This window comes from Micromonospora sp. NPDC050397 (genome assembly GCF_044901685.1).
Taxonomy (GTDB): Bacteria; Actinomycetota; Actinomycetes; order Mycobacteriales; family Micromonosporaceae; genus Micromonospora_G.
The window spans coordinates 56,317-111,487 of the sequence record NZ_JBJDPS010000011.1 but is presented as its reverse complement, the minus strand read 5'-3'; the positions used below and the strand labels follow the sequence as shown (position 1 = coordinate 111,487).

The 55,171-nt window shown below is 71.6% G+C and carries 57 protein-coding genes (2 of these 57 running past the window's edge); 24 read left to right on the top strand and 33 right to left on the bottom strand.

Going from position 1 to position 55,171, the window contains the following annotated elements; all coding sequences use genetic code 11:
• Positions 1-490: the 5' end (the start) of a hypothetical protein gene (locus ACI2K4_RS27785; RefSeq protein WP_404515536.1), read on the bottom strand. The gene continues 539 nt to the left of window position 1, outside the view; 490 of the gene's 1,029 nt are visible here — the first part of the coding sequence; its start codon is at positions 488-490; the stop codon falls past the left edge of the window.
• Between the two features lie 99 nt (positions 491-589).
• On the opposite strand from ACI2K4_RS27785, the gene ACI2K4_RS27780 reads away from it, so the two are divergent.
• Positions 590-1,477: an alpha/beta fold hydrolase gene (locus ACI2K4_RS27780; protein WP_404515534.1), complete on the top strand. Its 888-nt coding sequence runs from the start codon at positions 590-592 to the stop codon at positions 1,475-1,477.
• Between the two features lie 33 nt (positions 1,478-1,510).
• Here ACI2K4_RS27780 and ACI2K4_RS27775 read toward each other — a convergent pair whose 3' ends face one another.
• Genes ACI2K4_RS27775 through ACI2K4_RS27755 form a run of 5 tightly spaced genes read right to left on the bottom strand, consistent with a single transcriptional unit; the run spans position 1,511 to position 5,483 of the window.
• Complete coding sequence (locus ACI2K4_RS27775; RefSeq protein WP_404515532.1) at positions 1,511-2,128, bottom strand: hypothetical protein; 618 nt, start codon at positions 2,126-2,128, stop codon at positions 1,511-1,513.
• Positions 2,125-3,324, bottom strand: a complete 1,200-nt coding sequence (locus ACI2K4_RS27770) for a hypothetical protein (RefSeq protein WP_404515681.1) — start codon at positions 3,322-3,324, stop codon at positions 2,125-2,127. The genes ACI2K4_RS27775 and ACI2K4_RS27770 overlap by 4 nt, the downstream gene beginning before the upstream one ends.
• A gap of 56 nt (positions 3,325-3,380) precedes the next feature.
• Entirely contained in the window at positions 3,381-4,133 is a 753-nt protein-coding gene (locus ACI2K4_RS27765; protein WP_404515530.1) for an ABC transporter ATP-binding protein, read from the bottom strand.
• Positions 4,130-4,918 carry a zf-HC2 domain-containing protein gene (locus tag ACI2K4_RS27760; RefSeq protein ID WP_404515529.1) on the bottom strand — a complete coding sequence of 263 codons (789 nt, stop codon included), beginning with the start codon at positions 4,916-4,918 and terminating at the stop codon, positions 4,130-4,132. Before ACI2K4_RS27760 ends, ACI2K4_RS27765 begins: the two co-directional genes overlap by 4 nt.
• Before the next feature lie 31 nt (positions 4,919-4,949).
• On the bottom strand, positions 4,950-5,483 hold the full coding sequence (locus tag ACI2K4_RS27755; protein ID WP_404515527.1) for an RNA polymerase sigma factor: 534 nt from the start codon (positions 5,481-5,483) through the stop codon (positions 4,950-4,952).
• A gap of 118 nt (positions 5,484-5,601) precedes the next feature.
• Between ACI2K4_RS27755 and ACI2K4_RS27750 the strand changes: the two genes are divergently transcribed.
• On the top strand, positions 5,602-6,642 hold the full coding sequence (locus ACI2K4_RS27750; protein WP_404515526.1) for a phosphotransferase: 1,041 nt from the start codon (positions 5,602-5,604) through the stop codon (positions 6,640-6,642).
• 59 nt (positions 6,643-6,701) lie between these two features.
• Here the strand turns inward: ACI2K4_RS27750 and ACI2K4_RS27745 are convergent, their stop codons facing one another.
• Positions 6,702-7,007 (bottom strand): putative quinol monooxygenase, encoded by a 306-nt coding sequence (locus tag ACI2K4_RS27745; RefSeq protein WP_404515525.1) that lies wholly within the window; start codon positions 7,005-7,007, stop codon positions 6,702-6,704.
• A 94-nt stretch (positions 7,008-7,101) separates the two neighbouring features.
• Between ACI2K4_RS27745 and ACI2K4_RS27740 the strand changes: the two genes are divergently transcribed.
• Positions 7,102-7,647, top strand: a complete 546-nt coding sequence (locus ACI2K4_RS27740; protein ID WP_404515524.1) for a winged helix-turn-helix transcriptional regulator — start codon at positions 7,102-7,104, stop codon at positions 7,645-7,647.
• A 10-nt stretch (positions 7,648-7,657) separates the two neighbouring features.
• Here ACI2K4_RS27740 and ACI2K4_RS27735 read toward each other — a convergent pair whose 3' ends face one another.
• The 4 genes from ACI2K4_RS27735 to ACI2K4_RS27720 all read right to left on the bottom strand — a co-directional run bounded on the left by ACI2K4_RS27735 (position 7,658) and on the right by ACI2K4_RS27720 (position 11,068).
• Positions 7,658-8,698 carry a hypothetical protein gene (locus ACI2K4_RS27735; protein WP_404515523.1) on the bottom strand — a complete coding sequence of 347 codons (1,041 nt, stop codon included), beginning with the start codon at positions 8,696-8,698 and terminating at the stop codon, positions 7,658-7,660.
• 32 nt (positions 8,699-8,730) lie between these two features.
• A complete protein-coding gene (locus ACI2K4_RS27730) occupies positions 8,731-9,288 on the bottom strand; it encodes an SMI1/KNR4 family protein (protein WP_404515521.1) in 558 nt (185 codons plus the stop codon).
• 803 nt (positions 9,289-10,091) lie between these two features.
• Positions 10,092-10,283, bottom strand: coding sequence for a DUF397 domain-containing protein (locus ACI2K4_RS27725; RefSeq protein ID WP_404515520.1), 192 nt, complete (start codon positions 10,281-10,283; stop codon positions 10,092-10,094).
• Positions 10,274-11,068: a Scr1 family TA system antitoxin-like transcriptional regulator gene (locus ACI2K4_RS27720; RefSeq protein WP_404515519.1), complete on the bottom strand. Its 795-nt coding sequence runs from the start codon at positions 11,066-11,068 to the stop codon at positions 10,274-10,276. Before ACI2K4_RS27720 ends, ACI2K4_RS27725 begins: the two co-directional genes overlap by 10 nt.
• Before the next feature lie 189 nt (positions 11,069-11,257).
• Here ACI2K4_RS27720 and ACI2K4_RS27715 point away from each other — a divergent pair, with 189 nt between their 5' ends.
• The 4 genes from ACI2K4_RS27715 to ACI2K4_RS27700 all read left to right on the top strand — a co-directional run bounded on the left by ACI2K4_RS27715 (position 11,258) and on the right by ACI2K4_RS27700 (position 13,374).
• Positions 11,258-11,455 (top strand): hypothetical protein, encoded by a 198-nt coding sequence (locus tag ACI2K4_RS27715; protein WP_404515518.1) that lies wholly within the window; start codon positions 11,258-11,260, stop codon positions 11,453-11,455.
• A complete protein-coding gene (locus ACI2K4_RS27710; RefSeq protein ID WP_404515517.1) occupies positions 11,452-11,733 on the top strand; it encodes a hypothetical protein in 282 nt (93 codons plus the stop codon). Before ACI2K4_RS27715 ends, ACI2K4_RS27710 begins: the two co-directional genes overlap by 4 nt.
• Entirely contained in the window at positions 11,730-12,029 is a 300-nt protein-coding gene (locus ACI2K4_RS27705) for a hypothetical protein (protein WP_404515515.1), read from the top strand. The genes ACI2K4_RS27710 and ACI2K4_RS27705 overlap by 4 nt, the downstream gene beginning before the upstream one ends.
• 403 nt (positions 12,030-12,432) lie before the next feature.
• Entirely contained in the window at positions 12,433-13,374 is a 942-nt protein-coding gene (locus tag ACI2K4_RS27700; RefSeq protein WP_404515514.1) for a hypothetical protein, read from the top strand.
• 33 nt (positions 13,375-13,407) lie between these two features.
• Here the strand turns inward: ACI2K4_RS27700 and ACI2K4_RS27695 are convergent, their stop codons facing one another.
• Genes ACI2K4_RS27695 through ACI2K4_RS27660 form a run of 8 tightly spaced genes read right to left on the bottom strand, consistent with a single transcriptional unit; the run spans position 13,408 to position 22,449 of the window.
• Complete coding sequence (locus tag ACI2K4_RS27695; RefSeq protein WP_404515513.1) at positions 13,408-14,388, bottom strand: DNA topoisomerase IB; 981 nt, start codon at positions 14,386-14,388, stop codon at positions 13,408-13,410.
• Complete coding sequence (locus ACI2K4_RS27690) at positions 14,372-15,424, bottom strand: glycosyltransferase family 9 protein (protein ID WP_404515511.1); 1,053 nt, start codon at positions 15,422-15,424, stop codon at positions 14,372-14,374. The genes ACI2K4_RS27695 and ACI2K4_RS27690 overlap by 17 nt, the downstream gene beginning before the upstream one ends.
• Positions 15,421-16,122 carry an SDR family oxidoreductase gene (locus ACI2K4_RS27685; protein ID WP_404515510.1) on the bottom strand — a complete coding sequence of 234 codons (702 nt, stop codon included), beginning with the start codon at positions 16,120-16,122 and terminating at the stop codon, positions 15,421-15,423. The genes ACI2K4_RS27690 and ACI2K4_RS27685 overlap by 4 nt, the downstream gene beginning before the upstream one ends.
• A gap of 25 nt (positions 16,123-16,147) precedes the next feature.
• Positions 16,148-17,587 (bottom strand): PfkB family carbohydrate kinase, encoded by a 1,440-nt coding sequence (locus tag ACI2K4_RS27680; RefSeq protein ID WP_404515509.1) that lies wholly within the window; start codon positions 17,585-17,587, stop codon positions 16,148-16,150.
• Entirely contained in the window at positions 17,584-18,414 is an 831-nt protein-coding gene (locus ACI2K4_RS27675) for an SIS domain-containing protein (protein WP_404515508.1), read from the bottom strand. Before ACI2K4_RS27675 ends, ACI2K4_RS27680 begins: the two co-directional genes overlap by 4 nt.
• Positions 18,414-19,631: a glycosyltransferase gene (locus ACI2K4_RS27670; protein ID WP_404515507.1), complete on the bottom strand. Its 1,218-nt coding sequence runs from the start codon at positions 19,629-19,631 to the stop codon at positions 18,414-18,416. The genes ACI2K4_RS27675 and ACI2K4_RS27670 overlap by 1 nt, the downstream gene beginning before the upstream one ends.
• Positions 19,616-20,593 carry a glycosyltransferase gene (locus ACI2K4_RS27665; protein WP_404515505.1) on the bottom strand — a complete coding sequence of 326 codons (978 nt, stop codon included), beginning with the start codon at positions 20,591-20,593 and terminating at the stop codon, positions 19,616-19,618. The genes ACI2K4_RS27670 and ACI2K4_RS27665 overlap by 16 nt, the downstream gene beginning before the upstream one ends.
• Positions 20,590-22,449 (bottom strand): HAD-IIIA family hydrolase, encoded by a 1,860-nt coding sequence (locus ACI2K4_RS27660; protein ID WP_404515679.1) that lies wholly within the window; start codon positions 22,447-22,449, stop codon positions 20,590-20,592. Before ACI2K4_RS27660 ends, ACI2K4_RS27665 begins: the two co-directional genes overlap by 4 nt.
• Before the next feature lie 710 nt (positions 22,450-23,159).
• On the opposite strand from ACI2K4_RS27660, the gene ACI2K4_RS27655 reads away from it, so the two are divergent.
• Both ACI2K4_RS27655 and ACI2K4_RS27650 read left to right on the top strand, forming a co-directional pair.
• Positions 23,160-23,927, top strand: a complete 768-nt coding sequence (locus tag ACI2K4_RS27655) for a polyprenol monophosphomannose synthase (RefSeq protein WP_404515504.1) — start codon at positions 23,160-23,162, stop codon at positions 23,925-23,927.
• A 141-nt stretch (positions 23,928-24,068) separates the two neighbouring features.
• Entirely contained in the window at positions 24,069-25,508 is a 1,440-nt protein-coding gene (locus tag ACI2K4_RS27650) for an aldehyde dehydrogenase family protein (protein ID WP_404515502.1), read from the top strand.
• A gap of 147 nt (positions 25,509-25,655) precedes the next feature.
• Here ACI2K4_RS27650 and ACI2K4_RS27645 read toward each other — a convergent pair whose 3' ends face one another.
• On the bottom strand, positions 25,656-26,057 hold the full coding sequence (locus tag ACI2K4_RS27645; protein ID WP_404515500.1) for a ChaB family protein: 402 nt from the start codon (positions 26,055-26,057) through the stop codon (positions 25,656-25,658).
• A gap of 174 nt (positions 26,058-26,231) precedes the next feature.
• On the opposite strand from ACI2K4_RS27645, the gene ACI2K4_RS27640 reads away from it, so the two are divergent.
• From ACI2K4_RS27640 to ACI2K4_RS27630, 3 genes are all read left to right on the top strand, one after another.
• Positions 26,232-26,642, top strand: coding sequence for a DUF2795 domain-containing protein (locus ACI2K4_RS27640; protein ID WP_404515499.1), 411 nt, complete (start codon positions 26,232-26,234; stop codon positions 26,640-26,642).
• Positions 26,643-26,691: 49 nt separating this feature from the next.
• The gene (locus ACI2K4_RS27635) at positions 26,692-27,156 is read left to right on the top strand and encodes an SRPBCC family protein (protein ID WP_404515498.1); all 465 of its coding nucleotides are present in this window, start codon (positions 26,692-26,694) and stop codon (positions 27,154-27,156) included.
• A gap of 97 nt (positions 27,157-27,253) precedes the next feature.
• On the top strand, positions 27,254-27,511 hold the full coding sequence (locus tag ACI2K4_RS27630; protein WP_404515497.1) for a hypothetical protein: 258 nt from the start codon (positions 27,254-27,256) through the stop codon (positions 27,509-27,511).
• Positions 27,512-27,527: 16 nt separating this feature from the next.
• On the opposite strand, the gene ACI2K4_RS27625 is transcribed toward ACI2K4_RS27630, so the two are convergent.
• A complete protein-coding gene (locus ACI2K4_RS27625) occupies positions 27,528-28,733 on the bottom strand; it encodes an MFS transporter (protein ID WP_404515496.1) in 1,206 nt (401 codons plus the stop codon).
• A gap of 163 nt (positions 28,734-28,896) precedes the next feature.
• Here ACI2K4_RS27625 and ACI2K4_RS27620 point away from each other — a divergent pair, with 163 nt between their 5' ends.
• The gene (locus tag ACI2K4_RS27620; protein ID WP_404515494.1) at positions 28,897-29,109 is read left to right on the top strand and encodes a hypothetical protein; all 213 of its coding nucleotides are present in this window, start codon (positions 28,897-28,899) and stop codon (positions 29,107-29,109) included.
• Here ACI2K4_RS27620 and ACI2K4_RS27615 read toward each other — a convergent pair whose 3' ends face one another.
• Entirely contained in the window at positions 29,110-30,261 is a 1,152-nt protein-coding gene (locus ACI2K4_RS27615; RefSeq protein ID WP_404515493.1) for a hypothetical protein, read from the bottom strand.
• A gap of 199 nt (positions 30,262-30,460) precedes the next feature.
• Here ACI2K4_RS27615 and ACI2K4_RS27610 point away from each other — a divergent pair, with 199 nt between their 5' ends.
• From ACI2K4_RS27610 to ACI2K4_RS27595, 4 genes are all read left to right on the top strand, one after another.
• Complete coding sequence (locus ACI2K4_RS27610; protein WP_404515492.1) at positions 30,461-32,602, top strand: SpoIIE family protein phosphatase; 2,142 nt, start codon at positions 30,461-30,463, stop codon at positions 32,600-32,602.
• 8 nt (positions 32,603-32,610) lie between these two features.
• A complete protein-coding gene (locus ACI2K4_RS27605; RefSeq protein ID WP_404515490.1) occupies positions 32,611-33,282 on the top strand; it encodes an HAD family hydrolase in 672 nt (223 codons plus the stop codon).
• Between the two features lie 222 nt (positions 33,283-33,504).
• Entirely contained in the window at positions 33,505-33,924 is a 420-nt protein-coding gene (locus tag ACI2K4_RS27600) for a peptidase inhibitor family I36 protein (RefSeq protein WP_404515488.1), read from the top strand.
• Between the two features lie 91 nt (positions 33,925-34,015).
• Complete coding sequence (locus ACI2K4_RS27595; protein ID WP_404515486.1) at positions 34,016-34,996, top strand: hypothetical protein; 981 nt, start codon at positions 34,016-34,018, stop codon at positions 34,994-34,996.
• Between the two features lie 30 nt (positions 34,997-35,026).
• On the opposite strand, the gene ACI2K4_RS27590 is transcribed toward ACI2K4_RS27595, so the two are convergent.
• Complete coding sequence (locus ACI2K4_RS27590) at positions 35,027-35,980, bottom strand: anti-sigma factor RsbA family regulatory protein (protein WP_404515485.1); 954 nt, start codon at positions 35,978-35,980, stop codon at positions 35,027-35,029.
• A 265-nt stretch (positions 35,981-36,245) separates the two neighbouring features.
• On the opposite strand from ACI2K4_RS27590, the gene ACI2K4_RS27585 reads away from it, so the two are divergent.
• Positions 36,246-38,288, top strand: a complete 2,043-nt coding sequence (locus tag ACI2K4_RS27585) for a hypothetical protein (RefSeq protein WP_404515484.1) — start codon at positions 36,246-36,248, stop codon at positions 38,286-38,288.
• Positions 38,289-38,495: 207 nt separating this feature from the next.
• Here ACI2K4_RS27585 and ACI2K4_RS27580 read toward each other — a convergent pair whose 3' ends face one another.
• Positions 38,496-41,450, bottom strand: a complete 2,955-nt coding sequence (locus tag ACI2K4_RS27580; protein WP_404515483.1) for a ricin-type beta-trefoil lectin domain protein — start codon at positions 41,448-41,450, stop codon at positions 38,496-38,498.
• A 367-nt stretch (positions 41,451-41,817) separates the two neighbouring features.
• Between ACI2K4_RS27580 and ACI2K4_RS27575 the strand changes: the two genes are divergently transcribed.
• On the top strand, positions 41,818-43,221 hold the full coding sequence (locus ACI2K4_RS27575; protein WP_404515482.1) for a glycoside hydrolase family 6 protein: 1,404 nt from the start codon (positions 41,818-41,820) through the stop codon (positions 43,219-43,221).
• Positions 43,222-43,371: 150 nt separating this feature from the next.
• Complete coding sequence (locus tag ACI2K4_RS27570; RefSeq protein ID WP_404515677.1) at positions 43,372-43,941, top strand: general stress protein; 570 nt, start codon at positions 43,372-43,374, stop codon at positions 43,939-43,941.
• A gap of 52 nt (positions 43,942-43,993) precedes the next feature.
• On the opposite strand, the gene ACI2K4_RS27565 is transcribed toward ACI2K4_RS27570, so the two are convergent.
• From ACI2K4_RS27565 to ACI2K4_RS27555, 3 genes are all read right to left on the bottom strand, one after another.
• Positions 43,994-45,166 (bottom strand): aromatic acid exporter family protein, encoded by a 1,173-nt coding sequence (locus ACI2K4_RS27565; RefSeq protein WP_404515481.1) that lies wholly within the window; start codon positions 45,164-45,166, stop codon positions 43,994-43,996.
• 82 nt (positions 45,167-45,248) lie between these two features.
• Positions 45,249-45,833, bottom strand: coding sequence for a DUF1684 domain-containing protein (locus ACI2K4_RS27560; protein WP_404515479.1), 585 nt, complete (start codon positions 45,831-45,833; stop codon positions 45,249-45,251).
• Between the two features lie 38 nt (positions 45,834-45,871).
• Positions 45,872-46,405, bottom strand: a complete 534-nt coding sequence (locus tag ACI2K4_RS27555) for a GNAT family N-acetyltransferase (protein WP_404515478.1) — start codon at positions 46,403-46,405, stop codon at positions 45,872-45,874.
• A 172-nt stretch (positions 46,406-46,577) separates the two neighbouring features.
• Between ACI2K4_RS27555 and ACI2K4_RS27550 the strand changes: the two genes are divergently transcribed.
• Both ACI2K4_RS27550 and ACI2K4_RS27545 read left to right on the top strand, forming a co-directional pair.
• Complete coding sequence (locus tag ACI2K4_RS27550; RefSeq protein WP_404515477.1) at positions 46,578-47,066, top strand: MarR family winged helix-turn-helix transcriptional regulator; 489 nt, start codon at positions 46,578-46,580, stop codon at positions 47,064-47,066.
• Between the two features lie 11 nt (positions 47,067-47,077).
• Entirely contained in the window at positions 47,078-48,067 is a 990-nt protein-coding gene (locus ACI2K4_RS27545; protein WP_404515476.1) for a pirin family protein, read from the top strand.
• 96 nt (positions 48,068-48,163) lie between these two features.
• Here ACI2K4_RS27545 and ACI2K4_RS27540 read toward each other — a convergent pair whose 3' ends face one another.
• Positions 48,164-48,295 carry a hypothetical protein gene (locus ACI2K4_RS27540; protein ID WP_404515474.1) on the bottom strand — a complete coding sequence of 44 codons (132 nt, stop codon included), beginning with the start codon at positions 48,293-48,295 and terminating at the stop codon, positions 48,164-48,166.
• Between the two features lie 453 nt (positions 48,296-48,748).
• On the bottom strand, positions 48,749-50,344 hold the full coding sequence (locus ACI2K4_RS27535) for a ricin-type beta-trefoil lectin domain protein (RefSeq protein ID WP_404515473.1): 1,596 nt from the start codon (positions 50,342-50,344) through the stop codon (positions 48,749-48,751).
• A gap of 194 nt (positions 50,345-50,538) precedes the next feature.
• On the opposite strand from ACI2K4_RS27535, the gene ACI2K4_RS27530 reads away from it, so the two are divergent.
• Positions 50,539-51,210, top strand: a complete 672-nt coding sequence (locus ACI2K4_RS27530) for a hypothetical protein (protein WP_404515472.1) — start codon at positions 50,539-50,541, stop codon at positions 51,208-51,210.
• A 31-nt stretch (positions 51,211-51,241) separates the two neighbouring features.
• Here ACI2K4_RS27530 and alc read toward each other — a convergent pair whose 3' ends face one another.
• A complete protein-coding gene (gene alc / locus ACI2K4_RS27525) occupies positions 51,242-52,363 on the bottom strand; it encodes an allantoicase (RefSeq protein ID WP_404515470.1) in 1,122 nt (373 codons plus the stop codon).
• Between the two features lie 168 nt (positions 52,364-52,531).
• On the opposite strand from alc, the gene ACI2K4_RS27520 reads away from it, so the two are divergent.
• A complete protein-coding gene (locus ACI2K4_RS27520; protein WP_404515469.1) occupies positions 52,532-53,578 on the top strand; it encodes a glutathione S-transferase family protein in 1,047 nt (348 codons plus the stop codon).
• A gap of 113 nt (positions 53,579-53,691) precedes the next feature.
• Here the strand turns inward: ACI2K4_RS27520 and pyrE are convergent, their stop codons facing one another.
• The 3 genes in view from pyrE to ACI2K4_RS27505 are tightly spaced (at most 55 nt apart) and all read right to left on the bottom strand, a layout consistent with a single transcriptional unit that may run on beyond the window.
• On the bottom strand, positions 53,692-54,222 hold the full coding sequence (gene pyrE, locus ACI2K4_RS27515) for an orotate phosphoribosyltransferase (RefSeq protein ID WP_404515468.1): 531 nt from the start codon (positions 54,220-54,222) through the stop codon (positions 53,692-53,694).
• Between the two features lie 54 nt (positions 54,223-54,276).
• Positions 54,277-54,777, bottom strand: a complete 501-nt coding sequence (locus ACI2K4_RS27510) for a metallophosphoesterase family protein (protein WP_404515467.1) — start codon at positions 54,775-54,777, stop codon at positions 54,277-54,279.
• Positions 54,778-54,832: 55 nt separating this feature from the next.
• Positions 54,833-55,171: the final stretch of an alpha/beta fold hydrolase gene (locus ACI2K4_RS27505; RefSeq protein WP_404515466.1), read on the bottom strand. 483 nt of this gene lie beyond the right edge of the window; only the last 339 of its 822 coding nucleotides appear in the window; its start codon lies off the right edge, out of view — the gene reads right to left on this strand; it ends in the stop codon at positions 54,833-54,835.

Sequence of the window (55,171 nt, the reverse complement as noted above, 5' to 3'; positions counted from 1 at the left end):
CTCCCCGCCCGGTGACCGTGACCACCACGTCGGGCAGGACGAGGCGCCAGGCGACGTACTCGTCCACCCGCTGGACCAGCGCGGAGACCGGTGCGGTGTCCACGGTGACGTCGACCGGGCGGGCGCGCGGCGCGTCGGGCAACCCGTCGGCCCGGGGCGCCGGCAGCACCCCGGGCACCGGATAGTCCCGCCCGTTCTCCGCGAACATCGACGCCAGCAGCCAGTCCAGCGACTGCGGCGACTCTCCCGTACGCACCTGGGTCTCCACCAGCGACCAGGTCTCGTCGGTACGCAGGCCGTACCCGATCTGGACCGACACCACCTCGCCGTCGCGCCGCGACCAGCCGGCAAGCCAGCCGGACTCCACCGAGTCGGCCAGCCCGTAGACCGGCCAGCCGGGCAGGGCCAGGTCAAGCTCGGCCCGTTGCCGCTCGGCGGCCTCACGCAACGCCCCCACCCAGCCGGTCTCCTCCGGCCCGACAAAGTCCATGGCCCATTGTCTCGACCGCCGACCGTCCAAACCAGCCGGACCAGCCGGACCAGCCGTGGAGCGGGGTTGACGGCGGTCCGGGCGGGGAACAGTGCCGGGATGTTCGAGGACTTCGACCAGCATTTCATCGACGTCGGCGGCGTCACGCTGCGGGTACGCGTCGGTGGTTCCGGACCGCCGGTGGTGCTGTTGCACGGCCACCCGCGTACCCACACCACCTGGCACCGGGTGGCGCCGCTGCTGGTCGCGGCCGGGCACACGGTGGTCTGCCCCGACCTGCGCGGCTACGGCCGTTCCTCGAAACCGACCACCACCGCCGACCACGCGCCCTATTCCAAGCGGGCGATGGCCGGCGACGTGCTGGTGCTGATGCGCCGGCTGGGGCACGACCGGTTCGCCGTGGTCGGGCACGACCGGGGCAGCTACGTCGCGACCCGGTTGGCGCTGGACGCGCCCGAGGCGGTGACCGGGCTCGCCGCGCTCGACTGCGTACCGATCGGCGAGGCCCTGGCCCGGGCCGGGGCGCGGTTTGCGTCCGCCTGGTGGCACTGGTTCTTCTTCGCCCAGCCGGAGAAGCCGGAGCGGGCGATCCTGGCCGACCCGGACGCCTGGTACGGCGGCGACCCGGATCGGATGGGGGCGGAGAACCACGCCGACTACCGGGCGGCGATCAACGACCCGACCACCGTCCGGGCCATGTTGGAGGACTACCGTGCCGGCCTCGGGGTCGACCGCGCGGCCGACGACGCCGACCGGGCCGCCGGCCGGCGGGTCGACTGCCCGACCCTGGTCCTCTGGTCCACCCGGGACGACCTGGAGCACCTGTACGGCGACGTGCTCGCGGTCTGGCGGGACTGGGCGCGCGACCCGCGCGGCGGGCCGATCGAGAGCGGACACCACATGGCCGAGGAGGCGCCGGAACAGCTCGCCGGCGCGCTGGTCCCGTTCCTGGCCACACTCCCGCCAGCCGGCGACCGTCGGAGCTAGCCCGGCTGGCGGAACCGGATCACGCAGGACGGGCTACCGGACGGGCTGGCCGACGCGGGCGCCCCGCCGCAGGTAGACGGCGACGCCCACGGTGAACAGGACGGCGGCGGCGAGCCAGGAGGTCACCACCGTGGAGGGCGCGACCGGCCAGGCCCACCACCCGGTCGCCCCGCCGAAGTCGCGCGGGGTCGCGCCGTAGACGGCGCAGACCCAGCCGAACGCCGGCAACCAGGCCAGGCGCGCGCCGAGCAGGACGGCCGCCCCGGCGACCAGCCCGACCCCGGCGAGGGTGTTGCGGACCAGGGCGTACGCCCCGTAGACCTCGGGTGCGTGCAGGCCGGTCAGGCTGAGCGTCCCGCCGATCAGCAGTACGGCGACCAGCACGTGCCCGGCCCGCCAGGTACGCCACGGCAGTGGCGTGGTGCGTTCCAGTTCCTCGTCGGCGCCGCCGAGCGTCGACCCGAGCAGCAGCGCGCCGAGCAGCGGGGCGAGCGCGACGACCGGCACCCGGGCGGCGGGTCCGTCGAAGTACGGCCGGCTGGCCAGCCACGACGCGCCGGCCCAGGCGAGCAGCGCGACGACCCCGACCCCGAACACGAACGCCGGACCACCCCGGGCCCGCAGGTGCAACCGGAGCAGGCGCCCACTCACAGCTCACCCAACAGTCGGGTCATGCCCGCCGCGTCGCAACGCCGGGAGACGTCGAGGAACGCGCCGAACCAGGCCCGCTGCCGGTCGGGCGGGAGCGCGCGCAACCGGTCCACCGGCACGTCGTAGAACGGCTTGTCGTCGAGCAGCCAGGCGAGAGCGAGGTCGCGGCTGGCGTACACCTGCTGGTCGCGAACGTCGCACTGCTCGTAGATCACCTGCCGGGCGTCGCCCCGCAGGTGGTCTACATTGGACAGTCCGCCCGTCGCGGTGGCCTGGAAGTCGAGGTTGAGCCAGAGTGTGCCGTCGGCCGGGTCGTACGACTGCTCCGGCGCTTTCATGGCGTAGTCCGAGGCCCGGACCGGCGCGCCGGGAATCCCCTCGATCCGCCGCAGCACCGGCTGGATCACCGCCGCCGCGTCGTCGAGCAGGAAACCGTTGATCCGGGCCACGCAGACCTGCGGACCGTCGGTGGTGCAGACCGCCCGGGTCGCGGCCGGGTCCGGCGGGAGGTTCCGCAGGCGCGGACCGGCACCGAACACGATCGGGGCCGCCGCCGCGACGGCGATCACCCCGGCCAGCAGTGCGGCCCGGCGCAGTCGGGCCGCGAGGGCGAGCAGGGCGCCGGTCAGCGCCAGCAGCCAGAGTGCCTGCCAGAGGTGCAGCACCCCGGGCACGAGCAGGTAGGTCGACCACCCGGTGTAGAGCGGGGACAACCAGGCCACGCCGGTCTGCTCGAAGTAGGTGACGACGGCGAGTCCGACGTAGGTGGCAAGACCGGCGACCGGAGCGGCGGCCCGCAGCGGGACCAGACGGCCGACGAGCACCCCGAACGCGGTCGCGGTCCAGAGCGCCAGCACACCCACGGCCAGGGTCCACCACCAGCCGCCTCCGGCGTACGTGGCGATCCGGCCGACCAGCACCGCCGCCGCGGCGAACGCGACCAGCAGCCCGAGGGTGCCGGCGAGTGACACCGCCACCCAGGCGACCAGCAGTGGCTGCCAGCCGGGGCGGGGCACCGAACCGAGCAGTTCGCCCATTCCGCGTCGCCGCTCGCGGCCCACCTGCCAGGCCCCGGCCGCCACCATCAGCGCGCACAGGACCAGCAGTGACACCCGCAGGTAGGCGGCGAGTCCGGCCCACCGGCCGCCCCAGTCGTCCGGGTGGACCGCCAGCATCCACACCCCGGCGACGAACATGACCACGGCGGCGGCCGGTGCCGTACCCCGGCGCAGTTCCACCCGCAGCGGCCGGCTCACGACCGCACCGCCCGGGAACCGCGCAGCACGGCGGTGTAACCCCGCTCGATCGGCGAGTCGCCGCTGCCGCCGTCGGCCCCGGCCGCGCCGAGTTCGTCCGGGCTGCCGGTGAAGATCAACCGGCCGGCGTCGACCAGGCTGACCCGGGTGCAGGCGCTGGCGACGTCCTCGACCAGATGCGTGCTGACCAGTACGCACGCGTCCACCCCCAGCTCGCGCAGGAGTTCCCGGAAGTCGACCCGCTGTTCCGGGTCCAGCCCGGCGGTCGGCTCGTCCAGCAGCAGCACCCGCGGGTCGTTGACGATCGCCTGGGCGATGCCGGCGCGGCGCAGCATCCCGCCGGAGAGGTTCTTCATCCGGTCGTCGGCCCGGTCGAGCAGCCCGACCCGCTCCAGCGCCCGGTCCACGGCGAGCGGGACCGTGGCCGGTGGCAGCTCCTTGAGCCAGGCGAGGTACTCGACGAACTCCCGTACGGTGAAACGCGGGTAGTAGCCGAACGTCTGGGGCAGGTAGCCCAACTGTCGACGGATCCGGCGCAACGCGACCTGGTCGGCGCTGTCCTCGCCGAGCAGTCGTACCCGGCCCTGGTCCGGGCGTACGACGGTGGCCAGCACCCGCATCAGCGTGGTCTTGCCGGCACCGTTCGGTCCGAGCAGACCGTGTACGCCCCGCTCCAGCTCAAGATCCAGCCCGTCGAGCACGACCCGTCTGCCGAAACTGACCCGTAGCCCGTCGACGCTGACCGTCATCGTGGCACCCCTCTTCCCAACCGATCCCTACGTACGAACAGCAGTGCGGTGGCCACGGCGGTGACCAGGAGCCAGCCGGGGCCGGTAGCCGGCTCGACCAGCGCCGCGTGATTGACGGGTGCGAACACCAGCACCACCCAGGCGACCGCCACCAGCAGCGCCGCCCGCCCCGTCTCCATCAGCGCGCCGAGTCCGAGGGTCAGCGCGGTCAGTCCGAGGCAGGGCAGCAGCCACATCGCCGGTACGCCGATGCCGGTGACCGCGCCCGCGACAAGCGCCACCGGGACCGTCACGGTCAGCACGGACAGCGCCCGCCAGAGGATGATCCGCAGCCCGCCGTACGGGCTCGACGCGACCAGCTCGTGCAGCGGATCGGTCGACGGGCCGTACGAGGCGGCGATGCCGAGCACCGGCAGCACCGGTGCGATCAGCAGGAGCAGCCACGGCCGGACCAGCAGCGGGTACGCCGCCAGGGCGAGCGTGAGCCCCAGGGTGATCACCACCGAGAGCAGCCAGCCGGTACGGGCCGCCGGGCCGGCACCGACCAACACCAGCAGGCGGCGGCTCCGGGTCCCCGCCCGGACCCGCCCCCGGGCCGGCAGGTCGCCCCGCAGGCTGGCCGCGACCTCGGCGACCAGCGCGCCGGTCGGTTCGTCCAGGGTGAGCCGGTCCCGGCAGGCGACGCAGCGGGTGAGGTGCGCCTCGACCGACCAGGCGTCGGAGTCGGCGAGCCGGTCCGCCTGGTAGGCCCGGAGCACGACCTCGTCGAGGTGGAAGTCGCTCATGACAACGCGCCTCTCTCGGCGCGGAAGTCGCTCATGACAGTGCCTCTCGCAGTTCGCGGCGGGCCCGCATGGCCCGGGTCTTGACCGTGCCCTCGGGAACCCCGAGCAGCAGCGCCGCCTCCCGTACCGTCAGTCCGTCCAGCACGGTCGCCTGGAGCACCGCCCGCAGTTCGGGGGAAAGCCGACGCAGCGCCCGTTCCAACCGCTCGTCGTACGCGCCCGCTATCGCCTCGTCCTCGGCCGAGGGCGACCAGGTGAGCAGGTCCTCGTCCGGCTCGGCGACCGTACGCGGACGGGCCAGTGCCCGGCGGGAGGCGTCGATCAGCCGCCGGGAGGCGACCGCCCAGAGCCAGCCGACCACCTCGCCGTCGCCTCGGTAACCGGCCGCCGCCCGCCAGACCGTCAGGAATGTCTCCTGCAACAGCTCGCTGACCAGTTCCGGGTCCCGGCAGCGGCGGCGCAGCCGCAACACCAGCCAGGGCGCGTTGCGCGCGTAGAACGCCTCGAACGCCCGCCGGTCCCCGCCGCCGATGAGGCGCAGCAGCTCCTCATCGCTCGCTTCCATCACGCAAGGTTAGGACGCAGCCGCGCGCAAAACGGTTCTCCCGGTCTCGGCGGACCGGGTCGGCCGGGCCCGGTCCCGCCGGCACCTGCGGCGACGCAAGCTGATCTAGGCTGGCCCGGTGCCGGAGCCCGTCGATGACCTGATCCGGCCCGGCTGGTCGGCGGAGCCGCTGGGTCACAATCCGTTCAACGCGGCCACCGGGGGCATCTGGCGGGTCCGGCGCGACACCGGCACCGCGATTCTCAAGATCGCGACCCCGGTACGCCGGGACGCCCACCCGCCGCACTGGGCGACCAGCGACGACCCGGCCCACTGGAACTACTGGCGCCGCGAGCCGCTCGCCTACCGGACCGGGCTGGCCACGCGGGCGTACGCCCCGGCCGGCATCCGCGCACCGGAGCTGATCGACTCGGTCGACCGCCCGGACGGCTCGGTGGCGCTCTGGCTGGAGGACGTCGACGGCCACCCCGGCACGCGGTGCTCACCGGAGCAGTTGGGCGACCTGGGCCACCGGCTCGGGGTGGCGCACGCCCGGTGGCTCGGGCGGGCACCCGAGCAGGAGTGGCTGTCCCGGGACTGGCTGCGCGCGTACACCATCTCGCGACCGGCGCCGCAGGCCCTGGCGTGGGATCACCCGGTGGTGACGCGGACCTGGCCGGTGGAGCTGCGCGACGGGCTCCGGGCGCTCTGGGAGCGGCGGTACGACGTGCTCGCCGCCACCGACGAGCTGCCCCGGACGCTGAGCCACCACGACGTGTGGCCGATGAACGTGATCGTCGACCGCGCCGGCCCGGTGCTCTTCGACTGGAGTTTTGTCGGGCCGGGCCCGATCGGCGAGGACGCCGCCAACCTGATCTTGGACACGTTCTTCGACGGGCTGGTCGGGGTCGACCTGCTCGACCAGGTGGCGGACGCCGTCCTCGCCGGTTACCAGCGCGGCCTCGCTGCGGCCGTGGACCCGGCGACCGTACGCCGGGCGGTGCTGCTCTGCGCCGCCGCGAAGTACTTCTGGCTCGCCCCGGGCATGATCGGCAAGCTGGCCCGGCGCGGCACCGAGCGCGTCGAGTCCTACGACACCCGGGATGATTTGGCGATCTTTGCCGGCCGGCGCCAGGTGCTCAAACTCCTGGTGCGCTGGTTCCGGCTCGCCCTGGACTGAGCGCCCCGGGCTCGACCGGAGGGCGCCCCGGGCTCGACCGGAGCCGGCTCGGGCGCGGTTCAGGCGGTGATCTCGTCGCCGACGCGGTTGCCCTTCATCAGCCAGTTCGGGCCTTCGGCGTACGTGCTCGCCTCGGCGAAGAACGCGCCGAAGTAGGGGCCGTTGGCGTGCGCGTTGAACGCGTCGGCGTTCGCGTAGACCTCGTTCAGGTAGAAGACGTTCGGGTCCTGCTCGTCCGCGAGGACCTCGAAGCGGTGGGAGCCGGGTTCGTTGGCGACGGAGTCACGGCCGGTCTTCTTGGCCAGCCGGACAAAATCGTCCCGGTGGTCCGGCTGGACGGTGAAGGAAACAAGAAACTGGTACATCTGACGGCCTCCTCAAGGGCAGTTCAGTCACCGAACTGCCTCACCGTAACACCGGCTTAGTTCACTGAACGAACTGGCGCGGTAGAGTTGTCGCATGGCCCTCCCCAGCACGTACGCGGACCGCAACTGCTCGCTGGCAAGATCCCTGGAGGTGGTCGGCGAGCGGTGGACGCTTTTGATCATCCGCGACGCGTTCTACGGGGTACGCCGCTTCGGGGACTTCGCGACCCAACTCGGCATTCCCCGCGCGGTCCTGACCAGCCGACTGAAGTCCCTGGTCCAAGAGGGGGTGTTCGCTCGCGACGACAGTGCCGGAGCAGGTGTCGAATATCGGCTGACCGACAAGGGCATCGCGCTGTGGCCGACCGTACGCGCGCTGATGAGCTGGGGAGACACGTTCTACTCCCCGGCCGGCGTGAGACGCGCCCTCAGCCACGATCAGGACGGCGGCGTGCTCGACCACGAGGGGCGCTGCCAGGAGTGCGGTCTGGTCGTCCCGGTCCCGGAGACTCGGACCGGACCCGGACCAGGTTTCGAGCCGGAGCCGGACACCGATGCCGTGTCCAGCGCGATCAACACTCCCCGGCGACTGCTCGAACCGATCACACTGCCGCGCATACCCTCGGTAAGCGATCGCTAACTCGACACACCTACTGCTGGTTGAGCAGGAACGGGGTGTCCGGGCAGCGGAGGCAGGCGAAGATCCGCAGTGCACCCCAGCGGCCGACCTGGACACCGGTCGGCTCCTGTGCCTCGAACCGGCCGGGATCGCCCCAGTCCAGGTGCTGCTCCTCGATCGGGCGCCACCGGTCGCGCGTGCCGCCGTCGTACTCCTTCGAGTCGATGACCAGGAGCAGGTCGGTCGGCCCGGCGCAGTCCGGGCACGGCGTGGCGCCGAGGTCGGTGAGGCTCCAGTTGGCGTAGCCGCCGACCTTCCAGCCGGGCACCAGGAACAGGCCGACGTAGCCGGAACCGTCCCCCTGCCACGTGTCCAAACGGGCGCGGACATCGGGCGGCAACTCCTGCGGGAAGGGGTATTCGACCACCCGCTCCGGATGGAGCCGACACGGCTGGGGAAGGTAGTCCTCCTCGCCGACATCACCCTTCGGGGGCTCGGCCAGCAGGTCAACCACCTCGGACTCCCGCCGCCAGCGCAGGCGCACGGTCGGCCCCCAGACGTTCTCCCGCTCATGTTCGAACGGGCACCAGAGCACCTGCAACAGGTCCGCGCCGCCGGGTCGGGGCAGATCGGGGATGTCGTCGGCCCGCAACTGGGCCAGTGCCACCATCGGATTCGGCCGCGAGTGCGGTCGGGGACCGTGCCGGTAGCCGCCCGGCGGGCCGCCGTCGACCGCACCCCAGCCGGTGAAGCCGGGACCGACCAGGTCGGCGATCTCCTGGTGCAGCTCGGCCTCACCGTCGGCTAGCACGTGCGCGGACGTACGCCGGGCTTCGGCCGCCCGCATCCGGTCGAGCAGATCGGTCGGGATCGGCACCTCTTCCCGCACCATGTGCGGGTGGTCGCAGGTCGGCCAGGGTTCGTCCGCCGGCCACAGCAGCGGTCCCCCGATGTGACTCTGGTCGACGCCGACCTCGCCCCGACGAGGGTGGAGCCGGGTGGTGGTGCGACCGAGGGCGGCCAGCCCCGGCAGACGATCGAGCGCTTCCGGCGGCAGCGACGGCGTGATCACCGGTCGATCCTAAAGCGACGGTACGACGGTCATCAGGCGTCGAACCACGGCTTGCCGGCCGCCCAGTGCCCGACCCAGCCGGCAAACCCGCAATCGCCGGTGGTGGACCCGAAGCTGGCACCGAAGGGAACAGCACCCTCGCCGCTGATGAACCAGACCTGCCCCCGGTGCGGTCCCGTGACGACCAGGTGCCAGTACATGCCACACCCGTCGGTGCCCAGCACGATCGACCCGTCGTTGAAGACCTGCTCCAGCAACGTCTTGGTCTCCTCGGTCGGCCTCGGGTCGTCCTCCCACAGCCAGGCCGAGGTCAACGGGAAGGGACGGCTCAGCACCCGCTCCGGTCGGTCGTCGCCCCAGTCGTCGGGCAGCTCCGTCAGCCCGACCAGGCCGTACTCGGGTGGTCCGGCGTACGAACCGTCCGTGATCTCCGCGACGAAGGTGCGGTAGGGCTCGGGCAGGACGATGCCCTGCTCCGCCTCGAAGGCGCGTACGGCCTCCCAACCGAGGGCCGACTCCCCGTCGTCGTCCACGTCGAAAGCCGCACGGAGTGCGATGAGGTCTTCGGGCGCGGCGTGATCGGTAAGCACAGCAGTAGAGATAACACCCTGCGGATCCCGCCTGCACCGCCCCTCCGACAACGGCAGCGACTCCCACACCGCTGGTCGCCACACACCGGCGGGGGCCGTGTGCGACACCGGGGCTCGTGATGGCGCGGGGGCGCTACCGTCGCTTCGTAGATCGACAACAGTGTCGATGGTGGACCGGAGCGGGGATACGTGCAGATGAGGTACCGCGTCGTCGTCCTGATCGCCGCAGCAGTGACCGCGTCGGCCGTCCTGGTCGGCTGCGACGGGAGCGACGCGTGCGCCAAGCCCGGCGGCGGATCGAGCGGTGGTCGGTCGTCCAGTGGCGGATCGACCGGATCGAAGTCGACCGGCGGTGGGTCGAGCGGCAACCGCACGGTCCCGAAAGCTCCCGCTGGGCAGGTTGGGCAGCCGGGACAGCCCGGACAGGTCGGGCAGCCGGGGCAGCCTGGACAGGTCGGGCAGCCGGTGCAGAAGGTGCCCGGGAACGGGCCGGTGGGGAAACGGACCGGGTCGCACGAGAGCGGTTCCGGAGCCGGTCCCGTTGTCGTACGTGGCGGTGATGACGACGACGAGTGTGACTGAGACGGACCGCTCTGCCGGTCCGGCCCGGTCACAGCACCACTTGAGCCGCCGTGGCGGCGTCAGCGGCTACCCGATCCGTGGCTACTGAGCCCTGCCGTACCCGGCGTGTCACAGGCTTGAGCAGCCACCGATCGTTGAGGGCGCCGGACCGGCGGCGCGGCGGGGCGGCAGACGTGGACACCCCTTCTCACCGAGGATCGACCGGCCGGCTGGGACGGGCCCTAGCTTCGCTTGGCCAAGCTTACGAACGCCCGCCACGCGTCGGGGGCGAAGGTCAGCGTGCCACCGTCGCGGTTCTTCGTGTCCCGAACGAGGACGACGCCGGCCAGGTTGTCGGCGACCTCCACGCAGTCACCGCCCTGCCCGTTGCTGCGGGAGGACTTCCGCCAGCGTGGCGCGTCGATCAGCTCCATGATTCTGCTGCCTCCATGATCAGTTCGAGGGACTGGCGTCCGGGTAGAGCGTACTGGCGGACGGTCTCCCAGACCTCTTCCAGGTCCGCCACCCGGTCCGGGTCCTCGACCACCCGGCCGCCCAGCGGGTCGTCCAGGAATCCGACGGTCCGCCCGTCGACGGTGGCGAGCGCCAGCGGTCCGTTGAGCCCGGAATACGCACCCGCCGACGCCGGGATCACGGCGACGCTGACGGTGGGCCAGGAGCACGCCTGCACGATCGCGTGGAGTTGATCGGCCATCACCTTCGGCCCGCCCACGCATCGGCGCAGCACGGCCTCGTCGAGCACCGCGAACAGCCGGCACGGCTGCTCGTCCCGGCGCAGGACCCCGGCCCGCGCGATCCGGGTGGCGACCGCGTCCTCCACGTCCGGAACGCGCGTTCCGGCATCCCGGAGCAGGGCACGGGCGTACGCCTCGGTCTGGAGCAGCCCCGGGACCACCGCCAGTTGAAAGCTTCGGACCATCGTGGCGTGCTGCTCGTAGTCCAGCCATGACCTGATCCATGCCGAGCCGCCAGCCGACGCCCGCCCTTCGGCAGCGGACTCCTGGAACAGATCCCCGGAGTCGAACACGACGTCAAGCTGTCGTGCCGTGTCGGACTGCGGGATCAGTCGGTTGGTCTCGAACTTGGCGATGAGCGATGTCGAGACGTTCAGCCGGTCGGCAAGCTGATCCTGCGTCATGCCAGACCTGGAACGGGCGAACTTGAGGGTTCTTCCAAGTCCTCCGCTGTGAATCGACATTCCCAGTCCTTCCCGGGGCATGGTGGGGTCCGTCAACCTTGCTGCTGGTTGTTCATCTTCCGTCACTCTCGGCCATCGGTCCAGGCTGGACGGCAGTTACTTCCGCTCGGTTCCAGCCACCCCGGGGCCCTGGATCAACCGGTGGAAGTCCACGGGCACCTTCGCCGTCCAACCGCAGAGGAGAAAGCGATGTTTGTCGTCCAGGTCTGGTGGGACTTCGTCCTGCGGCTGATTTCACCGAGTCCGCCATCGCCTCCCCCGGCACCCCCGCCACCAGCCACCCCGCCCTGGGCCAACGAGCCGACAGCCATGCACCGGCAGCACGTGATCACGCTCGGCCAGCGGCTCGGCTACGACGTCGCCCGGCGGAACGGATACCGGGGATGACCGGGCGCGCCACGGTGAGCGTGGGCGACGTGATCAACGCCGAACTGGGCGACTATCGGCGGACTGTCGTGCCCGCGTACGAGGACAGCATGGGGGACCTGCACCTGCGGGTGACCCACGCTCCGGCGGACGCGGGGGCGTACGACACCGAATGGATCACGGTACGCGGGATCGAGAAGCCGATGGGAAAGCCGGAGTTGCCCGAGGCCGAATACCTGATTCGACGCGGCGTCCTACTCGACCTGGAGCGGGCCGTACCGGAAGGACTGGACTGGTGATCGAGCCGAAGCCGGTCGCGACCCGGCAGATTCATCTACCGCTGCGTCCGGTCTGGTGCTGCCGCCTCTGTGCCCAGCCGTGGCCCTGCGCCGACGCCCGACTCGACCTCACGGTGAGCTTCCGGCACCAGCGGGTCGCGCTGATGCTCTACCTCGCCACACAGTTCGTGGACGCCATCTCCGACCTGCACGTCTACGACGCCGCCCTCGGCCCACCACCGGACGTGCGGAGCATTTTCGAACGCATCATGTGCTGGGCCCCGGCGGACCGACCAGGCTCCCGAGAGGGCGCATAGGGCCCCGCCGAACGACTGATCCACCAAACAAACCCTTCCAGCGTCCGGAAAGCGGTGGGCGTCCTTACCGATCCCCCGCTCTCGCACCTCGCCGAGGAAACGCGAACCGGTCGGTCCGCACTCCCGCTACGGCTTTTTCGGCGGCCGACTCTAAAATGCCCCACCCTTCCGGTCATCCCACCCGAATCGCCCTGATCGCCCTTCCGGAACACGAAGTCATCACTCGCGATCATGGTTCCGATTATCAAAGAAAATTTATCCACACGACACTGGAACCGATCGGCTACTCTCTGGGTCCGGGTTTCTCGCTATAGGGAAACCCCACCGGAACCTCGTCCTGAGTGCGCACGGATCAGGCACGAATCAAGCGTCACCGGTATGGAACGAGAGGAGCGGTCGAAGTATGTCGCAAAGATTCCTCGGCATGGTGTTCGCCGGAGCTTTTCTGCTCGTTGCGGGCCATGGCGTCGCCCAGGCTTCCACCCCGAGGGGCCTGGACGTCATCGAGAGGATCGACCAGGGCACCACCCGAGCCGGCGCGGGTGCCGGCCACGGTGGAATTACGACGGCATCATGTGGCGGGAACACGAACACCACCGTTTTGGCACAGAACAACATCATGTCCGGCAACGTCAACGGCGGCAATGGCGGCAGCGTGACGGTCACGTTGACCGATCCGGACAGCTTCCCCACCCAACTACACCTACAGGCCGGCGACGGCGGCACCGGAGGCCGCAGCGGTGCGGGACAGGGCGCCGACCAGGCAGAAGACTTGGGTGAGTACGCCGGTCAGACGAACACATCGAACAGCAACAACCAGATCCAGACCAGCACTGAGGCCGAGGAAGACGCAGAAGAAGCCTCGGAAGACGCGGCGGATGCCGCGGAAGACATCGACCAGCCGGAGGTGGAAGCCTCCGACCTCTCGCCAGACACAATCACGCCGACCGATCCGGATCGCACCCCCGCCGCCCGTCCAAACGTACAGGCCGGCGATGGTGGCAACGGAGGCGAGAGCGGCGAGGGACAGGGCGCCGACCAGGCAGAGGATTTGGGCGAGTACGCCGGTCAGACAAACCCGGTGGACAGCAACAACCAGATTCAGACCAGCACCGAGACCGGACCGGGCGCAAACGCGGTCGCCAGGGACAACAACCAGGGAGTGAGACCTTCCGACGTCCGGCCGGGCCCGAATCGCCCGGGGCCCACCTGCAATGGAAGCAGCGGGCACGGCGGAAGCAGCGGGAATACGGATACCTCCCTCAACGCCACCAACGGCATCGTTTCCGGGAACGCCGACGGTGGCAATGGCGGCGACATATATCTCATCATCAACGCCAGCTAGTTCGCCCTCGTCAATCTCATACGCCCGAACTCGTCAGCGTGAAAGGAAGTCGACCACCGCTCGTTCGACTGTCTCCGACGGGGCGTCCGGATCAACGTCGATTGTTCGTCCCTCGTGATACCGGTCGACCAGGCGGGGGTCGACGTAGGAGGCGCGGGCCACTGCGGGAGTGTTGCCGAGAAGTTCGGCAACCTCCCGCATCACCCCGGCAACCGCCCGCTTGCGCCTGGTCTCGGACCGTTCCGGTCCGAGCCGGGCCAAAGCCAGGGAGGTACGCACCGTCGCGTGCCAGGTACGGAAATCCTTCGCCGTCATCTCACCACCGCTCGCCGCGCGCAGATACTCGTTGATCTCATCGCTGCGTACGTCGCGCCAGCCGTGCCCGTCCCAATAGCCGAAGAGCCGCTCCGCGCCGCGCCGCCGTCGGCGCAGGTCCCGCAGCACCGCGCAGAGTCCGGGGTCGTCGATCCGCTGCACCTGGGCGATGCCGCCCTTGGCCGGGAACTCGAAGACGACACAGCCGCGCTGGGCCCGGGTGTGTTCGGGGCGCAGGGTGGCGACGCCGAAGGTCGGGTCGTCGCCGGCCGCGTACTGGTCGCCGCCGATCCGGAAGGTGCCGGAGTCGAGCAGGCTCGTGACGGTGGCCAGCACCCGTTCCCGGCCGAGTCCCCGGCCGGCGAGGTCGGCGCCAACCCGCTCCCGCAGCACCGGCAGCCGGGTGGCGACCTCCAGCACGTGGTCGAACTTCTCCTCGTCGCGCCGGGTGCGCCAGAGCGGGTGGTAGAGATACTGCTTGCGGCCGGCGGCGTCGATCCCGGTGGCCTGGATGTGCCCGGCCGGGTGCGGGGAGATCCACACCTCCCGCCAGGCGGGCGGGATCACCAGAGCGCGCAGCCGGTCCAGCTCCGCCCGGTCGCGGATCGGGCGGCCGGCGAGGTCGAGGAAGCTCACGCCGCGACCACGGCGGCGTCGACCGTACCCGGGGGTCGCCGGGTCGCTACGTCGCAACCGCATGGCTCGTCGGCACCGCCTGGTCGACCTCGCCCACAGCGGCCAGCACCTGGTCGATCTGGTCGACCTCGTCCACGGCGGCCAGCACCTGGTCGATCCCGATCGCGGCGAGCGTGGGGTGCGCCTGGAAACGGTCCCGGTCGCCTCCGTCGGCCGGCACCGAGTCCGGCAGCTCCGGATCGAGCTCCGAGATCTCGTAGTCCTCCTCGGCCAGGGTCGCCGCCCAGAGCGCGCGGTGCCGGGGCCGGTCGACCGGTGGCCCCCAGTGCTCGGGTCGAACCGGTCCGAAGAGCACCACCGACGGAATCCCGTACCCGGTGGCCAGGTGCGCCACGCCGGTGTCCGCGCTGACCACGAGCCGGCTGTGCGCGACCACGGCGGCCAGACCGGCCAGGTCCAGGCGGCCGGCGAGCACGGCGGTGCCGGGCAGCCCGGCCCGGCGGGCGACCTGCTCGGCCAGGTCGCGTTCGGCCACCGAGCCGGTGACGACCACCCGGTGACCGGCTCGGCTCAACTCGTGGGCGACGGCCGCGAACCGTCCCGGCGACCAGCGCTTGGCCGCGATCTTGGCGCCGGGGTGCACCACCGTCACCCCGACCGGCACCCGGTGCGGGCTCGGCCGGCGCAACGCCAGGTCGGTGGGGTCGGTGGCGATGTCGTACCAGGCGAGCAGCCGGCACCACCGATCCACCTCGTGCTCGTCGGCGGACCACGGTGGGCCGTCGGTGTGGCCGGCGTCGGGGCAGTGGAAGGCGTAGAGGCGTTCCGGCTCGGCCGCCTGGAGCAAACGGTGCGAACGGGGCCCGCGCCCGTGCAGGTTGACCGCGAGGTGGGGTGGCTCCCCCGGCCAGTCGACCTGGTCCAGCCCGTCCGTCGGGACCAGCCGGTCGACCCCGCCGACCAGGTCGACCAGCGGCGCCAGCCAGGACGGCGCGGCCAGCGCGAGGGTCCGGTCCGGGAACGCGGCCCGCAGGCCCCGCAGCGCCGGGACCGCGGTGGCCAGGTCACCCACCCCGAGGGCACGAAGGACCAGGATCACGGGTACGAGGTTTCCTGCTCGGCGCAGACCACCATCTCCCGGATCGCGCAGCCGGGCGGTTGGCCGAGCGCGAACAGCACGGCGGCGGCAACGCTCGCCGGGTCGTTGAGCACGGCGTCGGCGCCCGGCCGGTACTGCTCCGTACGTTCGTCGAAGAATGCCGTACGCATTCCGCCCGGCACCAGCAGGGTGACCCCGACGGAGCCGGCCAGTTCGGCGGCGAGCGCCCGGGTGAAGCCGACCACGCCGAACTTCGCCGCGCAGTACGCGGTCGCGTCGCTGACCGCCTTGACGCCGAGCGTCGAGGCGACGGTGACCACCGTCCCGTGACTGCGCTCCAGGTACGGCAGCGCCGCCCGTACCACGGCGGCGGTGGCGAGCAGGTCCACGGTGACGACCCGTTCCCAGGTCTCGGCGGGCAGGTCGACCAGCCGGCCCGGTACGTCCATCCCGGCGGCCGTGACCAGCCCGTCCAGCCCGCCGGCCTGCTCGGCGAGTTGCCGGGTGGCCTGCTCGGCGGCCCGGGTGTCGGCGAGGTCGCACTCGACCCACGGCACCCCGTCGCCGGGAGCCCGCCGGTCCAGCACGTACGGTCGGCCGCCGGACTTGGCGACGGCGGTCACCACCGCCGCGCCGAGCCCGCTGGAACCTCCGGTGACGAGCACGGCCGGGCCGGCGCCCGGCATGGTGGCGGTCATCGCGTTCCTCCCGTCACGGTCACCCTCATCGGGCACCTCCCGTCGGCTGGCGGGCGGCGGTCCGGGCGGCGTCGATCATGGCGGTGGTCGACCGGCCGTCCAGGTACGGCACCACGACGGTGTGCCCGCCCCACCGGTGCACGATCTCGGCCTCGGGCAACCCGGGTCCGTCCGCGCCGCCGGTGCCGTAGTCGCCGCCCTTGACCCAGACGTCCGGGCGCAACCACGAGAGCGCGGCGTGCGGGGTGCTCTCGTCGAAGATCACCACGGCGTCTACGCAGCCGAGGGCGGCGAGCAGCCGGCTGCGGTCGTACTGCGGCACCAGCGGGCGGTCCGGGCCCTTGAGCCGGGCCACGCTGTCGTCGGAGTTCAGGCAGACGACCAGGCAGTCACCGAGCCGACGAGCCGCCTCCAGGGTGGCCACGTGACCGGCGTGCAGCAGGTCGAAACAGCCACCGGTGGCGACCACCGTGCCACCGGCCGCGCGCACCTGCGCCACCAGCGCACCGGCCGGACCGGGCCCGATCCGCTGCTCCCGGTCCGCCACCGAGACCGAGACCGGCTCGGGCGCGGGCGCCGGTACGGCCACCGCCACACCGCCGTCGGCGACGTACGCGGACGCCTCGGCGACCGCCTGCTGCACCGCCTCGGAGACCAGGGCGCCCCGGGCCAGCGCCACCGTGGCGGTGGCGGCGAACCGGTCGCCGGCCCCGCAGGTGTCCCCGTCGGCGCTGGTCGGTGAGGGCACCACCAGGGGCGTCGAGCCGGCGTGGCAGAGCAGCGCCCCGTCCCCGCCCAGGGTGACCGCGACCGCGCCGACCCGCCACCGCTCGCGCAGGCCGTTGGCGCTGCGGGAGGCGGTGATCAGGCGGGAGGCGCCGGGCGTACCCCCGGTGAGTTCGCGGACCTCGACCTCGTTCGGGCAGGTCAGGCGAATGCCCGGGACGGCCGCCGGGCCACGCGGGTGCGGGTCCCAGACCACCGGGGCGGTGGCGGCGGCGAGCGCGGCACGCAGCGTCGGCTGGGCCGCCACGCCGCGCCCGTAGTCGCTGACCAGGATGCCGGCCGCGCCGGCCAGCAGGTCCAGGATGGCGTCACTCGGTTCGCCGGGTGGGCCGGCGGCCCCGCCCCGGTCGAGCCGCAACAGCACCCGACCCCGGGTCCGGAGCCGGATCTTCTCCGGCGTGGCGCCGGGCAGTGGCAGGGCGTACACCTGCACCCCGGCGGCGGTGAGCAGACTGCTCAGTCTGGCCCCACCGGCGTCGTCGGCGAGCGCGGTGACCAGGGCGACCTCGAAGCCGTGACCGACCGCGAAGAGGGCGGCGAGGCCGGCGCCGCCGGGTCGGTCGAGGTGGTTGCTCTCGTCCAGCACCGGCACCGGGGAGTCCGGGCAGAGCCGGTTCACCACACCCTCGACGTCCCGGTCGAGCAGCGTGTCGCCGATGACGACCAACCGCCCGGTCATGGTCCGGCTCCGCGACCGTTCGGGCCCCGGCTGTGCGTACGCCTGGACCGGACCGGCCGGTGCTCCCCCGGCTTCCACTCTCCCGCCCCCGCCCCCGCCTCAACCGCCCCCGCCGGCTCCGCCTCCACCGTCGGCGTATCCACCTCAGGGGTAAGGAGGGGCCCCTTGTTATCGGATTCGGTAGAGGAAGGGGCCCTTCCTAACGTCGGGTCGACCAGGGGCAGGGCGGCGTAGCCGGCCGGGACGCCGAGGGCGGTCGGCAGGGCCAGCTCGACGTACTCGCAGAGCACGTGCGCGGAGACGAGGTGCAGTTCCTGCACCACCTGCGGGTCCGGCGAGGGTACGGCGAGCACCTCGGCGCAGACCTCGGCCAACGGGTTGGGCACCGGACCGGTGAACGCCCAGCAGCGCAGTCCCGCCTCCCGTCCGGCGCGGGCCGCCCGGATCAGGTTCGCGCTGCGGCCACTGGTCGACAGGAGCAGCAGGATGTCGTCGCGGCGGCCGTGTGCCCGTACCTGCCGGGCGAAGACCTCCTCGAAGCCGTAGTCGTTGCCGATCGCGGTCAGCGACGAGGTCTCCGCGCTCAGCGCGATCGCCGACAGCGGCGCCCGGTCCGACCGGAGCTTGCCGACCAGCTCGGCGGCGAGGTGCTGGGCCTCGGCCGCGCTGCCGCCGTTGCCGGCGACGAGCAGCCGCCCACCCCGGGCGAGCCGGTCGGCGAGTTCCTCACCCCAGCGGGCGAGCTCGCCCGCGACCTGCCGGTACGGCAGCAGCGCCGAGGCGAGTCCGGCGAGGTGGGCGTCGATCACCTCTGCGGAGTACGGCATCAGGCCACCACCCCGCTCGGCCGCCGCACCTCGCTGACCGCCGCGTAGACCCCACCGAGTTCGGCCGCCGCACGCCGCCACGAATACTGCTGGCGGGCCCGGTCCAGCGCCGCCTTCGCGTAGCCGAAGCGGCGGGTCCGGTCGGCGAGCAGGTCGGCGATGGCGGTGCCGAGCGCGGACGGGTCCCGGGGCGGCACCAGGTCACCGGTCCGACCGTCGACCACCGTGTCGATCAGCCCGCCGACCCGGGTGCCGATCACCGGTACGCCGCAGGCCATCGCCTCCAGCGGAGTGAGACCGAACGGCTCGTACCAGGGCGCGGCGACGAGCACGTCGGCCGACCGGTACCAGCGCGGCATCTCCTCGCGCGGGACGGCCCCGACCAGCCGTACCCGGTCGGCGAGACCGCAGGAGCGGGCCAGCGCGCGCAGCCTGCGGGCCTGCGGGTCCTCGCCGAGTTGCTCCTCCGGCGGCCCGCCGACGATCACGCACTCGGCGTCCGGGACGGCGCGCATGGCCCGGACCACGTCCTGGAAGCCCTTCCGTTCGACCAGCCGGCCGACGGTCAGCACCCGGGGACGCCCGGTCTCCCGCTCGGCGATCGGGCCGACCGGGGAGAAGTTCTCCACGTTGACACCGGAGGGCACGACCACCATCCGGTCCTGCGGTACGCCCATCCGGACGAGTTCGCGTACCTCGTCCTGGCTCTGCGCGATGACCCGGTCCATCGCCCGGCCGAGCGCCCGCTCGTAGCCGATCCGGCGGGCCGGACTGGTGTCGGCGGCGCCCTGGTGCCGCCGCTTGACCGTGCCGAGCGCGTGGTAGGTCTGCACCACCGGCACCCCGGTCTGCCGGCCGGCGGTGATCGCCGCCAGGCCGCTCATCCAGAAATGCGCGTGCGCGACCTCGGGCACCCAGTCGTCGCGCCGCCACTGTCCGACCAACCAGCGGCTGAACTCCTTCATGTACGGCAGCAGCGCGTCCTTCACGATCGGCTCGGGCGGCCCGGCCGGTACGTGCACCACCGCCACCCCGTCCCGCATCGGCACCAGTTCGGGCAGGTCGGCGCTGTCCCGACGGGTGTAGACGCGTACGTCGTGTCCGGCGTCGGCCAGGGCCGCGGAGAGCTCGGCGACGTGCGTGTTCTGCCCACCGGCGTCCTCCCCGCCGAGCGTGGCGAGTGGACTGGCGTGCTCAGAGATCATCGCGATCCGCATAGCTCCTCCTCCAGCAGCCGGTCCCAGTCGGTGAGGAAGCGGTCCAGGCCGTACCGGGTCCGGGCGGTCTCCCGGGCGCGGGCGCCGAGTTGCCGTGCCGTCGCGGGCTCGTCGATGAGCCGGGCCGCCGCCGCGAGCAGGGTGTCGACCCGGGTGGAGAGCACGCCCGCCTCCGGCGGCACCGCCGCCACCGCCTCGGTGGCGGCGAGCACGACCACCGGCATGCCGATCGCCATCGCCTCGATCAGGCTCAGCCCGAGCGAGGTCCACCGGCACAGGTGCAGGTAGGCCCGGCGCCGGCCAAGCTCGGCCTGCATCCGGCTCTGCGGCAGGTCGTCGTGCGAGGTGAGCCGGTCCGCCGGCAGTCCCAGATGGTCGGCGAGCCCGGCCACGCCCATGCCGAAGACGTCGAGCGGGGCGATCTCGGCGAAGCGGGGCAGCAGGTCGGTGCCGGTGACCCGGCCCCGGCGTACCGGCTCGTTGATCACCACGGCGAGTCGGTCGAGTTCGCCGGTGTAGCCGGCGACGGGCTCGACGATGCCGTGCTCGATCACCGTGGTACGGGTGCCGCCGGTGTCCCAGAACAGCGAGTTGAAGTGGGTGACGTGGGCGACGAGCAGATCGTCCCGGTCGGCCATCGGATGCCGACTGTTCGGCACCGCGCCCTCCTTGGGCGTGTTGTGCTCGACGAAGATCGCCGGTACGTCGCGCCCGATCCGTCGCCCGAGCCAGGTGCCGGCCAGCTCGAACTCCTCGGGGCGTTGCAGAATCACCAGGTCCACGTCGGCGTCGGCGAGTTCGTCCGGGGTGACCTCCTCGACCGTGTCGGGCCACGGGTACGTCCGCGCCCGGCCCAGCCCGTACGGGCCCCGGTCCGGGGTCACCGGCACGAGGTAACGATGCTTGCCGTGCACGAAGGACGTGGTCCAGGAGCCGTGCACGTGCCAGAGCAAAATGTTCATACGGCGCCACCGAGGACCCGGACCGACTCGGGTACGGGGATCGAGTCGGGGACCGTGACCCGCTCCGAGGAACGGGCCGGGGAATGGGTTGAGGAACGGGGCGACTCGCGGTCGAGGCCGAGCAGCCGGACCGCCTCGACCACGCTCTCCGGCTCGACCTCGGACAGGCAGGGGTGGCCGGGCAGCGGGCAGGAGGTCGCCCGGGTGTGCCGGCAACCGGCGCTGGCGTCACCCAGACGCACGGTGGGCACCCGGTAGGGACCCCACTGTCCGAACGAGACGGTGGGAGCGAAGAGGCTGATCACGGGCGTACCCAGGGCGGCGGCGAGGTGCGCGGGCCCGGTGTTGCCGACCACCAGGCACCCGGCGCGGGCGATGATCGCGGCGAGGCCGGTGAGCGAGGTCTGGCCGCCGAGGTTGATGCCGGACCGGCCGGCGACCCGGGAGGTCAGCGCCCCCTCACCCGGTCCGCCCGTGACCACGACCCGGTGTCCGGCCTCGACCAGCGCGGTCACGATTCGGGCACAGAGTTCGGGTGGGCAGGCACGGGCGGCCACCGACGAGCCGGGATGCACGACCAGGTAACCGGGCTCGGCGAGCACGCCCTCGCTCGGCCCCGGTTCCAGGCACTCCGTCCGCAGTCGCAACGCCGGGTCGTCCCCGGCGGGCAGCGGGAACCCGGCCGCGGCGGCGAGCGACAACGCCCGTTCGGCCTCCGGAATGCCCAGCGGCACCCGGTGCCGTACGTCCAACAGCGAGCCCGGATAGTCGTCGCTGATCGCCGAGATCCGCTCGACCCCGGCCATCCGCAGGACCAGGGCCAGCGGCAGCGCCGACTGGTGGAAGGAGGTGAACAGGACCGCCTCGTCCGCGCCCACCCGGGCGAGACGGTCGGTCAGCCGCTCCACCTCGGTTCGGTCCAGCGGCTTCGGACGCGGGTCGATCCACGGCAGCGACCACTCGACAAGTTCGTCCACACCGGGCAGCAGCTCGGCGGCGGCTCGTCCCCGGGGACCGCAGAGCATCACCACCCGGTCGGCGCCGGCGGCCACCGCCCTGATCGCCGGCCCGGTCACCAGTACGTCCCCAGCCGAGTCCGGCCGGACCACCAGCACCCGCCGGGGACGACGGGGCGTCGAGGCGCCCGCCGTCGCGGCCCTGCGGTGGTCGGCGCCGACCGACCCGGTCATCTGGTCACCGCCGGCCGTGACGGTCTCCCGGTCACCGTCGGCCGTGACGGTCTCCCGGTCACCGTCGGCCGTGAGCGCCGCACGATCGTCGCCGGCCGTGAGCGCCGCCCGATCGTCGCCCTGGCCGCCGGTGACGAGTCGCAACCGGCGCAGGATCAGGTCGACGGCCCCGGGCAGGTCACCCGCGACGGCCGGCGCCGCCGCGACCTCCTCGGGGCGGGTCTGCGACGTGGGGACCAGGATGCCGGCGGCGCCCGCCGCACCGGCCGCGATCATGTCCGCGCCGATGTCTCCTACCAGGACGCAACGATCAGGGGTGGTGCCGAGCGCGCGGGCGGCGTCGGAGACCATGCCGGGCGAGGGCTTGCGACACCGACAACCTGCCATGCCCGGTCCCGCCTCGGCGTGCGGACAGATCTGCCAGGTGTCGAACGGCCCGAGCAGCTCCTCCACCCGGGCGTTGACCCGGTCCAGGTCGGCACGGCTGAACCGGCCCCGGGCCAGCCCGGACTGGTTGGTCACCACGCCGAGTCGAAGTCCGGCCGCGCGCAGCCGGTCGAGCGCCTCGCGGGCGCCGGCGACCGGACGTACGAGCGCCGGGTCCCCGTTGTAGGGCACGTCGTGGACCAACGTACCGTCCCGGTCGAGAAGTACCGCTTCGAACAGTGCCGGCCCGCTCCGCGAGTCTCGCTCTCCGGTGCGCTGCTCCGGTTCAGGACGCCCGTGCGCGGGGCCGGCGATCGTGCCGCCTGACCTGCGCTTATGCGGGTCGACCTGATCGTTTCGCACGGGGGGCGGGTTCCCTCGGGTAGGAGGAGTAAACCTCACTTTCGCCCGTCCACCGGACCGCCCAGCCCGCCCGACGACGGCTGCTGCGGCCACTGCGCGCGCCCCGATCCAGGCCCACTACGCGCTCCGCACCGGTACCCGCACGAAGGCGCCACTAACCGGAAGCCGCCCTGAATCGTCGTCAGCGCCGCCGACTTCCCCGGGCCAGGAGGGCTGGGCGGGCCCGGGCCACGAGGGCTGGGCGGGCCCGGGCCACGAGGGCTGGGCGGGCCCGGGCCACGAGGGCTGGGCGGGCCCGGGCCACGAGGGCTGGGCGGGCCCGGAGCGATCCGGCGACCCGCGCGTTGGACATGGTGGGAGGCCGATGGACGCGGCCGACTCCGCCGTCCGTCCGGGGGCGACCGGTCCACCTGCGGCATCGACAAAAGTGACTGACCTGAACATCGGGAGGATGGCGCGTCTCCGACGGTGGTCACACCGGAGAACGGTGGTAAACAGGACGTGCGCTGTCGGCCCGGTGGTCGCACCAGAGTACCGAGGTGATTACCCTCTCCCTTACCGCTGTCGGCAGAACGAGGATGTCCGTAATGATCGAGCCCGTGCAGTTGCCATCCCCGTGGCGGGATGAGCGACTGACCATCGTCGTCCCCACCTACAACGAGGCGGGCAATCTGCCTGTCCTGGTGGAGCGGCTGCTAGCTCTGCCGCTGCCGGGGCTGAGCATCCTGGTTGTGGACGACAACTCCCCGGACGGGACCGGCGACGTGGCGGACAAGCTCGCCGCCGAGCAACCCGACCGGATCCAGGTGGTCCACCGGGCGGGCAAGGAAGGGCTGGGGCGGGCGTACGTCGACGGGATCAGCCGCGCGCTCGACAGCGGCGCGGATTTTGTGGCCCAGATGGACGCGGACCTGTCGCACCCGCCGGAGGCGCTGCCCGGCATGCTCGGCACCCTGCTGTCGACCCAGGCCGGCGTGGTGATCGGGTCACGTTACGTGCCCGGCGGCCAGTTGGACGAGGCGTGGCCGCTCTACCGGCGGGCGCTGAGCGGGTGGGCGAACCTGTACGTGCACACTCTGCTCCAGGTGCGCATCCGTGACCTGACCGCCGGCTTCAAGATCTGGCGGGCGGACGCGCTGCGGGAGATCGGGCTCGACCGGGTGCAGTCGAACGGCTACAGCTTCCAGGTCGAGATGCACTACCTGGCCACCAAGTTCGGGCAGACCATCGTCGAGGTGCCGATCCGGTTCGAGGAGCGCCGCGAGGGCCTGTCGAAGATGACCACGGCAACCAAGATCGAGAGTGCGCTGATGCCGTTCCGGCTGCGTACCCGGCACCGCAACATTCGGGCGTAGTTCCGGCCCGAACCGTCCCGGCCGACCCGACCGGACAGCGCGGCGGGCGCGTACGGTGACACGACCGTCGCGCCCCGCGGAGACCCGGCGGCAACCAGGCGAAACAGCGTTTGTCACGGTCAGACCGGGGCATCCAGCGCCATGTACGCGGTACAGCAGCTCATCGACGGGGTCTGGGGCGCCGGCCCGGACGCCGATGACCTCCTGGTGCTCGACCCGGCCGACAACGCCGAGGTGACCCGGCTGCCGGAGGCGACCGAGGCACAGGTCGCGGCGGCGGTGAAGGCGAGTCGGGTCGCGGCTGGCGGCTGGGCGAGCACTCCGGCCGCCGCGCGCGGTGCCGCCCTGCACCGGGTCGCGGACCTGCTGGAATCCTCGGCCGAACAGCTCGCCGAGGCACAGACCGCCGAGATGGGCCGTCCGATCGGCCTGGCCCGGGGCGGCGTCGAGGCCGGGGTCGGCACGCTGCGGCAGTACGCCGAACTCGGCCCCGTCCACCGGGGTCGGGCGCTGTCGGGCAGCCCCGAGGCGATCGACCTGATGGCGGTCCAACCACGTGGCGTGGTGGCGGCACTGACGCCGTGGAACGACCCGGTCGCGGTCTGCTGCGGGCTGCTCGGTGCCGCTCTCGTCACCGGCAACACGGTGATCTTCAAGCCCAGCGAGCGGAGCCCGGTCAGCGGCTGGCTGCTCGCCCGGCTCTTTGCCGCGCACCTGCCGCCGGGCGTGTTGTCCCTGCTCACCGGGGGCGCTCGGGTCGGTGCGATGCTGGCCGCCGCCGAGGTGGACGTGGTCGCGCACGTCGGTTCCACCGCCACCGGCCGCTCGATCGCCGCTGCCTGCGTGGCGACCGGCGCGAAGCCGCTGCTGGAGAACGGGGGCAGCGACCCGCTGGTCGTCGACGACGGGGTCGATCCGGTCTGGGCCGCCGAGCAGGCAGCCCTGGGTGCCTTCACCAACTCGGGCCAGCTCTGCGTCGCCGTCGAGCGGATCTACGTACTCCGCGCCGTGGCGGACGAATTCCTCTCCGCGCTGGTCAGGCGGGCCGAGTCGCTGCGGGTCGGGCCGGGACGGGACGAGCGGACCGAGATCGGGCCACTGGTCGACCGCCGGCATCGCCTCCTGGTCGACACCCAGGTACGGGCGGCGGTCGCGGACGGCGCCCGGGTGCTGACCGGCGGCCGGGTGCCGGACGGGCCGGGGGCGTTCTACCCGCCCACCGTGCTGGCCGACTGCTCGGACGAGATGTCGGTGATGCGCGAGGAGACCTTCGGGCCGGTCGCGCCGGTGCTGGTCGTCGACTCCTTCGACGAGGCGCTGTCCCGGGCGGCGCACTCGCCGTACGGACTCTCCGCGACCGTGCTGACCGGCTCGATGGGCCACGCCCAGCAGGCCTGGCGCGAACTGCCGGTCGGCACAGTCAAAATCAACAATGTCTTCGGCGGCGCGCCCGGCGGCGCCGCACACCCCCGTCGGGGCAGCGGCCAGGGCTTCGGCTACGGCCCCGAACTGCTCGACGAACTGACCGCGACAAAGGTCGTGCACATCACCGCACCGGGGGGACCGACCGGGACCTGGTGACCCGGGAGCAGACCCGACGACAGCAGACCCGACGACGCCGGTGACCACAGGCGAGCCGACCGGACGCCGGTCAGGCGGGCGGGCCGACTCGGCGTCGCTGATCCGCTCGGCCCGCCCGGCGACCGTCCACGCGTGCCGGCTGCCCGGTTACCTGTTCCTGGCCCGGGCGGTCTGTCGGTTGTTCGCCTTCTGGATCGCCCCGACCAGCTCGGACTTGTTCATCCGGGAACGACCCCGGACGTCCAGCTTCTTGGCCACCTCCATCAGGTGCTCCTTGGAGGCGTTCGCGTCGACGCCGCCGGCCGTCGCTGCCCGGCGGGCCGGACCACCCCCGGCCGCCTGCTCGTCGCTGGGCCCCTTGCGCCCCTTCTGCTCCCAGTGGTCGCCGACCTTCTCGAACGAGTGCTTGACCGCCGCGTACGCGGTCCGGTGCGCGCGTTCACCCTCGCCGTACGTCTCCACCGCCGAATCGTGCGTTTTGGCCCAGGTGTCCTGTGCCTTGTCCGACGAGCGGCGCAACGTACTGGGAAGCACTTCACGTCCCGGCATGGTCATCCTCCTCGCTTTCGGGTACCGGCCCGGCGCGGATCGAGAACCCACCCCGGTTCGGAGGCCAACCCTCACTCTTCCCGTCGCCGCTGCCGCCAAACGCGATCGGCGGGGCCAGGGGCGTTCCGTCGGCGGATCGGTTTACCGCCGGGGGGCTCGGGTAGCGCATAGGACATGGACCGGGGCAACAGCAAACACGGACCGCGGCTAGACGACGAGATGAGTCGGGAGGTAGCCAGCACGGTGAACAACGCCGCCGGCTCCCGAGCCGAGGAGTGGCGTGAGCCGGAGCCGGCCGGCGAGGACCAGCCGGGATCGACCAGGGCGCCGACCGCCGACACGCGCTCGGGCGCACCGCAGGGCATGACCTCGGTCGAGGTCGAGCAGCGCAGCCGGCTCGGCCGTTTCATCAGCCTGTCGGCGCTGCCCGGCGACCGGGCGACCCTGCGCCGCAACGCCGAGGAGAACGAGGCACCGGACGAGGTTCTGGCCCAACTCGACCGGCTGCCGCCGGACACCGAGTTCCGCACGGTCTCCGAGGTGTGGGCGGTGCTCGGCAATCCGAACGAGACGCAGCGCTGGTGACTCCCGCCGAAGGCGGTGAGCGGGACCAGCAGACAGGAAGGACAGTCAGATGAGTGCGGTGACCGAATCCGTGGACGTGGCCGTCCCCGTGCGGACCGCGTACGACCAGTGGACCCAGTTCGAGGATTTCCCCCGCTTCATGGAAGGGGTCGAGGAGGTCCGCCAGATCTCCGACACGATGACCCACTGGAAGGTCGGCATCAGCGGCGTCGAGCGTGAGTTCGACGCCCGGATCACCGAGCAGTTGCCCGACGAGCGGGTCGCGTGGACCTCGACCAACGGCACCAACCAGGCCGGCGTGGTCACCTTCCACCGGATCGACGAGGGACACACCCGGGTCACCCTCCAACTCGACTTCGAGCCGCAGGGGATGACCGAGAAGGCCGGTGACAAGCTGGGCATGGTGGACCGCCGGATCAGGGGCGACCTGGAGCGGTTCAAGAACTTCATCGAGGCACGCGGCGGCGTCGAGACCGGTGCCTGGCGTGGCCAGGTGGACCGGCCACAGCCGTGACCGAACGGCGACAGCCGGACGAACTGTCGGCGCCCGTCGGGGATCCCCCGGCGGGCGCCGCCGGTTTGCCGCCGAGACCCCGGGGTACGGCCAGACTATGACCGACAACGACAGTTCCGTCTGGCGCGACGAGGAGAAGATTCCGCTGCCCGAGTTGGAGCGCGCGATGGGTGCGTCGACCCCTGACGGCCAGGTGGACGACACGACCGGCAACGAGGCGGGCGCGGAGTCGGCGTACGGTCACGGCGCCGAGGCGGCCGACGGTCACCCGACGTCGGAGGCGGACCGGGGCGAGATGACCGACCCGGAGCGGGCGTACCGCCCCTCCACCACCGGCCGCAACGGCCCGCACTGACCCGGCCCAGGTCGGATCAGCCGGCCCCGGTGGCGACGGGGCGCCGGGCGGAGGCGAGATAGAGGCCGAGCAGGACCAGCGAGAGCACCAGCAGGGCCGACCCGAGCGCCTCGATCGTGACCCGGCTCAGCAGCAGCCCGATGCCGGCCGGCAACACGGCGCCGCCGAGACCGGCGGCCCCGATCTGGAGGCCGATCGCCCGGTCGGCGTGTGCCGGTCCGACCCGCTCGGCGGTGGTCAGGGTGAGCAGCGGGAAGACCGGCGCGGCGGCGAACCCGATGATCGCCAGTCCGACGACCGCGAGCGCGGCCGGGGCGGGGATCGCGACCAGCGCGGCCCCCACCGCCATGCCCACCAGGCTGGCCCGCAGCACCAGCCCGCTGCCGAGCCGCTCGGCGACCACCCCCTGAACCACCCGGCCGACGAACAGGCTGCCCCAGTAGATCGACACGCAGACACCGGCGGCGGCCTCGCTGAGTCCCCGCCCCTCGGTCAGCAGCAGGAAGGCCCAGAGCCCGGCGCCCACCTCGACGCCGACGTAGACGGCGAACGCCACCGCGCCGGTCCAGACCGCCGGCAGCCTGAGGGTGGCGGCGACCGGAATCCGTACGGGGGTGCTCTCCTGCTCCGCCCCGGACGGGTCGGTGCCGGTCCGCGCCGTACGGCGGTCGTCCCAGGCCCGTACGGTGAGCACGAAGGCGAGGGCGAGCAGGGCCTGGGCCGAGGCGACGATGCCGTAACCCCAGCGCCAGGAGAGTCCGGCACCGATCACCGTGGTCATGATCAGTGGGCCGATGGCGACGCCGAGGCCGAAGAAGGCGTGCAGCCAGTTCATGTGCCGGGGGCCGAAGGCACTCGCCGCGTATGCGTTCAGCCCGGAGTCGACGGCGCCGGAGCCGAGTCCGAGCACCAGCGCGCAACCGACCATCAGGGCGAGCACCGGCGACAGGGCGTAGCCGGTGAGCCCGAGGCTGGCCAGGGCGGTGCTGCCGGCGAGCAGCCAACCGACGCCGACCCGGGCGAGCGTGAAACCGGCCGCGACACTGGACGTCAGGTACCCGACGGTGCCGGCGGCGAGCAGGAGTCCGACCGCCTCGGTTGGTACGTCGAACGTCGAGCTGATCGACGGCCAGCCGACGCCGAGCAGGCCATCCGGCAGGCCGAGGCTGACAAACGCGAGGTAGGCCAGGATGAGCAGGGCGGGGCGAGGGCTGTTCGACACGATCCGTGATCCTTCCGGATCGGCCAGGCTGTGACAATGAGGTAACCGGAGCTTTGCCGCTTCCCGGGACTCCAGCCCCAGTAGATCTCTAAACCGGACAGCTCAGCCAGAATCGACCGATCGGGTGACGGCGGAGGCAGACCGGCCGGGCAGAATCTGTCAGATGCATCAGGGCTCCGGTTTTCTCTCCGCCCGTCAGCGCCGCTTGGCCTGGTTCGGCTTCCTGCTGACCGCGCTCCAGGCCCCCGTCGCCGCCCAACTGCTCCCCGACGCGTCCTGGCTGTTCAGCATCGTCGTCGCGGTGATGGTGGCGACGACCATCCTGGCCGACGACGCGATGCGGCGCCGCCCGGCCGAGGCCAGCCCGGCCGAGTAGTCAGGCGTCCTGCGGGCGGAACCGAGGGCCGTCGTCCTCGCCGGTGGCGGATTCCTCCCGGGCCGGTGTCAACAGGTCGGATGAATGACCGGCCAGTCCGTCCGGGACGGCGTCGTAACCCGTGAGCCCACTGTCCAGGGCCGGCTCGTAACCGGCGAGCCCGCCGTCCAGGACCGGCTGGTAACCGGTCGGCCCGGCACCGGTCACCGGCTCGTAGCCGGCCAGGCTCTCCGGGGCCGGTGAGGTGGGCATCTGCGTCAACGTGGTGTCCGGGATGGTCGCCTGTAACAGTGACGGCTCCGGGAACGACGCCTGCGACAGTGACGTCTCGGGGAACGACGTCTCGGGGAACGTCGACCCGGTCAGCAGCGACTCGGACGTCGGCGGGACCGGGGCCCGACCGGCCGACTCGGCGTACGGCACGGCAAAGGGCGACCCCCGACCGTACGTCTCCCGGTTCGCCCGGCGCAGCCGAGACTCGCTCGCCAACCGGCCCAGCCAGCGCTCCCAGCGCACCTGCATCGGCTTGACCAGTCCCCCGCCGATCCCGACGACCAGGATGCCGGCGACCGTGGCGAGCAGCGCGACCAGCACCGGTCCGGTGACCGAGGTGGCCACCCCGGTCTGGACGAACGCGGCGACCACCCCGAGCCCGACCACCAGGAGCGAGACCACGTCGGCCAGCGGGCGACCGTACGAGACCGCCCCGACCGAGTCGCTGACCAGGTCGTGCACCGCGTTCGCGATCACCACCGACACCGCGACCACGACCAGCGCCACGAATGCCCGGGGCAGCCAGGCCACCACCGCGCTGGCGATGTCGTGCACCGGGTTCGGGCCCCAGATCGCGAACCCGAGTTGCACGGTGAAGAGCAGGATCAGGTAGTACGCGAGCCGGGCCAGGACGGCGGCGGGGCGGTAACGGGTCCGGGCGACCAGGCGCCCGAGTCCGCCGCGCTGCACCACCTGGTCGAAGCCGAACCGGTCCAGCAACCGGAGCGCCGTCCGGAGCACGAACCGGGCCAGCAGCCAGCCGAGCACGAGGATGCCCAGGCAGCCGATCAGGCGCGGCACGAAGATCAGTAACGCGTTCCACGTCTCGGACAGCTCGGACCCGACGTCGACCCGCCGTACCGCGACGATCGCGGGCATGGCGTCCCTCCTGTCACCTGGACTACCGCCGCCCGCGTACCCGGCTGGACCTGGTTCATTCCGTGCTCACGCGCACCCCGTGTCGCCAGCGGGCACCCGTGTCCGTCGGCGGCGCGGGACCCGTACCGGAAACGCCGCGTTCGACTCGGTCGACCTGTCGATCGTCGGAGGGTTCGTCCACGGCGGTTAGGCTGCTGACATGCCAGGCTCGGTCGGGCGGGTTCCCGCTCCCCCCTCCCGGTGGCCCGGTCCGTCCCCGGCACCGGGCGCCACCGCTGGGCTCGACACCGGACGACGCTGGGCGGACACCCCCCTCGGACCGGCCGAGCGCTGGGCACCGTCGCTGCGGGCGGTGGTCGAACTCGTCCTCTCCTCCCCGGTGCCGATGGCTCTCGCCTTCGGTGAGGAGTTGGCACTCGTCTACAACGACGGTTACGCCGAGTTGATCGGCGATCTGCACCCGTCGGCGTTCGGCCGCCCGGCGGCCGAGGTCTTCGCCCAGGTGTGGGAGTTGGACGGGGTGGGCGAGGAGATCGAGCAGGCGTACCGCACCGGCGTGCCGTACCTGGAGAAGGAGGGTCTGCTGCCGCTCGGGCGGGGCAGCGAGGCGGACCAGGTGGTGCTGACCCGGGGCTACTCGCCCGTACGCGACGATCACGGCCAGATCATCGGCCTGCTGATGGTGGTCGTCGAAGCCACCCAGGTCACCCGGCGGTTGGAGAGCCTGAGCCAACTGGCGGTCGCGCTCTCCGGCACGCTCACCCTGGACGACGTGGCCCGGTCCGCGCTGCGCTACGCCCTCGAGTCGTTCGACGCCGACCAGGTCGGGCTCGGCGTGGACGACGGTGCCGACTGGCGCGGCGTACGGCGGCTCCGTGGCGAACTGCTCGACGAGGCCGACGAGCGGCTCCCCCCGCTGTGGCGCAGCCTCGCCGCCGACTCACCGGCGCCGCTGGTGGTCGCCGCCTCCACCGGCACCGCGCACTACTGGCCGGACGGGCAGCCGCTGCTGGCGACCGCGATCGACCGGCACGACGAGAAGATCCGGGCGCTGGCCGTGCTGCCGCTGCGTACGCCCTCGCTCGGGGGCGCGCTGGCGGTCGGTTACCGCGAACCGCACCCGTGGTCGCCGGCCGAGCGGGCCCTGCTCACCGCCGCCACGGAACTTGTGGCGCAGGCCGCCGAGCGGGCCCGCCGGTTCGAGAACCAGCACGGCACCGCCCAGTTGCTGCAACGCAGCATGCTCCCGGAACAGTTGCCCGACCTGCCCCGACTCCGGCTCGCCGCCCGGTACGACGCCGGGGTCGACGGCAACGCCGCCGGTGGCGACTTCTACGACGCCTTCCGGCTCGACGGCGACCGGCTCGCCGTGGTTCTCGGCGACGTGGCCGGGCACGACGTGCACGCCGCCGCGCTGATGGGCCAGGTCCGGGCCGCGCTGCGCGCGCTGGCGCTGAGCAACCCGAACCCCGCCGCCGTCCTGTCCGGTCTCGACCTGCTGGTGGACAGCCTCGGCACGGACGCGCACCGGGACGAACTCTTTGTCACGGTCGTCTACGGCCTGATCGACCCGGGCAACGAGTCGATGACGTTGGCCAGCGCCGGGCACCCCGCCCCGTTGCTGCGCCGGGCGCCGGCCACCGGTCCGGCCACCGCCGACTATCTCGACGTACATCCGGGCGTGCCGCTCGGTCTCGGCGGCCACCGCCCGGCCAGCACCCTGCCCTTTCTCCCCGGCGACACGCTGCTGCTGTTCAGCGACGGGGTGGTCGAGCGCCGGCAGCAGAGCCTCTCCGCGGGGCTGACCGCGCTGGCCAAGGCCGTGGCGACCGCCGCTGGCGGCGATCCGCGTACGCTCTGCGCCGTGGCGGGCTCGGCGGTGCCCGGCTCGAGCGAGGACGACGTGGCCGTACTGGCGGTGGAGCACGCGCTGTCGCCGAGCCGTTCCGCGTCGCTGGAGATGCCGGCCGAGCCGACCGCACCGGGACGGGCACGGCAGTGGTTGACCGCGCAGCTCACCGCCTGGCTGGTGCCGGAGTCGGTGATCGGGGCGGCGGTGCTCTGCGTCAGCGAGCTGGCCACCAACGCGCTGCTGCACGCCGGCACCGCGGCCCGGGTGGAGATCGACCTCAGCCCGGAGCGGCTGCTCGTCTCGGTGGCCGACCGGGGCACCCGGGGCACCGTGACCCGGGCCCGCACCGAGACGCTCAGCAGCCGGGGGCGGGGCCTCGGCCTGATCGAGCAGCTCAGCGACGCCTGGGGCACCGACCCGACCGTACGTGGTTCGACCGTGTGGTTCGAGATACTGATTCCCGAGGGTGGCCCGCACACGTACGGCTAGGGGGCGGTATGGAGATCGACAGACCCGCCGGGGTGCTGTTCGACGTCGACGGCACACTCGTCGACACCGCGTACCTGCACACCGTGAGCTGGTGGGAGGCGCTGCGTCAGGCCGACCAGGAGATCCCGATGGCGGCCATCCACCGGGCGCTCGGCATGGGGGCGCAGCGGCTACTGGAGCACCTGCTCGGCCCGGAACGCGACCGGGACGCCGACGACCGGATCCGGTACGGGCACGACAGCCTGTTCGCCGAGTTCTGGGACCGGCTGCGTCCGTTGCCCGGAGCGGCGGCCCTGCTGCGCGCCTGCGCCGCACGCGGGCTGCGGGTGGTGCTGGCCACCTCGGCGGACGGGCGCGAGCTCGACGCGATCCGCGCCGCGCTCCTCGCCGACGACGTGATCGGCGGCGTCACCCCGGTCGCCGACGGCCCCACGCGGGGCCCGGACGCCCTGGCCACGGCGCTCGACAACGCCGGCCTCGACCGGGCCCGGACGGTCTTTGTCGGCGACTCGGTCTGGGACGTCGCCGCCGCCGGTGACCTCGACCTCCCGTGCATCGGGCTGACCTGCGGCGGCACCGGCCGCAGCGAACTCGCCGGGGCGGGTGCGGCGGCGGTCTTCGACGACCCGGCCGCCCTGCTGGCCGGTCTGGCCGACTCCCCGGTCGCCGCGCTGGCCTGAGTGGGAGGCCGGGCGCGCCGCACAAACCAAAGCACGGGAGCCGACGTCGGCCGAAATACGGGCGTCAGGAGAAAATGCGAAAACTGTCTGACGCATTGACGTGGGCAAACGTGATTACAGACCTGACGATGGGCCTGGACGGGGTTGCACACCTCCGATCCCTCATGGACACTTGCGGTCAATGATCCACAGCGGGTCGTGACTGAGGGGAGTCGTCGAACCATGAGGTTTCACAGGGCCCTGGTGGCCGGGGCATTGGCTGTCGTCGTCGCCGGAGGCGGCTTGGCCGTAACCGCGGCACCCGCCCAAGCGGTTACCCAGCACACCTACTGTGGGGACGGGGACGCCTGTCTGTACTACCGAATCAACTACGGTGGCTCGATGGTCGGCATCCCGGACCAGTTGGTACCGGACTACCTGGCCTCACCGGCGGTGCTCTTCCGTACCACCGGTGACGGCAAGGGAGCTGTTGTCGGGAATCAGACCGGCTCGTACTACAACAACAATGGCGCCTGCGCACTGCGCGTCTACGAGCACAAGAACTACGGGGGCCGCTACAACACCTTCGGCCAGTACAGCGGCAGCGGCAACAACGAGTTCGTGACCCGGAACAACAACCGCGGTCACATCTTCTGCCCCTGACCCGGGCACATCACTTCGGGAATCACCGCGCCGTGACCGATGGTCTCGCGATCGGTCACGGCGCTTCCACACGGCCTCGGGGGAGCGATACATGGGTCGGCTGCACATCCGCGTTGTCATCTGCGTCAGTACGGCGCTGCTGCTGTCGTCCGGCTGTTCCGGCAAGGAGGCAGCAAGCGAGGCTGGCCGGAGCGATGTGGTGGTGACGACCCCCGCACCGGTCGGGACCATCCCCGAGATCGGTTCCACCCAGGGCCTCGCTCTGCCGATCGAGGCATACATGCTGACCGGCGACGAGAACGCCCTCGTGCTGCGCGCGCGACAAACGCTGATCGAACGTTGCATGCGGGGCTTCGGTCTCACCTACTCCATCCGACTCGTCCCACCGTCGCGAACGTTCTCGCTTGTCGAGCGACGATACGGGGTAGCCGATGCCGCCACCGCCGCGGAATGGGGCTACCACAGCCCGGACCCGGCGCAGGGTGAGCGGCGTCGCGCGCTGGCCGACAACAACGCGCAGACCCCCACGGAACTGCTTGTGCTCACCGGCTGGCCGGGAGGGAACGTCCTACCGGGAGCGACACCGCCGGCAGCCGGCCGGGTGGCGGGTAGGCAAATTCCGGCCGGCGGCTGCCAGGGCGAGGCGGTTCGGGAAATCACCGGCGACGACGGCGGCTACGGTGACGACGCAATCGTCCAGGCCATCAACCAGAGTACCGAGTCGGACTCCGACAGGCGAGTCAGCGACGCGGTCGAGAGATGGTCGGAATGCATGAAGCGGGCGGGATACGACTATCCGGGGCCGATGGAAGCGATCGACAGTTTCGGCGGACCAGCGCCGAGTGAGGTCGAACGGAAAACCGCGGTGACGGACGTGAAGTGCAAGTCCGAGACCAATCTCATCGGGGTCTGGTTCACCGTCGAGTCCGCCTACCAGACGGCGGCCATCCAGCAGAACCGCGAGCATCTCGCGTCCGTACAGAATCGCTTGAAGACAATCATCCGGAACGCGACGTCCATAGCGGGCGGTACCACTGCCACCGAACCGGGCAACCCGACCAGCGGAGGGTGAACGCGGGCCGGTCCTCCGGCCCCGACCGCTTCACCAGTTCACGTGCAGGCGTACGGTCGTCGTGGAGTCGGTGGTGTGCACGTGGACCAGGTCGCAGAGGTGGTTGACCAGCAGTAGCCCGCGCCCCTGTTCGCTGGTGGGCGAGGCGGGAAGCCGGCCGGCGAGCAGGTCGGTCAGCACGCTGCCGCCGATCACCTCGCTGACCATGCCGGCCGGTTCGGCCCAGACCCGCAGCACCGCCGGTTCGGCGCCGTACACCACGGCATTGGTGGCGATCTCGTTCGTGGCCAGGCGCAGGTCGTCGACCCGCTCGGGATCCAGACCCGCCTCGGTGGCGAGCGCGGCGACCAGAGCCCGCATGCCGGCCATCCCGGCCCGGTCGAAGAGCAGGGTGGACGGGGTCAGGTCGGGCTCGGGCAGCGGCAGGTTGAACGCGTCGACGACCGCCTCGGGACTGCCGTAACCGGCACTGGGCTGTCGCACCCCGGCCCGGATCAGCACCGGGTGGGTGCTGGCCGCGTCGGCGATCACGTCGGCGTCCAGCCCGACCGCGTCGTACGGGCAGAGCACGCTCACCGCCTGCTCGGCCAGGGCCAGGTTGACCAGCGCCTCGTGCTGCACACACCGGGGGTACGCGACGGCCGGGCGCTCCGGCCAGATCGGCTCGACCACGATCCGTACCCGGGTGCCGGGGTGCTCGGCGACAAACGCGTACAGGATTCCGGGAATGATCCAGGCCGGGTTGCGCCCGGCGACAGCCATGTCGAGGAACCGTACCCCGACCTCGCCGGATGCCTCGGTGAGCGCGTCCCGCAGCAGGTCGAGCCGTGGTTGTGGTACCACGACCAGCACCGGTTCGGCCTGGCTCCCCCCGTCCTCGACAAAGGCGCGCAAGCCGGCGAGGTAGTCGTCCGGACCGTGGTAGAACAGGGCCTCGTGGCGAAGCGCACCGGACCGGGACACGGCGCGCGGCACGGTACTCATCCGTTGTCACACCTGCTCAAGGCACACCCCCCGTTCTCCGCGCCATCGGTTGGCACCATACGCGCGGTGCTCCGCCCCGGACACGCGGAGATCGGATAGCCGTCTGTCACCCCGTGCTGGTCGTGCCCGCGCACCGGCGGCCTGGGACGGGTTGGAGGCGGACGAGGCGGCCCAGGGTACGCACCGGAGGCGCTGCCGCCGAACGGGACGTACCCGGTATGTTGTCCGCTGTCGTGTCGGGACGCGCGTTTGGGAAGCAGGACAGATGGCGACAGCGCCGGACTTGACCCCGTCGAGCGCGCCGGTGGACGACCCGCCCAACGAGTCGGTCCCGGAAGAGGAGAACAACCCGCCCGGCGAGTCCGTCCCGGAACGGGAGAACAACCCGCTCGGCGAGTCCGTCCCGGAGCCGGAGGGCGACGCGTCGTCGACCGGTGAACCCGCCTCGGCCGGGGACGCGGCCGTGACCCCGGAGGCGTTGTCCGCTGTGGAGTTGGCGGCGGCGGACGACGACCCCCCGGCCGAGGAGGCGGCGCCCGCGACCGGGACCGCACCGGCCAAGGAGACGGGAGCGCCCACGCAGACCTCGCCGGCCGAGAAGGCCGCGTCCCCGACGGAGCCCGTGCCGGTCGAGCGGACGTTGGCGCGGTTCGGGGCCCAGGCCCCGAGGGCGCTGATCGCCGCCGGGCTGTTGCTCGCCGTGGTCGTACCGCTGCTGCTCGCGATCGTCAGCGGCGCCATCTCGATCCCACACCACGATGCCTGGTCCTACAGCCGGATCGGCCAGCACTTCGGTGAGGGCGGCGGGTTCGACCTGCTCGGCTGGAACCGGCCCTCGCTGATCGGGCAGATCGTCGTACTCGGCCCGCTGGCCGGTTCCATCGCCGCCCAGCAGGTCCTCGTCGCGCTGCTCGGCGCGGTGGCCCTGTTCGCCTGCTACGACCTGCTCACCCCGACGATCGGCCGGATACGGGCCGGACTCGCCACGCTGGTTCTCGCCTGCTGGCCGGAACTGGGTCTGCTCTCCACCTCGTTCATGACCGACGTGCCGGCGCTCGCCGGTGCGCTCGGCTGCCTCGCGCTCGGGCGCCGGGCGCTGGCCAAGGACTCGCCGCTGCTGCTGGCGGCAGCGCTCGTGGTGGGGCTCTGGGGTGCCACCGTACGCGAATCCGTCCTTGCCGCGCCGGCCGCGCTGCTGGCGGTGGCGCTGCTGCGGGCGGTGGTGCGAGCCTGGAACGCCCGGTCCCGGGAACGGCTGCGCTGGTTGCCGCTGCTCGGATTCGGCGCCGCCTTCGCGGCGGCCTGGCTCGGATTCGAGTACTGGCGGCGCGGCCTGCCCGACGACGGACCGGTCTTCCCCGCCGGAGCGGACATCATCCCCCCGGTGCTGGGGCTGGCCGTGTCCGGCTACTTCATGCTCGCGCTCGCCGCCTCGCCGGTGATCCTCCTGTTCGCCCGCCCGTCGCGGTGGACGAGGACGGCGTGGTTCGCCGCCGGGGCCACCGCGATCGTGGCTGCGCTCGTCTGGCACGACCACGGCCGGGCTGCCTTTCTCTTCAGCGACTATCTGACGCCACTCGGGCCGTACCCGGGCGCGGTGCTGGGCCAGCGGTCGATGTTGCCGGACCCGTTGTTCGAAGTGGCGGCGTTGCTCGCCGCGTTCTCCGGTGTGGTGCTCGCCGGGGTGCTGGTCGGGCGGATCGGGCAGTTGCCGCCGCTGCTCGGCTGGTTCAGCGTGCTGACCGTCGGCGGGCTGCTGGTCGGCAGCACGACCGGCCAGCCGATGTGGGGCCGTGACCTCGTTGTGCTGATCCCGCTGCTGCTCTGCGTGGTGCTCACCGACACGGTCCGGGTGGCCCGGCGCCCGGCCTGGCTGTCCCGGATCTACCAGACCCCGCCGCCGGCTCCCCGACGGGCTTGGTCCCGGGCCGGGCTGGTGTTCGCGGTGCCGGCCGTCGCGCTGCTCGCCGCGCTCGGCCTGCTCACCACCGCGTACGGGACGGCGTCGGACACCGCCCGTTGGGAGGCGGGCGAGGCGCTCGCCGAGACCGGCGTGCCGCGTACGGAGATCGACGCCGGCTTCGAGTGGGTCGGTTACCACTCGGCGGACGGGTTCGACCGGGCCCCGCGAACCGACCGGCCGAACTGGTACGCCGACCAGGTCCCGGGCAGCCGCCCCTGCTTTGTCGTCGCCGTCTCGGAGCAGCACCGGGCCGGTTGGCGGCTGGTCCGGACGGTGGAGTACCAGCGGTACGTGATCGCCGGCTCGGCCCAGCTCTGGATCTACGACACCGGCCGCTGCGGCTGACCCGGGTGCTGCCGTCGACCTGACCCCCGATGGGCTGAGCTGCCGACGGGCTGAGCTGCCGACGGGCTGACTGCTGGCGGGCTGACCCGGTGGTGCCGGGCCGGTGTCCGTGTCCGTGGATGTACGGACACCGGCCCGGCGGTGTCGGGCGCCAACCCGCTCCACGACGGTCAGGTCGGGGAGCGGGTCGACGTGGGCGCCCGAGGGTCAGGGCAGCGTCCAGCGTTGGGCGCCGGTGCCGTTGCAGTCGTAGATCTGGAGTTGGACCCCGTTCGCCGTACTTGAGCCGGGGATGTCCAGGCAGCGGCCGGACTGCGGGTTGCGCAGGCTGCCGTCGGCCTGGACCGTCCACTGCTGGGCACCGCTGCCGTTGCAGGTCCAGAGATGGATCTTCGTGCCGTTGGTCAACCCACTGGCCTGTACGTCCATGCACTTGCCGAGGGCCCGGATGGTCCCGTCGGTGCCGACCGTCCAGCGTTGGTTGGTCGCCCCGTTGCAGTCCCAGGTCTGCACCCGGGTCCCGTCGGCGGTCGCACCCGCGTTGACCTCGGCACAGCGGTTGAGGGCCCTGATCTCACCAGTCCTCGGCGTGCCGGGACCACCGGTGCCGATGCCCGGCCCGACAAAGGTGTAACTGTCGATGTCCAGGAACGCCCCACTGCCCCCGTTGAAGACCAGGAACAGGTCGTGGGTGCCGTCGTCGGGGCGGTTGACCGGGGCGGTGACCTCGACGTAGTTGTCCCAACCGCCGGTGTTCGGCACGGTCACCCGGGCCACCTCCGGCCCGGTGGTCGAGTTGTACCGGAAGGAGATCGTGCCGCCACCCCCGCCGCTGCTCACCCGGGCCTTGACCGAGTTGATCCCCTTCAGGCTCACCGCGTGGTGCTTGACCCACTCACCGTTCTGGATGTCGCCGAGCCGCTTGCCGCCCTCAGCGGCGGCCTGGTCGATCACCTGCGGGCCACCGAGCTGCACGAAGTGCTCGGCCTGCCACTGCTTGGGCCAGAGCGTGATGGTCTGCTCGCCGGTCAGCGGCACCGAGCCGGTCGCGCCCTGGTCGGTGTAGGTGGCCCGGACCACGAAGAAGAGCACCGAGTCCGGTCCGGCGTGCACCGGGCCGGTGTTGAAGGTGGCGCCGCAACCGGTGCCCTCACCCTCCTCGTGGGCGTGGTCCTGGTGGCCGAGGGCGACCCGGACGATCACCCGGGAGCAGTCGATCGCCCCCTCCTGCGGGTCGGTGGCCGAGGCGGTGACGGTGAAGTCCTGGCCCCAGTCGAACATGCCGCCGGCCGGGATCGCCGAGATGGTGAGGCTCGGGCGGCTGTTGCCGACCACGATCGGGACCAGCGTGGTGGCGGAGCGGCCGGTGCCGTCGCTGACGGTCAGCCGGGCCCGCTTGTCACCGTTGGTGGTGTACGTGTACGACGGGTTCGCCGCCGTCGAGTCGGTGCTGCCGTTGTTGTCGAAGTCCCAGGCGTACGTCAGCGGGTCCCCGTCCGGGTCGGAGCTGCCCGCACTGGAGAAGGTCACCGCGAGTGGCGCCGGGCCGTTGTCGCGGTTGACCGTCGCCTGGGCGATCGGCGAGCGGCCACCCTGGACGTAGTTGATTTTGTAGAGGCCCGCGTCGGCGGCACCGGAGAAGTAGCCGCTGCCGTACTCCAGCAGGTAGAGCGAGCCGTCCGGGCCGAACTCCATGTCGATCGGGTGGACCAGGTTCATCCCGGCGAGCACCGGTTCGATGATCGTCGGCGTACCGGTGGCCGGGTTGCCGTTGTTGAACTGGACCTCCTTGATCCAGTTCCGGCAGTACTCGGAGATGAGCAGCTTGTTGTCGTAGTACTGCGGCCACTTGACGTCCGAGACCAGGTTCGGGTCGTAGTGGTAGACCTCGGTGTGGTTGGGCGAACCGCAGCCGCCCGGGTTGTCCAGCGCCGGCCACTCCCGACTGCCGCCGTGCTGCTCCCAGACCAGTGCGGGCTTGGTCGGGGGCAACTGTTGGACACCGGTGTTGCGGGGCGAGTTGTTCACCGGGCCGGTGGTGCCGCCGCAGGGGAACCAGCCCCGGGGGGCGTTCGCCGCGAAGTCCCAGTCGTTGTACGCGACGTTCGGCCCGCCACAGTACGGCCAGCCGTAGTTGCCCGGACCGGTGGCACGGTTGAACTCGTCGTACGCGGCCGGGCCCCGGTTGGCGATCGTCGCTCCGGCGTCCGGGCCGACCTCGCCCCAGTAGAGGGTGTTGCCGGCCCGCTTGTCGACCCAGATCCGGTACGGGTTGCGCACGCCCATCACGTACACCTCGGGGCGGGTGCCCGCCGTGCCGGCGGGGAAGAGGTTGCCGCTCGGCACGGTGTAGGTGCCGTTGTTCTCCGGGTGAATCCGGTTGATCTTCCCCCGCAGGTCGTTGGCGTTGCCGGAGGTACGCTGCGCGTCGTACTGGGGGTCGCGGGAGGGACGCTCGTCGATCGGCGCCATGCCGGCGCTGTCGCCACCGGAGTTGGTGTTGTCGCCGACGGCGAAGTAGAGGTTGCCCGCGCTGTCCCAACTCATCGAGCCGGCCGAGTGGCAGCAGAGGTTCCGTTCGGTCGGCCACTCGATCAGCATGTCCTCGCTGGCCGGGTCGAGCGCGTTCGTGCTGGTGTTGAAGGTGAACCGGGAGATCCGGTTGACCAGCGGGGTCACCTTCGGTGAGTAGAACAGGTAGACCCACCGGTTGCTGGCGAAGCTGGGGTGCAGGGTGATGCCGATCAGGCCGTCCTCGAAGCGCGCGTCGAGTTGCACGGTCAGCGCCACGGTGGTGACCCGGGTTGCCGGGTTGTAGAGCCGTACCTGACCGCCACCGGCGGTGGTGCCCCGGTTGATGTAGAGCACCTTGCCGTCGGGGAGCACCGACAACTCGATCGGCTCCCCCATCGACAGACCACCGTCGAGCTTGACCTTCTCGAAACCGGCGGTGGGCGGGGGTGCGGCGGCGACCACCGGCACGGCCTCGGAGATCGGGGCGGCGTTGGGGATCGGGGCGGCGCCGGAGATCGGGGCGGCGCCGGAGATCGGCGCGGTCTCGGAGATCGGGGCGGCGTTGGCCGGGGCGGTCCAGCCTCCCAGACCGAGCACTGTGAACAGGGCGATGGCGCCGACGAACGGTCGGCGGGGAATGCGTAACACGAGACCTCCACGGTACGAGGGGGATCTCGGTGCCGCTCCCGCCGACCGGAGGAGACACCGCAGTGGAGCAGACATTAGCGTCTTTCACTGCGATAGCCCAGAAGTTTCCGTCCTGTGACCAAAAGTCAGCCCCACTGTCAACAGAAGTCGACCGCCGTACGGAACCCGGACCTGGAACGACCAGGCAGTACATCCACGAATGTAACTTTGCGCTGACCCGGGGTCTTCACACGACGGCAACACCGCCGGTACGGTGGTCGATATCCATGGGAGCGCTTCCATCCAAGGCTCTCAATCTAATCGTCGCCCGGATCCGGCCTCACCCACCCCGGATCCGATCCCACCCACCACCGGAAAGGAACGTCACATGCGCAGACGATCAGCGCTCACCGCGGCCGGCGCCAGCGCCACCGCCGCCGTGGCGCTCGCCGTCGCCACCGTGGTCGGTTTCGACCTGCTCCGGCCGACCGCCGCCGAGGCCGCCGACTCGGCCTTCTACGTCGACCCGGGGACCAACGCCGCCGTCTGGGCCGCCGCCAACCCCGGCGACTCCCGGGCCGCCGTGATCCGGGACCGGATCGCCAGCGTGCCGCAGGGTCGCTGGTTCGCCACCTACAATCCCACCGCCGTACGCGCCCAGGTGAACGCCTTTGTCGGCGCCGCCGCCACGGCGGGCAAGATCCCGATCCTGGTGATCTACAACATCCCGAACCGGGACTGTAGCGGCGCCAGCAGCGGCGGCGCCCCGAACCACACCGCCTACCTCCAGTGGGTCGACGAGGTCGCCGCCGGTCTGGCCGGGCGCCCGGCCACGATCGTGCTGGAGCCGGACGTGCTGGCCCAGATGAGCAGTTGCCAGAACGCCGCGCAACAGGCCGAGACGAGGGCCTCGATGGCGTACGCCGGCAAGCGGCTCAAGGCCGGCTCGGCGCAGGCGAAGGTCTACTTCGACGCGGCGCACTCGGCCTGGCTCGCCCCGGCCGAGATGGCCTCCCGGCTGGTGGCCGCCGACATCGCCAACAGCGCGGACGGGATCTCGCTGAACGTCTCGAACTACCGGACCACGACCGAGTCGGTCACGTACGGCAAAAACGTGGTCGCGGCGACCGGAATCTCCCGGCTCAAGATCGTCGTCGACACCAGCCGGAACGGCAACGGACCGGCGGGGGCCGAGTGGTGCGACCCACCGGGGCGGGCGATCGGCACCGCCAGCACCACCAACACCGGTGACGCGGCGGTCGACGCCTTCCTCTGGGTCAAGCTGCCCGGCGAGGCGGACGGCTGCATCGCCGGAGCCGGACAGTTCGTCCCGCAGCGGGCGTACGACCTGGCCGTCGCGGCCGGGCCACCGCCGACCACCCCGCCCGCGACCACTCCTCCGCCCACCACCCCGCCCCCGACCACGCCGCCGCCGACGACTCCCCCGCCGACCACGCCGCCGCCGACCACCCCACCGGCCGGTGGCTGCCGGGTCGCCTACACCCCCAACGCCTGGACCGGCGGGTTCACCGCCGAACTACGGTTGACCAACGGGAGCGCGGCGGTCAACGGCTGGACCCTCACCTTCACGGTCGGCTCCACCGTACGGTTGAGCAACGGGTGGAACGGGGTCTGGAGCCAGTCCGGCACCCAGATCACCGTCCGGAACGTGGCCTGGAACGGCAACCTGCCGGCCGGCGGCACGACCACCATCGGCTTCCAGGGCACCCATACCGGGACGCTGCCCCCACCGACGGCCTACGCGCTCAACGGCGCCTCCTGCGCCGGCTGACGGCAGGCGCGCACGAACGGGCCCTGTCGACGGGAAACCGGACGGCAGGGCCCGCCCGTGTCCCGGTCCGGGGCGGGCACCACGGGTTAGCCCCGTATCGGGGCGGGAATTCGTGGTACCGACGAAGGAGGCAGTCTGATGACCACACCCATGAACCCGGGCGGGCGGGCGGCGGTGCCGGGCCTGCCGTTCGGTGGAAGCACCCTGCCACCCGGTCCGGCCGGCGGCATCTCCATGCCGGGCGACGGCGGACCGGGCGCCGAGCGTCCGACCGTGACGATGGCGTCGTACCCGGACTACTCCGGCGCCCAGCAGGCGGTCGACTTCCTCGCCGACAACAGGTTCCCGGTCGAGCGTACGGCGATCATCGGCACCAACCTGGCGCTGGTGGAGACGGTGTTGGGACGGTTGACCACGGCTCGTGCCTCGTTGGCCGGTGCCGCCACCGGTGCCTGGTTCGGACTCTTCATCGGCCTGTTGTTCGGCATCTTCACCGTCGGCAACTGGTGGGCGGTCATCGTCGCCGGGCTGCTGATCGGTGCCGCCTGGGGTGCCATCTTCGGTGCCATCGCGCACGCCAGCACCGGCGGCCGGCGCGACTTCACCTCGGCCGCGACACTGCGCGCCCGGGAGTACGCCGTGACGGTCGACGCCGACCTGGCCGACCAGGCCCGCAACCTGCTCAGCCGAATGAACTGGCAACCCGCCAACGCTCGCTGAGGTGTAAGGAAGGGCCCCTTATTAACGCATAGCGTTAATAAGGGGCCCTTCCTTACACCTCAGGGGGGTGGGGTTGGGTGGCGGCGTTCTGGATGAGGTGTCTGACTTCGTCTTCGGAGGCGGTTCCGGCCGCCAGCAGGATGTCGGTGGCGGCGGTTCCCACCTGGGCCACGATGACGCTGCCGGAGAAGTCGACCCCGTCGGCGTACGCCTCGTTGGCGGCGGTCACCGCGAGCAAGGCCAGCTCACCGGCACCCTCCGGTTTCAGGCCGTCCCTGAGCTCCTCGCGGAGCAGCCCGAACGCGTCACCGAGCTGCCGTACGGCCATCGGCAGCCCGTCCGGCAGCCGCTCCCCCTGCTCGACCACGCTCAGCGCGCGCCGTACCAGGGTGCCGCTGTCGTGCACGGCCTTGTCGATGTACGGCAGGCTCCTGTCGTAACGCATGATCGCCCTGCGCTGACGCCACCGCAGTGGCGCGTACCGTACGGTCTCCCGCCCGGTGCGCAGCGAGTCCTCCAGGTCGGTCATGTATCCCCTGATCCGGGACAGCCGGTCGAGTGCGAGGTTGGCACGCTCCCGGTCGCGGTCGGCCATCGCCGCCGCGGACTCGAGCAGTTCCCCGGTCACCGCCTCGAACACCGATCGCGCCGCCCGGTCCACCGCCCGCATCGGGTTGGTCGGGATCAGCAGAGTGCCCACGACCAGCCCGGTTCCACCGCCGATCAGCGCCTCCATGAAACGGGGGATGACCGGGTCGGTCATCTGCGCTTGGAAGGCGACCAGCAGCACCGCGGTGGAGGCCGCCTGGGTCAGCACCGCGACGCCCCCGCCCAGGATCGCGGTGAAGAGGATGGCCAGCGCGACCACCAAGGCGATCTGGACAAAGCCGACACCGATCACCTGGACCAGCACGTCTCCCACGGCGACGCCGATGGCGATGCCGACGAGCAGCTCGAACGTACGGCGTATCCGCCCGTTCATCGAGGCGGCCAGCGTGCTGATCGCGGTGATCGGCGCGAAGACCGGAACGGGGTTGCCCATCAGGTCGTGGGTGAACAACCACGCCAGCCCTGCCGCCGAGCCGGTCTGGACGGCGACCAGGGAGATGTCCCGTACGTCGCGCAGTCGTCGGCACAGGGTCGCGGCCGACCGCTCGCCGAGACTCCGGCCCCGGGGCTCCGGCCCGTCCGGTGGACGGTCGGAGACGTACCAGGCGCTGGTCATGGTGGGAGCTACCCGTACCGCCCGGCGGTGAACCCCGTGAAACGGGTACGACGGCGCGAACGCCCCTGCCGGCCGTGGCCGGCTACTTGTACCTCAGCTCCCCCGCCCTGATCTCGGCGTCGACCCGGTTCTCCGGCGGCGCGAGCGGGCACGCCCAGCGGTCGTCGTAGGCACAGCTCGGGTTGTAACCGAAGTTGAAGTCGAGCCGGACCCGGTCGCCGGGGAGCAGGGTGAGGCCGCGACCGAAGGTGCCCTTGACGGTGTCGGTGAGGTAGCGGCCACCACCGTACGACTTGGGGCCGCAGGTGCCGTCGCGGAAGGGCAGGAACAGGCCGCCGCCGTACGCCTCGATCCACCAGAGGGTGAGCGGACCCCAACCGGTCTCGGCGATGCCCACCCGCCGGTACCGGACCACCCCGTCCGGGCCGCCGGTGTCGATCCGCAGCGTCCCCTCGGCCGGCCGGACCGGCACCTCGACGACCGCCTCCGGGTTCTCCGGGAAGTAGCTCAGGCCGGTGAAGCCGGGGCGGCTCTCCGCCGGGATCGGGGACTGCGGGTGCCGGGCGAAGAGGTCGTCCCGGGCCGCCCGGAAACCGGCCAGGTCCAGGTCCGAGAGGTAGAGCCGGGCCACCTTCTCACGCCAGTCGCTCAGATCAAGTTCGTCCACCCGCCCCACGCTAGCTCGCGCGCGGGCCGAAAAAGCGGTCAGAGATCGGTGGCCAGCCGACCGTGGATGTGTTCGTCGTAACGCCGGCCGTCGCCGTAGCGGTGCGACTCGCGCAGGGTGCCCTCCAGCGCGTAGCCGGTCTTCTCCGCGACCCGACAGGAGGCGGGGTTGGCAACGGCGTGACAGAGCTCGATCCGGTGCAGGTTCAGTCGTTGGAAGGCCCACCCGGTGACGGTGGCGACGGCCAGCGCGGCGAGCCCGCGTCCACGGGCCGGGGCGACGGTCCAGTAGCCGATGGCGGCGTCGCCGTCGTAGATCCGGTGCAGCGAGACCGAGCCGAGCAGCGCCCGGGTGGCCGGCTCGGCCAGAGCGAACGAGGCGTGGTCGCCGCCCGACCAGTCGGCTCGGCGGCGTACCCACTCGCGCGCGCCCTCGAGACCGGCCGCCGCGCTCGGTGCCGAGTTCCAGCGGAAGATCGCCGGCTCGCGCATGGCGTTGAGCACCTCGGGCGCGTCGGCGAGCTCCCAGGAGCGCAGCAGCAGGCCGGGTACGGATATCTCGACGGGTTCCACGGTCGTGCAGTCTCGCACCCCGGGGCCGGTGGGCGTACCGGCTTTCCGTCCAGCCGCTCGCCGACGGAGGTTCCTTTCAAACCCGTACGACACCATGTCCCGTGTTGAGGAGATGGATCCAATCGCCACCAGGAGGTTTGTTTCTAATTTGAAGGAGTGCTACTCTTCCGGCGTGACGCAGAGTCTGAACAGCGCGCAGCTCGCTTGTTGGCGCGCGTACATCGAGTCCAGCCAGCGGTTGTTCAACAAGCTGGAGGACGAGCTGCGCGCGACGAACGAGCTGAGCCTCGCCGACTACCAGGTGCTCGTCCTGCTCTCCGAGGCGCCCGGCCAGCGGCTGCGGATGGGCGAGTTGGCCGGGCAACTCGTCTTCTCGCCGAGCCGGCTCACGTACCAGATCTCCTCGATGGAGAAACGCGGCCTGGTCACCCGACAGCCGTGCCCGGCCGACCGACGCGGCAGCGAGGCGGTGCTCACCGCCGCCGGCCTGCTGACCCTCCAGCGGGCGGCACCGCAGCACGCGGAGGCGGTCCGGCAGCACCTGATGGACGACCTGAGCGAGTCCGAGACCGCCGTCCTGACCCGGGTCTTCGAGCGGCTCGGCGAACGGCTCGCCCCCACCCGACCTTCCGCCTCCGACTCCACCACCATCACCAGCTAGGGAGTACGACGATGCCCGCGATCACCGTGGAGAACGTGCTGGTCCTGCCGCGCCTGCCGCGACTGGACGAGCAGACCACCGAGTTCCGGAAGGTGCGCCGGGTGACCACCGCACCGAGCGGGTTCGAGGGCGAGGGCTTCCCGGTCCGCCGGGCCTTCGCCGGGGTGCCGATGACCGAACTCGACCCGTTCATCATGATGGACCAGATGGGCGAGGTCGACTACGCGCCCGGTGAGCCGAAGGGTACGCCCTGGCACCCGCACCGAGGGTTCGAGACGGTCACGTACATCATCGACGGCATCTTCGACCACCAGGACTCCAACGGCGGCGGCGGCACCATCACCGACGGTGACACCCAGTGGATGACCGCGGGCAGCGGCCTGCTGCACATCGAGGCGCCACCGGAGCACCTGGTGATGAGCGGCGGCCTCTTCCACGGCCTGCAACTCTGGGTCAACCTGCCCCGGGTGGCCAAGATGAACCCGCCGCGTTACCAGGACATCCGGGGCAAGGAGTCGGCGCTGCTCACCAGCCCCGACGGCGGCGCCCTGCTGCGGGTCATCGCCGGTGAGATCGAGGGACACCAGGGACCCGGTTCGACCCACACGCCGATCACCATCACCCACGTCACGGTCCAGCCGGGCGCGAGCGTCGACCTGCCCTGGCGCTCGGACTTCAACGCCCTGGTGTACGTGCTCGGCGGCCGGGGCACGGTGGGCAGCGAGCGCCGGCCGGTGCACACCGGTCAGCTCGCGGTGCACGGGCCGGGCGAGGCGCTGCGGTTCGGCGCGGACGAGCGGCAGGACTCGCACACGCCCACGCTCGACCTGTACATCATGGGCGGTCAGGCGATCCGGGAGCCGGTGGCGCAGTACGGTCCGTTCGTGATGAACACCCGCGACGAACTGGTCAAGGCGTTCGAGGACTACCAGGCTGGGCGGCTCGGCGTCATCCCCGCCGCGCGGGTGCCGCACACCGACGGGCAGGCGCCGCGCCCGTAACGGCGGATGTTTCAACGATGCGTCGACCGGGCCGGTCAGCGAAGGTCCGGCCCGGTCGACCGCTGGCGTCCGTAGGGCGCGCCAGCGGCACGGTGGTCAGGCGGACACGGCGAAGATCCCCGCTACGCCGAGCACCACCATCAGCAACACCGCGACCAGGGCTCCCCGTTCACCCTCGACTGCCTGCTCGGTCTGGTCGGGTGGGCTGTCGACAACCTCGCTGGCCATGCTGTCCTCCCCTGTCCCTGTCTCGAAACGGGCGTGTGGGCACGCCGGCGTACCGGGGTCACCGGGTCCTGCCGGTCGCGACAACGGCGCGCCGGCGTGCGACGGTCCGGCCGTGGGTCACCAGGTGACCCGGTCGGTCCGCCGGCTGTCCCTCCGGATGCCGGAAGGGGCCCTCCACGGCAGCAAAGGCGACAACCTGGCATCCGATTAGCCAATTCGAGGGCATGGAAACCAGCCCGGGGGACCAATTTCGCGGTTCTCCTCCGCCACCGGCCCAGGTGTGCAGGGCGTGCCCGATCGGCGCCGCCGATCGCGGACTGTCCGGTTCGAAACAGCCCCATTCGCGACAGACGGGGCCGACCATGGCTTCGTAGCCACGATCAGCCCCGCTGCGAGCTGCGAGAACCGCACCGACAGGCGGTGCTTACACCACCAAACGGAACGGCCTTGCGGTCAGGCGGTCGGCAGAACCCACTGCTGCGTCGCGCTACTGGCCTGGCAGACTGAAACGGTCAGCCGGACGCCGGGGTTCACCGAGCCGCCGACGGTGTCCAGGCACCGACCGGTGCCGATGTTGCGTACGGTCCCGTCAGGGAACGGCACCCAACGCTCGTTCAGGTCATCGCCGCACGGCTGACCCGACGTCACCGACAATACGTATAAGCCATCCTTCAGCGTGGCATCCAGGCACTGACGGTTGACGAGGATCTGCGGCCCGCTGACCGTCCAGGTCCGCCAGTAGTCGACCCGGGCGGGCAAGGGGCCCGAGGGCGATCCCTCGCAGGGGTCAAGGGCTACCATCGGCGTCCGGCCTCCCGGGGCGCCCGGCCTCGGCGGGAGGTCGACAATCAGGAACTGCGCGCACAGGCCCGCGGCACCACGGATCTGGCCGGTGCCGCCGCTGCCGGTGAGCTGCATCCACCGCTGGTCACCCTGGTTGCCGCAGGCAAAGACGACCACATCACCGGCGGCCCAGTCCGGGGCCAGCAGGCACCGGCCGTCGTGCAGCTTGATGGTGCTGGTCAGCGAGTTGGTCGATACCTGGAAGTACTGATCGTTGAACGCCCCGCAGGAGAACTGGATGACGTTGCCGGCCGCCCAGCCCGGGATGGCCACGCACAAACCGTTGCTGTTCCTGATCTGGAAGTATCCCGTCACCGCGGGCACCAGGGTCCAGCGCTGACCGGCCGCCGCGGCGTCGCAGGCCGAACTCCCCACGGAGCCGCCCTCCGCGCCGTTCGGCACCGAGAGGCAGACGCCGTTCCAGCCGCTCATGATCTGCGTCGGCAGGGTCGACCACTTCGGGGCGGAGGCGAACGCAGCACGGATCCAGGCGCCCAGGTCGTCAACCCGGGTCTCGACCGAGCCCTGCCGCGTCTCCGTCTCGCCCAAACAGCCGCTCTGCCACGACGAGCTGTGCAACGCCACCAACTCGACGCCGGTGTCGGTCTGGCGCAGCGCGGGTCCACCCGCATCACCCTTACAGGTGCTCGGACGGTCCGGATCCTGTCCCGCCATCTGGGCGGTTGAGGCATCGAGGCTCTGCACGGTGAACGCCCCGACGTGCAGTTGCTTCGGCATCCACTCGGCGTCGGTCCGCCCAAATCCGGCCACCTGGAGGGTCTCGCCGACGCTGGGTGGTGTCGTGCTCAGGACGACCGGATCGGCGGTCCGTTCCGGTCCCGAGAGCCGCGCCAGTACGAGGTCGCGGGTCGGGTGCGGTGCGAGTTCGGTGATGGTCCACTGCGGTGACGCCGATAGCTGTGGCCCGATCCACACATTGGTCGGCTGGCGGGGCGGACCGGCGACAACGGGTTCTCCGTCTCCGGCGAAGCACGACTTCGCCGTGGCGATCCACAGTGGGTCGACCAGGACGCCGGAGCAGGCTCCCAGCGAGTTGCTCAGTTTCGCGGCGAACCCGTACGAGTTCGTGGCGGCGGGTTCGCCACCCGCCACCGCCTGGACAGGAGCGGCCCCGGCCAGGGTGAGGCCGAGGGCTGCGACGACATACCCGGCCCCCCATCTGAACCGACGACGGAAACGAAGCATGCCGATCTCCCCGTTCTAGTAGCGACCAACGCCCCGGCCCTAGATCATAATGATCAATGCCAGATGATCAATCCCTGTTCCGAACCGGATGCCGACGACGAAGCGGGCAAACTGTCGACTTTCCGTCGTTGCCTCCACTATGGACGAGCCGTAGCGTCGCGACTACCGTATGTCCCGAGGTAGCGGAGGCCAAGGTGACCGAGATCGTCGCGCCCCAACTCGTCGTCAACAGCCGAATGATCTATTTCGGCTGGTTGCCGGCCGACCCGGACGCGGTGGCGGCACTGGTACCGAAGGGGCTGAAGCCGGCCGCGAACCGGCAGGTCTTCATGAACCAGTACGTGGTCGACGACGCCGGCCAGACGTCCGGATTCGGCGCCTACTCGCTCACCTACCTGGGGCCGGATCTGGACGGGTTGGACGCGCCCGACGGGGTCACCCCGGGCCGCTGGTGGACCCACTATCTCAACTCCAGCCCGGTCGTCCGGGAGTACGCGGCGCGGCGGGGCGCACCCGCGAGCGTCGGCAGCACCACGATCGAGGTCAAGGGTCGACGGCTGGTCGCCACCACCGAGGCCGACGGGGTGCCGGTGATCAGGACCACCGCCCGGGTCGGCCGCACCGGCGACGCGATCAACCGTGGTCAACTCCGTTACATCACCGACGTCGGCCGTAAACGGTTCAGCGGCATCTACCCGTTCGTGGCCGAGCCGGTCGACCCGTTCGAGATCGAGTCGTTGGAGTTCCTCGAGCCCGAGCACGCCACGTACGCGCTGCGCCCGGCGAACCCGCTGGAAATCACCTGGGGCTTCTACTCGCCCCGGTCGTCGTTTGCCTACCCGGGCGGCGAAGCACAACTGAAGTGACCTGGGGCCGCCGGCGAATCGATCCCTCGGTTCAGGCCGGACCGGCCGGGGGAAGCGATCCGCGCCAGGGGGTCTCCGGGGAGCGCCCGGGGCGGCCACCCGGACCGGCGAAGGAGTCGACCTGTCGCCGCTGTGCCGGTGGCAACGACTCCCACCAGTGCCGCCGCAGCGCGACCAGGTCGTCCGGGGCGACCCGGCCGGGCAACCGCAGCCGGGCCATGCCACCGTCCGGGAAGATGTCCAGCCGGACCTCGGTCGCCGTACCGGCGTCGGTGAGCGGGAACCGGTGCCGGGTGTCGGGTTGCAGCGGTACCCGGGGCAGCAGGTCGAACCAGGCCCGCTCGTCGGTCGGGTCGGACACCCGGGTGTCGACCCCGCGCAGCGACGCGGCGGCCGGGGCGTTGCCCTTGAAGTGGCTGGTGTCCAACTCGACCAGACGGACCCGGCCGGGCGCGACCAGCCGTACGCGTACCCAGTCGTTGCCGCCGTCGCGGCGCCGGGCGGTCTCCCACCCCTCCCCCATCACCCGGGCCAGGCCGGGCGCGACGAGCTGCTGCGGCGAGCCGTAGAACCGGTTGCTGGCGTCGGTGACCTGGCCGCCGTACTCCGCCGCCGCGAGGTCGACGTGACCGTCGGGAAAGAGCCGGGGATCGGGTACGACGCTGCCGTGCACCCGCAGCCGGGCCACCCCGCCGTCCGGGTGCAGGACGAGCCGGACATGGGTGAACCGATGTGGATCGCGCACCGGGAAGGAGTTCACGGTGTCACCGCGCACCGCCGATCTCGGCACGATCGGGATCCAGTCGGCGGCGGTCAACTCCTCCGGTCCCGGATATCCCTCCAGGCCGCACGCCTGCACCGAGACGAAGGGCGGGAAGTTTCCGGTGAAGAAGGCGGTGTCGACCACCACCCCGGAGATGATGCCGGGCGCACCGAGCCGGACCACCGCGTGGTCGTACCCGGGTTCCCGGCGACGTCTGGTCTCCCAGCCGTCGTACACCTGGCCCTTGGCACCGAAGGTCTGCGGGGTGAATGTCGGCGGCCCGGTGTTGACCAGGTTGTCGCGGGCGGCGAAGAACTCGTCGTTGGCGTCCACCACCGATCCGCCGAGCAGCCGGGAGGCGAGATCGGGCAACTCGGTGAAGTCGGCCATCAGCCCGGTCCCCGGCGTTGTTGGCGGTGGTCGAACTCGTGGTTCGGCACGGTTGGCAGCCTCCGTCCGGGGGTCACCCGGTGCAGTGGATCCTGGAGCCCACCGTAGCCGTTCGTGCGTGGCGGTGCGCTTCCCGCCGGGCGACAAATCCGCGACCCCGGGCCGGAAATGCGCGACGATGGCGGCATGTCGAACGAAGAAGGCGGCGTCTACGTCAACCCCGGCGGCGAGTTCACCCGCGACCAGCGCTACATCGCCACCCGGATCACCGCGGACGGCCGGGACGGCTATCCGGTGGAGCCGGGCAGGTACCGGCTCGCGATCGCGCGTGCCTGCCCGTGGGCGAGCCGGATGGTCGTCGTCCGGCGCCTGCTCGGTCTGGAGGACGTGCTGTCGATGGCGCTGGCCGGGCCGACGCACGACGCCCGGAGCTGGACCTTCGACCTCGACCCGGACGGCCGTGACCCGGTGCTGGGCATCGAGCGTCTACAGGAGGCGTACTTCGCCCGGTTCCCCGGCTACGAGCGCGGGATCACCGTCCCGGCGATCGTCGACGTCCCGACCGGGCAGGTGGTCACCAACGACTACAACCAGATGTCGCTCGACCTCTCCACCGAGTGGACCGCGTACCACCGGCCCGGCGCTCCCCGGCTCTACCCGGAGGAGCTTCGCGAGGAGATCGACGAGGTGAACCGGGTGGTGTTCCGCGACGTCAACAACGGCGTCTACCGGTGCGGATTCGCCGGGTCGCAGGAGGCGTACGAGCGGGCGTACGAGCGGCTGTTCGACCGGCTCGACTGGCTGTCGGCGCGGCTCGGCAGTCAGCGTTACCTGGTCGGCGACACCATCACCGAGGCCGATGTCCGGCTCTTCACGACCCTGGTCCGGTTCGACCCCGTCTACCACGGACACTTCAAGTGCAACCGGCAGCGGCTCACCGAGATGCCGGTGCTGTGGGCGTACGCCCGGGACCTGTTCCAGACCCCCGGTTTCGGCGACACCGTCGACTTCGCCCAGATCAAGCGCCACTACTACGTGGTGCAGCGCGACATCAATCCGACCGGCATCGTCCCGCTCGGGCCGGACCTGCGCGGCTGGCTCGAACCGCACGGTCGGGAAGCGCTCGGTGGTCGGCCGTTCGGCGACGGCACCCCGCCCGGACCGGTCCCCGCCGCCGAGATGGTCCCGGTCGAGCACACCCCGTACGCGGCCTGACCGCCTGGTCCGTCGGAGCGGTACCGCCTGGTCCGTCGGACCGGTGCGACACCGGTCCGACGGGCGGTCAGTCAGTCAGTCGGTCAGTCAGTCAGTCGGTCAGTCGGTCGGACTCAGCCGGCGGTGACCCGGTCCAGGTCGGCGCGGGTGAGCAGCGCGCGCAACGCGATCCCGTCGCGGGCCAGCGCCTCCGCCCCGCCCTCCTGACGGTCGATGACGCAGAGCGCGTGCTCGATCGTGGCCCCGAGTTCGCGGAGTTGCCCGGTGGAGATGGCGACCTGACCGCCGGAGGTGACCACGTCCTCGACGACCAGCACCCGGGCCCCGCTGACGTCGGCACCCTCGGCCAGCCTCGCGGTGCCGTACGACTTGGCGGTCTTGCGGACGAAGGCGCAGGGCAGTCCGGTGTGCCGGCCCAGCGCGGTCACCACCGGAATGCCACCGAGTTCCAGTCCGGCCAGCACCTCGGTGCCGGCCGGTACGAGCGCGGCCATCTCGGCGGCGAGGGCGTCGAGCAGCCGAGGATCGGCCTCGAACCGGTACTTGTCGAAGTACTCGTCGGCGACACGACCGGAACGCAGCACGAACCGGCCGGTCAGGCGGGCGACGGCATCGACCTGGGTGGCGAGATCAGCGATAGTCACGGGGCACCATCATGGCAGAGTGCCCGCCACCGCCGGCGATGGTCCACCCACCGGTCAGCGCGGCGGCAGGCGGTGCAGCACGACGCCGCCCAGTCGCCCCCCGGTCACCTCGGCGGTGAGGTAGGTGGCGTGCGGCTGGCGCCGACGGTCGGTCGGCGAACCGGGGTTGAGCAGGCGTGGACCGCCGGGCGCCTGACTGTCCCACGGGATGTGCGAGTGGCCGAAGATCAGTAGGTCGGCGTCGGCGTACCGGTCGGCGCAGCGCCGTTCCCGCCCGGCCGCCGGGCCGGTCTCGTGCACCACCGCCACCCGCAGCCCGTCAAGGTCGACCCGGGCGACCTCCGGCAGCCGGGCCCGCAGCTCCGGCCCGTCGTTGTTGCCGTAGACCCCGACCAGGCGGGCGCTGCGCGCTTCGAGCGTGTCCAGTAGTGCCACGTCGACCCAGTCACCGGCGTGGAAGACCAGGTCGGCGGCGTCGACCCGGTGCCACAGCTCGGTCGGCAGGTCGCGGGCCCGTTTTGGTACGTGGGTATCCGCCATGATCACCAAACGCACCCGACCACCCTAACCGGCCCGCACGTGAACGCCGGTCGACGCCGCGACGCCCCGGTCAGCTCCGCAGGAAGGCGAGCAGGTCATTGTTGACTTTGTCCTGGAGGGTGGCGGTCATCCCGTGCGGCGCACCCGGGTAGTAGATCTCCTGCGCGCCGGGGATGAGCCGGGCCGACTTCGGCCCGGAGTCCTTGACCGGCACGATCTGGTCGTCCTCCCCGTGCATCACCAGGGACGGCACGTCGAACTTCTTCAGGTCCTCGGTGAAGTCGGTCTCGGAGAACGCCTTGATGCTCTCGTACGCGTTCTTCAGACCCGACTGCATGCTCCAGAGCCAGAACTGGTCCAGGATGCCCTGCGAAACCTTGGCGCCCTTGCGGTTGGCGCCGTAGAACAT

Coding starts and splice junctions, on each gene's coding strand:
- ACI2K4_RS27720 (WP_404515519.1), bottom strand. CDS start 11,068: ATGTCGATTCACAGCGGAGGACTTGGAAGAACCCTCAAGTTCGCCCGT.
- alc (WP_404515470.1), bottom strand. CDS start 52,363: ATGGCCGACTTCACCGAGTTGCCCGATCTCGCCTCCCGGCTGCTCGGC.
- ACI2K4_RS27540 (WP_404515474.1), bottom strand. CDS start 48,295: ATGGCCAGCGAGGTTGTCGACAGCCCACCCGACCAGACCGAGCAGGCA.
- ACI2K4_RS27700 (WP_404515514.1), top strand. CDS start 12,433: ATGTCGCAAAGATTCCTCGGCATGGTGTTCGCCGGAGCTTTTCTGCTC.
- ACI2K4_RS27780 (WP_404515534.1), top strand. CDS start 590: ATGTTCGAGGACTTCGACCAGCATTTCATCGACGTCGGCGGCGTCACG.
- ACI2K4_RS27685 (WP_404515510.1), bottom strand. CDS start 16,122: ATGACCGCCACCATGCCGGGCGCCGGCCCGGCCGTGCTCGTCACCGGA.
- ACI2K4_RS27575 (WP_404515482.1), top strand. CDS start 41,818: ATGCGCAGACGATCAGCGCTCACCGCGGCCGGCGCCAGCGCCACCGCC.
- ACI2K4_RS27765 (WP_404515530.1), bottom strand. CDS start 4,133: ATGACGGTCAGCGTCGACGGGCTACGGGTCAGTTTCGGCAGACGGGTC.
- ACI2K4_RS27710 (WP_404515517.1), top strand. CDS start 11,452: ATGACCGGGCGCGCCACGGTGAGCGTGGGCGACGTGATCAACGCCGAA.
- ACI2K4_RS27680 (WP_404515509.1), bottom strand. CDS start 17,587: ATGACCGGGCGGTTGGTCGTCATCGGCGACACGCTGCTCGACCGGGAC.
- ACI2K4_RS27665 (WP_404515505.1), bottom strand. CDS start 20,593: ATGAACATTTTGCTCTGGCACGTGCACGGCTCCTGGACCACGTCCTTC.
- ACI2K4_RS27630 (WP_404515497.1), top strand. CDS start 27,254: ATGACCGACAACGACAGTTCCGTCTGGCGCGACGAGGAGAAGATTCCG.
- ACI2K4_RS27715 (WP_404515518.1), top strand. CDS start 11,258: ATGTTTGTCGTCCAGGTCTGGTGGGACTTCGTCCTGCGGCTGATTTCA.
- ACI2K4_RS27565 (WP_404515481.1), bottom strand. CDS start 45,166: ATGACCAGCGCCTGGTACGTCTCCGACCGTCCACCGGACGGGCCGGAG.
- ACI2K4_RS27770 (WP_404515681.1), bottom strand. CDS start 3,324: ATGTTCGTCGCCGGGGTGTGGATGCTGGCGGTCCACCCGGACGACTGG.
- ACI2K4_RS27570 (WP_404515677.1), top strand. CDS start 43,372: ATGAACCCGGGCGGGCGGGCGGCGGTGCCGGGCCTGCCGTTCGGTGGA.
- ACI2K4_RS27605 (WP_404515490.1), top strand. CDS start 32,611: ATGGAGATCGACAGACCCGCCGGGGTGCTGTTCGACGTCGACGGCACA.
- ACI2K4_RS27670 (WP_404515507.1), bottom strand. CDS start 19,631: ATGCGGATCGCGATGATCTCTGAGCACGCCAGTCCACTCGCCACGCTC.
- ACI2K4_RS27755 (WP_404515527.1), bottom strand. CDS start 5,483: ATGGAAGCGAGCGATGAGGAGCTGCTGCGCCTCATCGGCGGCGGGGAC.
- ACI2K4_RS27760 (WP_404515529.1), bottom strand. CDS start 4,918: ATGAGCGACTTCCACCTCGACGAGGTCGTGCTCCGGGCCTACCAGGCG.
- ACI2K4_RS27520 (WP_404515469.1), top strand. CDS start 52,532: ATGCGCGACGATGGCGGCATGTCGAACGAAGAAGGCGGCGTCTACGTC.
- ACI2K4_RS27620 (WP_404515494.1), top strand. CDS start 28,897: ATGCATCAGGGCTCCGGTTTTCTCTCCGCCCGTCAGCGCCGCTTGGCC.
- ACI2K4_RS27635 (WP_404515498.1), top strand. CDS start 26,692: ATGAGTGCGGTGACCGAATCCGTGGACGTGGCCGTCCCCGTGCGGACC.
- ACI2K4_RS27640 (WP_404515499.1), top strand. CDS start 26,232: ATGGACCGGGGCAACAGCAAACACGGACCGCGGCTAGACGACGAGATG.
- ACI2K4_RS27695 (WP_404515513.1), bottom strand. CDS start 14,388: ATGCGGTTGCGACGTAGCGACCCGGCGACCCCCGGGTACGGTCGACGC.
- ACI2K4_RS27725 (WP_404515520.1), bottom strand. CDS start 10,283: ATGGAGCTGATCGACGCGCCACGCTGGCGGAAGTCCTCCCGCAGCAAC.
- ACI2K4_RS27535 (WP_404515473.1), bottom strand. CDS start 50,344: ATGCTTCGTTTCCGTCGTCGGTTCAGATGGGGGGCCGGGTATGTCGTC.
- ACI2K4_RS27585 (WP_404515484.1), top strand. CDS start 36,246: ATGGCGACAGCGCCGGACTTGACCCCGTCGAGCGCGCCGGTGGACGAC.
- ACI2K4_RS27600 (WP_404515488.1), top strand. CDS start 33,505: ATGAGGTTTCACAGGGCCCTGGTGGCCGGGGCATTGGCTGTCGTCGTC.
- ACI2K4_RS27675 (WP_404515508.1), bottom strand. CDS start 18,414: ATGCCGTACTCCGCAGAGGTGATCGACGCCCACCTCGCCGGACTCGCC.
- ACI2K4_RS27740 (WP_404515524.1), top strand. CDS start 7,102: ATGGCCCTCCCCAGCACGTACGCGGACCGCAACTGCTCGCTGGCAAGA.
- ACI2K4_RS27590 (WP_404515485.1), bottom strand. CDS start 35,980: ATGAGTACCGTGCCGCGCGCCGTGTCCCGGTCCGGTGCGCTTCGCCAC.
- ACI2K4_RS27645 (WP_404515500.1), bottom strand. CDS start 26,057: ATGCCGGGACGTGAAGTGCTTCCCAGTACGTTGCGCCGCTCGTCGGAC.
- ACI2K4_RS27650 (WP_404515502.1), top strand. CDS start 24,069: ATGTACGCGGTACAGCAGCTCATCGACGGGGTCTGGGGCGCCGGCCCG.
- ACI2K4_RS27595 (WP_404515486.1), top strand. CDS start 34,016: ATGGGTCGGCTGCACATCCGCGTTGTCATCTGCGTCAGTACGGCGCTG.
- ACI2K4_RS27615 (WP_404515493.1), bottom strand. CDS start 30,261: ATGCCCGCGATCGTCGCGGTACGGCGGGTCGACGTCGGGTCCGAGCTG.
- ACI2K4_RS27655 (WP_404515504.1), top strand. CDS start 23,160: ATGATCGAGCCCGTGCAGTTGCCATCCCCGTGGCGGGATGAGCGACTG.
- ACI2K4_RS27545 (WP_404515476.1), top strand. CDS start 47,078: ATGCCCGCGATCACCGTGGAGAACGTGCTGGTCCTGCCGCGCCTGCCG.
- ACI2K4_RS27745 (WP_404515525.1), bottom strand. CDS start 7,007: ATGTACCAGTTTCTTGTTTCCTTCACCGTCCAGCCGGACCACCGGGAC.
- ACI2K4_RS27610 (WP_404515492.1), top strand. CDS start 30,461: ATGCCAGGCTCGGTCGGGCGGGTTCCCGCTCCCCCCTCCCGGTGGCCC.